The sequence below is a fragment of the Microbacterium terrae genome, assembly GCF_017831975.1.
In the GTDB taxonomy this organism is placed as follows: Bacteria; Actinomycetota; Actinomycetes; order Actinomycetales; family Microbacteriaceae; genus Microbacterium; species Microbacterium terrae.
Genome location: NZ_JAFDSS010000001.1, coordinates 1,590,211 through 1,645,523 on the forward strand (window position 1 = coordinate 1,590,211; position 55,313 = coordinate 1,645,523).

Below are 55,313 nucleotides of genomic sequence, written 5' to 3' on the forward strand. Positions count from 1 at the left end.
GCGCCGCGATCGCGATTCGCCCCTCGTCGAGGATGTGGAGGAACCCGGCGAACCCGCGGCCGCGCTCGCCGAGGAGGTTCGCCTCGGGCACCCGCGCCCCCCGGAAGGTGAGCGGGTGGGTGTCGGAGGCATGCCAGCCCACCTTGTCGTAGGGAGCCTCGACGGTGAACCCGGGCGTGCGGTTGGGCACGATGATCGTCGAGATCTCCTTGCGACCGCCCTGCTCGCCGGTGACCGCGGTGACGGTCACGAACCGCGTGATGGGCGTTCCCGAGTTCGTGATGAACTGCTTCGCCCCGTCGATCACCCACTCGCCCGCCTCCAGACGCGCCGTCGTGCGCGTCGCCCCGGCGTCGGAGCCCGCTTCGGGCTCGGTGAGGCCGAAGCCTGCGAGCGCGCGTCCGGCGAGGAGGTCGGGCAGCAGCTCGCGCTTCTGCTCCTCGGTGCCGAATCGGAACACGGGCATCGCACCGAGGCTGACCCCTGCCTCGAGGGTGATCGCGATCGACTGGTCGACGCGGCCGAGCGCCTCGATCGCCAGGCCCAGGGCGAAGTAGTCGCCGCCCTGACCCCCGTATTCCTCAGGGAACGGCAGCCCGAACAGCCCGAGCTCCCCCATCTGTGCGACGACATCCATCGACAGCGTCTTCGTGCGGTCTGCCTCGTACGCCTGCGGCGCGACGACCTCGTCGGCGAACTGCCGCACGAGGCCGGCGAGTTCGCGCTCTTCGTCGCTCAGGTCGTATCCGTCCATGGTGTTCTCCTCGGGTCGGGATGGGTGCGGCTCACGCCTCGTGAGCGGATGCCGGGCTGTCGGATGGCGGGCTGTCGGACATCGGAGTGTCGGATACCGGGGTGTCGGATGCCGCGCGCGGGCTGATTCCGGCAGGCGCCGTGTCTGGGGCGACATGGGCGAGCACCTGGTCGCGGCGCACCTGGTCGCCGACGGCGACGTCGAGCCGCACGATGCCGGCGTGGGCGGCGACGACCGGGTGCTCCATCTTCATCGCCTCGATGGTGACGATGCGCTCGCCCGCCGCGACGGTCGCGCCGTCGGCGGCGTGCACGGCGACGACGGCTCCGGGCATGGGAGCCCGCAGCTCGGGATCGGCCGCGGCGTCGGCGCGCGCACGGGCGGCGAGTCGGATCGCGGCCGCCTCGCGGCGCGTGAGCGTGCGCATGCGGTGCACGGCGCCGTCCGCATGCACCCAGGTGAACCCGTCGGCGTCGACCGCGAGGTCGACACCCGGCGGGAGTGCACGTCCGATCACAGCCGCGCTCGCGCGGCGGGCGCCGATGGCCACCTCCGCCGCGTCGGGCACGGCGACCGCGACGATCTCGCCGCCGTCGAGCTGTACGTCGACGGTGCGGGGTGCGGCCGGCGCGCCGATCCGCCAGCCTGACCGGGTGCGCCACAGGGCGCTCGAGCCCGTGGCGCCGCTCCCCGCTCGTCGAGACAGGCGGTCCGGGGCGAAACCGGTGCCGTCGCCGTCGGTCTCGGAACGGATCGCCTGTCTCGCGGGTCGACCGGTGAGCGCCGCCGATGCGGCCAGCGCTGCGGCGCCCAGCGCGGCAGGGGTCGGGGCGGGGTCTGCGTACGGCGGCAGTCGATCGATGAGCGCGGTGTCGAGGTCTCCGGCGCGCACCGCATGGTCGGCGAGGAGCGACCGCAGGAATCCGATGTTCGTCCGCACGCCGAGCACGACGGTGTCGGCGAGCGCGTCGTCGAGCTTCTCGAGCGCCTCGGCGCGATCGGCGCCGAGGGCGATGACCTTCGCGATCATGGGGTCGTAGTCGGCTGTGACCCCCGTGCCCGACTCGACGGCCGCGTCGCTGCGCACGCCGTCGGCCGACCGCCACACGAGCACCTCGCCGGTGTCGGGAAGGAAGCCCCTCGCCGGATCCTCCGCATACACACGGGCCTCGATCGCGTGCCCGGTGATCTTCACGTCGTCCTGCGCGAAGGCGAGCGGCTCACCGGCGGCGACGCGCAGCTGCTGTTCGACGAGGTCGACGCCGGTGACGAGCTCGGTGACGGGATGCTCGACCTGCAGGCGGGTGTTCATCTCGATGAAGAAGAAGTCGTCGGGGCGATCGCCTGCGACCAGGAACTCCACCGTGCCCACGCCGCGGTAGTCGACCGACGCTGCAGCGGCGCACGCGGCAGCGCCAAGTCGCGCGCGGGTCGCCGCGTCGATCACCGGCGACGGCGCCTCTTCGACCACCTTCTGGTGGCGGCGCTGCAGCGTGCACTCGCGCTCGCCGAGGTGCACGACGGCGCCGTGCGCGTCGGCGAGCACCTGCACCTCGATGTGGCGAGGGCGCTCGATGAGGCGTTCGAGCAGCAGCGCGTCGTCGCCGAAGGCCGCCGCGGCGACGCGGCGTGCCGCAGCCATGGCGTCGGGCAGTGCGGCGGCGCCGCGCACCACCTGCATCCCCTTGCCGCCACCGCCGGCGGACGGCTTCACGAGCAGCGGGTATCCGGCCGCATCCGCCGCCAGCGCGATCTCCGCGTCGGTCATCCCGACCGCGCTGAACCCCGCCACCGTCGGCACTCCGGAAGCGGCGACATGCGCCTTGGCGCGGATCTTGTCGCCCATCACGTCGAGCGCCCGCTCGCCGGGGCCGATGAAGACGATCCCCGCGTGCGCGCACGCGCGGGCGAAGTCGACGTTCTCGGAGAGGAAGCCGTATCCGGGGTGCACCGCCTGCGCGCCGGTCGCGCGCGCGGCATCGAGCACCGCGGCGATGTCGAGGTACGACTCGGTGGCCGCGGCCGGACCGATCCGCACCGCCTCGTCGGCTTCGCGCACGTGCGGGGCATCCGCGTCGGCGTCGCTGTAGACGGCGACGGAGCGGATGCCGAGCACCCGCAGAGTGCGGATGACGCGGCGGGCGATCTCGCCGCGGTTGGCGACCAGGACGGTGTGGAACATGCGCGTCACATCCGGAAGACGCCGAAGCGCGGTTCGGGCAGCGGGGTGCGGGAGACGACATCGAGCGCGAGACCCAGCAGGTCGCGTGTGTCGGCGGGGTCGATGATCCCGTCGTCCCACAGTCGCGCCGTAGCGTAGTAGGGGCTCCCCTGCTCCTCGAATTGCGCGCGGATCGGCGCTTCGAACGCGGCCCGGGCATCGGCATCCCAGTCCTCGCCCTGTGCCGCGAGCTGGTCGCCCTTGACGGTGGAGAGCACGGATGCCGCCTGCGGACCGCCCATGACCGAGATGCGGCTGCCCGGCCAGGTCCACAGGAAGCGCGGCGAGTAGGCGCGGCCGCACATCGAGTAGTTTCCCGCGCCGAACGAGCCGCCGATCACGACGGTCAGCTTGGGAACGCGGGTGGTGGCGACGGCGGTCACCATCTTGGCCCCGTCCTTGGCGATGCCGCCTGCCTCGGCGTCGCGCCCGACCATGAACCCCGAGATGTTCTGGAGGAACAGCAGCGGCGTGCCCCGCTGGTCGCACAGCTCGATGAAGTGCGCGCCCTTCTGCGCGGACTCGCTGAAGAGCACGCCGTTGTTCGCGACGATCCCGATCGGATGCCCGTGGATGCGGGCGAATCCGGTGACGAGAGTGTCGCCGTACTCGCGCTTGAACTCGTGGAACTCGCTCGCGTCTACGAGGCGCGCGATGACCTCGCGGACGTCGTAGGGCTGGTTGACGTCGACGGGCACCAGGCCGTAGAGGTCGGCGGGATCGGCCGCCGGATCCTCGGCGTCGGTGACCGACCAGGCCGGCGCGGCCGGCTGCGGGAGCGTCGCCACGATGTCGCGGACGATCTCGAGCGCGTGCTCGTCGTCTTCGGCGAGGTGGTCGACGACGCCGGAGCGGCGCGCGTGCAGCTCTCCCCCGCCGAGCTCCTCCGCCGTGACGACCTCACCGATCGCGGCCTTCACGAGCGGGGGTCCGCCGAGGAAGATCGTCCCCTGGCCGCGCACGATCACGGTCTCGTCGCTCATGGCAGGCACGTAGGCGCCGCCGGCGGTGCACGAGCCGAGGACCGCGGCGATCTGCGCGATGCCGGCGGCCGACAGGCGCGCCTGGTTGAAGAAGATGCGGCCGAAGTGGTCTCGATCGGGGAACACCTCGTCCTGCATCGGGAGGAATGCGCCGCCCGAGTCCACCAGGTAGATGCACGGTAGCCGGTTCTCGAACGCGATCTCCTGCGCGCGCAGGTGCTTCTTCACGGTGAGCGGGTAGTAGGTGCCGCCCTTCACCGTGGCGTCGTTGCAGATGACCATCACGTGCCGCCCGTGGATGAGCCCGATGCCCGCGATCACACCCGCAGCCGGCGCCTCTCCCCCGTACAGCCCGTCGGCGGCGAGCGCCGACACCTCGATGAACGGGCTCCCCTCGTCGAGCACGCGAGTCACACGATCGCGCGGCAGCAGCTTGCCGCGGGCGACGTGCCGTTCGCGGGCACGCTCCGGGCCGCCGAGCGCGGCCTGCGCGAGGCGCTCGCGCAGCAGAGCTGCCAGCGCCGCCTGCGACTCGCGCTGCGCGGTGAAGCGATCGTCGCGGGCGACGGTCGTCGTCAGCACACTCATGTCATCTCCGTCGACGTCACGATCAGGTCACACCGGTTGTCGCGGCGTGACGGGTCGGGTTAGTGTTCACTAACTGGACTTCAGGTTAGCGAGGCTTAACTGAAATGACAAGGGCTGCGACCGATCGGGACCGTGCCAAGGCCGACCGCCATGCGGCGATCCTCGAGGAGGCCGCCCGCCTGTTCGCGGAGCGCGGGTTCAGCGGAGTGAGCCTCGAAGACCTCGGCAGCGCCGTCGGCGTGTCGGGCCCGGCCCTCTATCGGCACTTCGCGAACAAGCAGGCCCTGCTCGGCGCCATCCTGGTCGAAGTGAGCGAGCGCCTGCTCTCGGGCGGACGCGAGGTCGTCGGCGATACCACCGACGCCGACGCGGCGCTCGCCGCCCTCATCGCCTTCCACGTCGACTTCGCCATCGCCGACTCCGACGTCATCCGCGTGCAGGATCGCGATCTGGCGAGCCTCGCCGAAGACGATCGTCACACCGTCCGGCGCCTCCAGCGCGAGTACGTCGAGCTGTGGATCGAGCAGTTGTCGCGCCTGCACCCCGATCGCGACTCGGCCGACCTGCGCGTGCGCGCGCACGCCTGCTTCGGCCTCATCAACTCCACGCCGCACAGCGTGCGGGCGCTGCGCTCACGCCCTGCCGACGCCGACGTGCGGCGCATCCTCCACTCCCTCGCGACCGCCGCGCTGCACGCCTGACGCCGAGGCGTCGATCCACGAGGCCCGCGCCCGCGCGAGCGCGCCCCGCGCACCCCTCGGTTGCGCGGGGCGCGCGGTCAGCGCAGGAGCATCGCGCGGCCGGGCTCGCTCAGCACGTCGCCGACGTCGACGAGGAACTTCGACCCCTGCTCGCCGTCGACCAGTCGATGATCGAACGACAGCGCGAGCGTCATCACGTCGCGCAGGGCGATCGCGCCGCGATGCTCCCACGGACGGCGGCGGACGGCGCCGACCGCGAGGATCCCCGCCTCGCCCGGGTTGAGGATGGGTGTGCCGGCGTCGACGCCGAACACCCCGACGTTCGTGATGGAGAACGTGCCGCCTGCCATGTCGGCCGGCGACGTCTTGCCCGCGCGGGCCGTCTCGGCAAGTGTCCGGATGCTGTCGGCGAGCTCCACGAGCGTGAGCTCCTGCGCGTCGCGGATGTTGGGCACCACGAGACCGCGGCCGGTCGCCGCGGCGATCCCGAGGTTGACGTAGTGGTGCTGCACGATCTCGCCCGCCGCCTCGTCCCACGCGGAGTTGAGCTCCGGATGACGCCCGAGTGCCAGGCACACCGCCTTCGCCGCGACGGCGAGCACGCCGATCCTGTGATCCTGCAACGAGCGGTCGGCCTTGAGCGACGCGACCAGCTCCGTCGTGGCGGTGACGTCGACGGTGAGGAACGTCGTGACGTGCGGTGCGGTGAACGCGCTCTGCACCATCGCCGCAGCGGTGTGCTTGCGCACGCCCCGGATCGGGATGCGCGTCGTGCGCGCGTCGACCTCACGCGGCGGCGCGTCGGGTGCGGCGTCTGCAGCGTCGACGGTGGATGCCGCCGGCGCGACGGCGCCCGTCGCTCCTACGCGCTCGGCGTAGGCCTCGACGTCGGCCCGCGTGATCAGATCCGTCGGCCCGGTCGGCTCGACCAGCGCGAGGTCGACCCCGAGCTGCTTCGCGAGTGCGCGCACGGGCGGGGTCGACCGCGGCCGCTCGACGACCTGCTCCACGTCGCCCAGCTGGATCGCGTCGTGCGGCGCCGCCTCGAGTACAGCGGTGTCGGTGCGGGCCTGACGCGCACCGACACGGGCGCGGCGCTGCGGACGCGACCCGGCGCGGGGCGAGGCGCCGTACCCGACCAGGTTCGGCTCGGCTCGGGCGTCTTCGGGCACGGCATCCGTCGCCACCGCGGATGCGATCTCCGCCGCCTCGGCGGTCTCACCCACGGGGGTCTCGGTCGCCGGCACGTCGTGCGCAGGGGCGTCGGCCCCCGCGACGTCGAACGAGATCAGCACGGAGCCGACCGCGATCACCTCGCCCTCCGCGGCATGCAGCGTCGCCACGCGCCCGGCGAACGGCGACGGCAGCTCGACGACGGCCTTGGCGGTCTCCACCTCGGCGATGGTCTGGTTGAGCGACACCTCGTCGCCCTCGGCGACCAGCCACGTGACGAGCTCCGCCTCGGGGAGCCCCTCGCCGAGGTCGGGCAGCAGGAAGTCCTGCATCATCGCTCGCTCACCCCCGTGAGGCTGTTCGGACGGTCGAGCACGCGGTCGACCGCGTCGAGGATGCGGTCGAGGTCGGGCACGTGGTGCTTCTCCAGCTTCGCCGGCGGATACGGGATGTCGTGCCCGGTGACGCGCTCGGGCGGCGCCTCGAGATGGTGGAAGCAGCGCTCGGTGACGCTCGCGACGAGCTCGGCTCCGACCCCCGCCTCGCGGGCCGCCTCGTGCGTGACGACCACGCGGCCGGTCTTGCGCACCGAGGCGGTGACGGTGCGGTAGTCCACCGGCGAGATCGAGCGGAGGTCGATGACCTCGATCGAGATGCCGTCGTCCTCGGCTGCCGTCGCCGCATCGAGGGCGGTCGCGACCTGGGCTCCATACGTGAGCAGCGTCACGTCGCTCCCCTCGCGGGCCACCCGGGCGAGGCCCATGGGCGGCGCATCCGCGATGTCGACTCCGAGGTCGACCTCGCCCTTGGCGTGATACAGGCGCTTGGGCTCGAAGTACACGACCGGGTCGTCGGAGGCGATCGCCTGCCGGAGCATGACGTAGGCATCCTGCGGGTTCGACACCGCGACCACGCGCAGACCCGAGGTGTGCACGAAGTACGCCTCGGGCGACTCGGAGTGGTGCTCGGCTGCGCCGACGCCGCCCGCCCACGGGATGCGGATCGTCAGCGGCATCTTCACGTTGCCGCGCGTGCGGTAGTGCAGCTTCGCCACCTGGCACACGATCTGGTCGAAGGCCGGATAGACGAAGCCGTCGAACTGGATCTCCACGACGGGGCGGTACCCGCGGAAGGCGAGTCCCACCGCGGTGCCCATGATCCCCGACTCGGCGAGCGGGGTGTCGATCACGCGCTGTGCGCCGAACTCGGACTGGAGTCCGTCGGTGATGCGGAACACGCCGCCGAGCTTGCCGATGTCCTCGCCCATGAGGAGCACCTTCGGATCGTCGGCCATCGCGCGGCGCAGCGCCTCGTTGATCGACTTCGCCATCGTCAGCTGAGCCATCAGCGCACCTCCTCGGCGAGTGCGTCGAGGTACGCCTGGAACCGGCTGCGCTCCTCGTCGAGACCGGTGTGAGCCTCGGCGTACACGTCGTCGAACACGGTGATCGGCGCGCGGGTCGTCGCACCGAGCGCTGCCGCGCGCACCTCTCCGGCGAGGCGATCGGCATCGGCTGCGACCTCGGCGGCGAACGAGTCGTCGAAGGCGCCCTGGGCGCGCAGGAAGGCCTCCACGCGTGCGATCGGGTCGCGGCGACGCCAGGCCTCGACCTCGTCGCGGTCGCGGTAGCGCGTCGGGTCGTCCGACGTCGTGTGGGGTCCGATGCGATAGGTGACCGCCTCGATGAAGACCGGTCCGCCGCCGCGGCGGGCGTGGTCGGTCGCCCACCGCATCGCGGCGAGGCAGGCGAGCACGTCGTTGCCGTCGACCCGCATGCTCGGGATGCCGAAGCCCGGCGCGCGCCCGGCGATCGGGAACTTCGCCTGCACGGCGACCGGCTCCGAGATCGCCCACTGGTTGTTGCTGCAGACGAACACCACCGGGGAGCGGAACGACGAGGCGAAGACCATGGCCTCGTTCACGTCGCCCTGGCTCGATGCTCCGTCGCCGAAGTAGGCGACCGACACCTGGTCGGTCTCGTCGCGCTGGATACCCATGGCGTAGCCGACAGCGTGCAGCGCCTGCGCGCCGATGATGATCTGCTGCGTCGCGGTGTTCAGCTCGTACGGGTCATAGGTCGAGTGCTCCTCGCCGCGCCACGCGAGCACGAAGTCGGACGGCCGGGCGCCGCGCGCGTAGACCACGCCGGTCTCGCGGTAGCTGGGGAACACGAAATCGTCGCCGCGCAGCGCCCGCGCCGTGCCGATCTGCGTCGCCTCCTGGCCCTCGCAGGGCGGCCACAGGGCGAGCTGCCCCTGTCGCTGGAGGGCGACGCCCTCCTTGTCGATGCGGCGCACCAGCACCATGTCGAGGTACAGCTCGCGCAGCACCGCGGCATCGACATCCCGCACGTAGCGGTCGAGCTCGGCATCGGCGATACGCTCGCCTTCGGGGGTCAGCAGGCGTGCGACATCATCGATATCGGTGGCGACGTCGGCCGTGGGGGTCAGGGTGTGCGTCATCGTCATCCCTCCTCGGTGCGGATCACCCTCGTGAGGCATCCGCGCGTGGAACTCCCGGCGTCGTCGCCGGATATGGCCGACACTACGTCCGAGTCGCACCTCGCTCAAGCATTCAGCGTTCGCTTGAGCATGTTGCCAAATTCGACCACCCAAACCCGTGCTAACGTTACGCACTATGAGTTCACTCGATCACGTCGACCTGGAGCTTCTCACGGCACTGTCCGCAGACCCCCGCGCGACGGTCGTGGCACTGGCGGAGCGCCTCGGACTCTCGCGCAACACCGTCCAGGCCCGCATGGCCCGCCTGGAGCGATCGGGTGTCTTCCTCTCGTACGAGCGATCGCTCTCGTCGTCGGCACTCGGCTACCCGATCGAAGCATTCATCAGCGTGATCGTGCGCCAGGCGGATCTGCCGCGCATCGCGGTCGACCTCTCCCGCGTGCCCGAGGTCGTCCAGGCCCACGGACTGTCGGGTCAGGTCGATCTGCTGGTGCGCGTAGCGTGCCGCGACACGCAGCACCTGTTCGACACGGATGCCCGCATCCTCGCGATCGAGGGCGTCGAGCGCACCGAGACGTCGCTCGTGATGGGCGAGGTCATCCCCCATCGCGTGACTCCGCTCATGGAGCTGGCGCGACAGGAGCCGTAGGCGTCGCACTCGTCGGCGTCGCACTCATCGGCGCACGAAGCGCCCGGCGCGCGAGGCGCTCCGGAGCGTTGCGCACGTCGTCCACCTTGATGAGCACCACGCCAGCGAGGATGAGCGCGCCGCCCACGAACTGGATCGGAGCCGGAGTCTCGCCGAGGAAGATCCACGCGAACCCGAGGGCGAACAGCACCTCCGACAGCCCGACGAACGAGGCCACCCGCGAGCCGACGCGGGGCACGGCCATCACCCCGAGCGCGTAGCCCAGGGTGGTGCCCACCGCCGCCACCCAGAGCAGCGGCATCCACCACGGCACCGTCACGCCCGCGAGCACCACTTCCACCGCGGGTGCGGCGAACGGCATGATCCCGGTGAGGCAGAGCCCGCCCATCACGACGGCGCCGATCAGCAGACCGCCAGAGGCCAGCGCAAGCGAGGGCAGGTCGTCGCCGGTGCGCTCGGCGAGCACGAAGTACGCGCAGACGCAGACGGCGGCGGCGAGGCCGAGCAGAGTGCCGAGCAGGTCGAAGGATGCGCCGGCGATGTCGACCACGAGCACGAGCCCGCCGATCGCCACGACCGAGCCCCACAGCACGAGTGCCGAGGGGCGGCGGCGCGTACGCGCCCAGACGAACACGACGAGCATCACCGGCGCAAGGTACTGGATGAGCAGCGCGACGGCCACCGGCATCCGCTGCATCGCCGAGAAGAAGAAGAGCTGGCAGCCGAGCACGGGCATGAGGCCGAATCCGGCGAACATGCGCCAATGCCGGCGCAGCAGCCCGGGGTTCGCGCGCAGCGCGCGAACGAGGGCCGGCGAGAGCACCAGTCCGGCGATGCCCATGCGCACGAGGAGTGCGGCGCCGAGCGACCAGCCCGCCTCGAGGAGGGGCTTCACGAACGGTCCGCTCGACGAGAACGCGAACGCCGATGCGACGGCCAGCACGAGGCCGCTCGTCTGCAGACGCGCCGGAGCGGGGCCGAGGATCACCGGGATCGGGGCGGTGGGAGCGGTCATGGCGGCATCCGACTGTCATGAGTGAAGAGTGCGTACACTGGTGACAGTACCGCCCGCCATGTCAGGAGTCAACGTGGTTTTCATCCATGACACGAAACGCACGCTGATGATGGTCGTCGACCTCGTCAACACCCTGCCCGGGTTCGATGGCACCGACACGCTCGAGACGGTCTCCGACCTCGACGCCTTCCTCGTCCAGAACCCCTACTCCGGCCCGGTGCGCACGGATGCCGCCGCGCTCGCCGCCGTGCGCGAGGTGCGCGGGCGACTGGCCGCGCTCTGGCGCGTCGACCGCGCGGGGGCGGTGCCCCTCGTCAACTCGATGCTCGCCGACGGCGAGGCACTCCCCCGTCTCGTCATCCACGACGAGTACGACTGGCACATCCACGCGACCTCCGACGAGTCGCCGCTCGCGACGCGCATGCTCGTCGAAGCTGCCATGGCGTTCGTCGACGTGATCCGAGCAGACGAGTACGACCGGGTGCGGCTGTGCGCGGCAGACGACTGCGAAGGCGCCTACATCGACTACTCGAAGAACGGGTCGAAGCGCTACTGCGACAGCGGCAACTGCGGCAACCGCATGAACGTCAACGCGTACCGGGCGCGGAAGGCACGAGAAAGCGCCTGATCGCCTCGGCGGCCGGAGCCGGCGTCTCGTAATGGATGAGATGGCCGACATCGGGGATCTCGACGAGCTCGACATCGGCGAACAGCGTCGCGAGGTGCCGCTCCGCTTCGATCGGCGTGATGTCGTCGCGCACCGCCGCGACCAGCAGCACCGGCTGCGGAATGCGCGGCGCGAACGCGCGCACGTCGTTCGAGACCGATGCGAGGAACGCGTCGTGCAGCACGTCGCGGTCGGCGAAGCGCGAGAAGTACGTGTCGTGCTGATCGTGCACGAAGCGCCGCAGTTCGGCATCCTTCGTCTTCGCCATCGACACGCTCATCACCCGCACGATGAGCCCGTTGCGCAGCAGCGCGTCGCCGATCTTCGCGGGAAGCCGCGCGCCTGCCCAGTAGTAGAAGACCGCGAGACGGGTGAGGATGCCGCGCGGCCCCTCGAGCGCCGGCGCGCCGATCGGGTTCACGAGCACGACGCGGGGCGTCTCGAGTCCGCCCGCCACCGCGGCGGAGACCACGATCGAACCGAACGAGTGCCCGAGGATCACCGCACCCGGCGCGACCGCCTCGGCGAAGTGCGTGAGCCATGCGGCATAGGCGTCGAGGTCGTGCCGGCGACCGGGCAGGGGCGCGGTCTCGCCGAACCCCGGAAGGTCGGGCGAGATCACCCGCACACCCGGGAGGTGGGCGACGACGGGCTCGAGGCCGTGATGGTCGCCGCGGAATCCGTGCACGGCGATCACGGTGGGGGCATGGGCGTCGTCAGGGCCGTACACCCAGTACGCCGTCTCGCCGCCGAGCACCGCGGCGACACGGCGCTCGACCGGAATCGCGTCCAGGAGCGCTGCGTACGGGTTGGCCACGGTCACTCGTCGAGTCTAACGACCGGCGTCGGAAGCCACGGCCGCCGGCGGCGCAGCACGGCGGCTGCGCGGCCGGCGGCGCAGCACGGCGGCTGCGCGATGCGGAGCGCCTCCCCGGCGATGTCGGAGGCGACGCATACCGTGGAAGACATGGACCGCTGGCGCCCCGAGCCGCTCGCGATGTTCGAGCGCCCCGAGTGGCTGCAGGTGGTGGGGGTCTTCGACCTCGAGACCACCGGCGTCGATGTCGGTCATGACCGCATCGTCAGCGCGCACGTCGGGCTGCTCGACGCACAGGGCGGTGTGCTGAACGCCCGCGACTGGCTGGCCGACCCCGGCATCGACATCCCCGAGGGCGCCACTGCGGTGCACGGCATCACCACGGAGCGGGCGCGCGCCGAGGGCCGTCCGGCAGCCGACGTCGTCGCCGAGGTCGTCGCGGCGCTGCGCGGGCTCCTCGACGCCGGGCTCCCGATCGTCGCCTACAACGCTCCGTATGACTTCTCGCTGCTGAAGTACGAGGCGCTGCGCCACGGGATCGATCCCATCGTCGACCCGTCGCCGGTGATCGATCCGCTCGTCGTCGACAAGGCGTACGACCGCTGGCGCCGGGGCAAGCGCACACTGTCGGTCGTCGCCGAGCACTACGCCGTGCGCCTCGACGGCGCGCACGACGCCTCGGCCGACGCGGTCGCTGCCGGGCGGGTCGCGCAGGCGCTCGCCGAGCGGTACGCGGCCTGGCTCCCCGACTCGGTCGCCGAGCTGCACACCCGTCAGATCGGGTGGGCACGAGCCCAGGCCGAGAGCCTGACCGAGTACTTCGTGAAGATCGGCCGCATCGATCCCGAGGAACGCCTCGACGGTCGCTGGCCGATCCGCTGACGCCGGCCGCGGGGTCGGCACGGCCGCCCGGGTCCTGCCGACTCCCCGTTCGTCGGTGAGCTCACCGGAAAGCGGTGGCCACAGCGGCATCCGCTCCCCCGGAAACGCGAAGAGCCCCGCCGAAGCGGGGCTCCTGCAGGCTCTCGGACTTACTTGGAGCCGAAGTTCTTGAAGCGCTGGTTGAACTTCTCGACGCGACCGGCCGAGTCCATGATGCGCTGCTTGCCCGTGTAGAACGGGTGCGAGGCCGAGGAGATCTCGACGTCGATGACGGGGTACTCGACGCCGTCGAGCTCGATCGTCTTGTCGCTGGTCACCGTCGAACGGGTGAGGAACGTGTCGCCCGAGCCGAGGTCGCGGAACACGACTGCCTGGTATTCGGGGTGGATGTCAGTCTTCATGGGAGTCCTTTGAATGAGGTGCCCTGGATTTTGCCAGGGCGGACAAAGTCTGTGGTGCGAGCGCACCAAGGGTCGAGTCTACCAGCCCTGGCGCGTTCTCGCGGAATCGGGCGACGCGACGGTCAGCGCGTCGCCCGGGCGGCGTAGCGGCCGTCTTCCTCGGAGAGGCGGATGGTGACGCCGAAGGTCTCGGTCAGCGCGTCGGCGGTGAGCGTCTGCGCGATCGGGCCGGCCGCGACGGCACGCCCCTCACGCAGCAGCAGCACGTGGGTGAAGCCCACCGGGATCTCCTCCACGTGGTGGGTGACCATGATCATCGCGGGGGTCGTCGGCGCCTGCGCGTAGCCGCCGAGGAGGGCGAGGAGCTCCTCGCGCGCGCCGAGGTCGAGGCTCGCTGTCGGCTCGTCGAGCAGCAGCAGCTCAGGATCGGTCATCACGGCGCGGGCGATCTGCACCCGCTTCTGCTCGCCGTCGCTGAGGGTTCCGAACGTGCGGTCGGCGAGGTGGTCGAGGTGCCACTCCGCCAGCACCCGCAGCGCGCGGCGCTCGTCGATGTCCTCATAGTCCTCGCGCCAGCGGCCGAGCACCGAGTACGCCGCGGTGAGCACGACGTCGAGCACGTTCTCCTCCGGCGGCACGCGGCGCGCCATCGCCGACGAGGCGAAGCCGATGCGGGGGCGCAGCTCGAAGACATCCGTGCGCCCGAGACGCTCGCCGAGGATCGTCACCGCGCCCGATGTGGGGTGGATCAGGGTGTCGGCGAGCTGGAGCACCGTCGTCTTGCCGGCGCCGTTCGGGCCGAGCACCACCCAGCGCTCGTCATCGGAGACCGACCATTCCAGGTGGTCGACGATGTTCCTGGCGTTTCGGCGGACGACGACGTCGGAGAACTCGAGCACCTGCGGCATACGACCAGCCTATCTGCCGTCGGCGATGACCTCTGCGTACAGCGCCCGCGTCTCGTCGGCGATGCTCTGCCAGCTGAAGGCGGTGCGGGCGCGTTCGCGACCCGCCTCGCCGTATGCGCGCGCGAGCACGGGATCGGAGACGACCTCGGTGAGGACGCGGGCCAGATCCGCCACGAAGGCGTCGGGGTCCACCGGCGTGCCGGTGCCGTCCTGCGCCTGCTCGATGGGGACGAGCCGCCCGGTCTGGCCGTCGACGACGACCTCGGGGATGCCGCCCGTCGCGGTGCCCACGACCGCGGCGCCGCACGCCATCGCCTCGAGGTTGACGATGCCGAGGGGCTCGTACACCGACGGGCAGACGAAGGTGGTGGCGGCCGTGAGGATCGCGCACAGCTCATGCCGCGGCAGCATCCGATCGATCCACACCACGCCGTCGCGGGTGGACTGGAGGCCACGGACGAGCCCTTCGACCTCCGACATGATCTGGGGCGTGTCGGGCGCACCGGCGCAGAGGATCACCTGCACCTCGGGCGGCAGCTGCTCGGCGGCACGCAGGAAGTACGGCAGCCCCTTCTGCCGGGTGATGCGCCCGACGAACACGACCGACGGGCGGGCGGGATCGATGCCCTCGGCGGCGAGGACCGCGGGGTCGTCGACCGGATGCCACGCCTCGACGTCGATGCCGTTGTAGATCACGCGCACCTTCGCCGGGTCGAGCTGCGGGTAGCTGCGGAGGATGTCGGCGCGCATCCCGCCGCTGACGGCCACCACGGCCGCCGCCCCCTCGTAGGCGGTCTTCTCGATCCAGCTCGACACGGCGTACCCGCCGCCGAGCTGCTCGGCCTTCCACGGCCGCAGCGGCTCGAGGCTGTGCGCCGTCACGATGTGCGGGATGCCGTGCAGGAGCGACGCGAGGTGCCCGGCGAAATTCGCATACCAGGTGTGGCTGTGCACCACGTCGGCACCGGCGACGTCGCTCACGATCTCGAGATCGGTGCCGAGCGTCTGCACGGCGGCGTTCGCCGCGGCGAGCTCTGTCGGCACGCCGTACGAGCTGGTCCCCTCCTCGGCACGCTCCGCTCCGAACGCGCGCACGCGCACGTCGATCGAGGAGCGCAGCGCCCCGACGAGCTCGGTGACGTGCACTCCGGCGCCGCCGTAGACCTCCGGCGGATATTCCTTGGTGATGATGTCGACGCGCATGTGTCGAACGCTAGTACAGCGCTACCGGTGGCCATAGTGTTGACCCATGCCTGCAGCGCCGAAGGTCTTCGGAATCATCCTCGCCGGCGGCGAGGGAAAGCGCCTCATGCCGCTCACCGCGGACAGGGCCAAGCCCGCTGTGCCCTTCGGGGGCCAATACCGGCTGATCGACTTCGCGATATCGAATCTCATCAACTCGGGCCTGCGCCAGATCGTCGTGCTGACCCAGTACAAGTCGCACAGCCTCGACCGCCACGTCTCGCAGACCTGGCGCATGTCGGCTCTGCTCGACTCCTACGTCACCTCCGTCCCGGCGCAGCAGCGCCTCGGCAAGCGGTGGTTCTCGGGCTCCGCCGACGCCATCCTGCAGAGCCTCAACCTGATCAACGACGAGCAGCCCGACATCGTCGTCGTGATCGGCGCCGACCACGTGTACCGGATGGACTTCCGTCAGATGCTCGACGCGCACATCGCGTCCGGCGCCCGCGCCACCGTCGCCGGCATCCGCCAGCCCATCGGCCTCGCCGACCAGTTCGGCGTGATCGACGTCGACCCCGAAGACCCTGCTCGCATCCGCGACTTCCTCGAGAAGCCGCAGCACCCGACCGGTCTCGCCGACTCCCCCGGCGAGGTGCTCGCCTCGATGGGCAACTACATCTTCGATACCGATGCGCTCATCGAGGCCGTCGAGGCCGACGGCGAGATGCCGACGTCGAACCACGACATGGGCGGCGACATCGTGCCGTACTTCGTCGGCCGCGGCGAGGCCGGCGTCTACGACATGAAGCGCAACGACGTTCCCGGCTCCACCGATCGCGATCGGTCCTACTGGCGCGACGTCGGCACGATCGATTCGTTCTTCGACGCGCATCGCGACCTCATCTCGACGCTCCCGATCTTCAACCTCTACAACACCGACTGGCCGATCCACTCGCAGGCGGTCAACTCGCCGCCGGCGAAGTTCGTGCGCGACTCGGTCGGGCGCATCGGCAACGCGATCGACTCGATCGTCTCGCTCGGGTCGGTGCTGTCGGGCACCCACCTCGAGCGCAGCGTGGTCGGCCCGTGGACGCTCGCCGGAGGCGGCTCGACGATCACCGACTCGGTGCTGTTCGACCACGTGCACGTCGGCGCGGGCGCGCGCATCCACCGCGCCATCCTCGACAAGAACGTCGTGCTCGCCGAGGGCGCGACCGTGGGCGTCGACCGCGAGAAGGACCTCGCGCGCGGCTTCACCGTCACAGACAGCGGCATCACGGTCGTCGGCAAGGGCGTACGCGTCGAACGGTGACCCCCGTTTCGGAGGCGGCGTCACGCCCCGCTAGCGTGGAGGGATGCCGCATCCCGCCCGCTTCCTCGTCGTGCTCGACGCCGACTCCACGCTGATCCGCAACGAGGTCATCGAGCTCATCGCCGACGAGGCGGGCCGCGGCCCCGAGGTCGCGGCGGCCACCGAGGCCGCGATGCGCGGCGAGGTCGACTTCGCGACGAGCCTGCGCTCCCGCGTCGAAGCGCTCACAGGCGTTCCCGTCGCCGCGTTCGCCACGGTGATCTCGCGCATCGAGCCGACGCCCGGCGTGCGCGAGCTGATCGCGGCGGTCCACGATCGCGGTGGCGTCGTGGGCGTCGTCTCGGGCGGATTCCACGAGGTGCTCGACACGGTGGCACCCGCTCTCGGCGTCGACGTGTGGCGGGCGAACCGCCTGGCTGCGGCGGACGGCACCCTCACCGGCGTGGTCGACGGCGAGATCGTGGATGCTGCGGCGAAGGCCGCGACGCTGACGGAGTGGGCTGCCGAGCGGGGCGTCCCCCTCGCCCGCACGATCGCGATCGGCGACGGCGCGAACGACCTGAAGATGATGGCGGTCGCCGGCCTCGGGGTGGCGTTCAATGCCAAGCCCGCCGTCCGCGCGCAGGCCGATGTGGTCGTGGGCCCGGTCGATCTCGCCGAGGTCGTCGCGCTTCTCCCCTGACGGCCCCGGGATGTCGCACGGGCGCGCTAGCGTCGGCGCATGGACATCATCCTGGTTCCCGGACTCTGGCTCGACGCATCCTCGTGGGACGGGGTGGTGCCCGCTCTCGAGCGAGCCGGGCACGTGACACACCCCCTGACGATGCCGGGCGTCGGCGCCGACGGCGAGGCCGCTCGCGGCATCACCATCGATGACTGGGTGGCAGCCACGGTCGACACGATCGATCGAGTCGACGGTCCGGTGGTGCTCGTGGGCCACTCCGGCGGCGGGAACGTCGTCTACGGGGCGCTCGACGCGCGCCCCGAGCGCGTGGCCCAGGTCGTCTTCCTCGACACGTTCCCGCCCGGCGACGGACAGACGATCTGGGAGTTCCCGGTGGTCGACGGAGTGATCCCCTTCCCGGGCTGGGACTTCTTCGAGGAGGGCGAGGTCGCCGATCTGGACGCGGCGACCCGCGCCGCGGCATCCGAGCGCACCCTGTCGGTGCCCGAGCTCGTCCCCACCTCGCCGCTGCGACTCCGCGATGAACGGCGCCGGGTTGTGCCGGCGACGATGATCACCGGCACCGTTCCCGAGGCCGAGATCCGCGGCATCATCGAGGCGGCGCCGGAGTGGGCTGCGGAGCTCGCGTCGCTGGCCGATCTGCGGATCATCCAGCTCAACGCCCCCGGCGAGCCCACCGGGCACTGGCCGCAGCTGGCGAAGCCCGAGCGCGTCGGGGCGGCGATCCTCGACGCGCTCGCGTGAGTGGAGGCCTGAGGCTCAGTGGCCCATGCCGAGGCCGCCGTCGACCGGGATGACGGCGCCCGAGATGTAGGCGGCGTCGTCGGAGGCGATCCACGCGACCACACCCGCCACCTCGTCGGCCGACGCGAAGCGGCCGGCGGGGATGTTCTTCTTGTACTCCGCCTGGGTCGCCTCGGGGAGCTCGGCCGTCATGTCGGTCTCGATGAACCCGGGCGCCACCACGTTCGCGGTGATGCCGCGGCCGCCGAGCTCGCGCGTGAGCGACCGTGCGAAGCCCACGAGCGCGCTCTTGGAGGCGGAGTAGTTGATCTGGCCGGCCGAGCCGTACAGCCCGACGACGCTCGAGATGAGCACGACGCGACCCCAGCGGGCACGCAGCATGCCCTTCGACGCGCGCTTGACCACGCGGAAGGTGCCGCCCAGATTGGTCGACACGACGCTGTCGAAGTCGTCCTCGCTCATGCGCAGCAGCAGCATGTCCTTGGTGATGCCGGCGTTCGCCACGACGATCTCGATCGGGCCGAGCGCAGTCTCGACCTCGGTGAACGCCGCGTCGACCGCTGCGGCGTCGGTGACGTCGGCGCGGACGGTGAGCGTGCCCTCAGGGCCCTCGCCGGAGCGCGCCGTGACGGCGACCTTGTAGCCGAGCGCGACGAAGCGCTCGGCGATGGCACGGCCGATGCCGCGGTTGCCGCCGGTGACGAGGACGACGCGTTCGGTGGACATGGCGACTCCCGGAGGGTGTGGGACAGAACCGCACCAGCCTATCGGCGCGTCGGTTGACACCCCGCGTCGAGCGCTGGAAGCCTGGACGGTGAACCCGACGAAAGGCCCGCTGTGACCGACCCGAACGCGGCTGACGCGCACCCCGACCAGCCGACCCAGCCGTACCCGCCCACGGCTCCCGCTCCGGCGGCGCAGCCGCAGACGCCGCCCGCCGCGCCCTACGGCGCTCCGGCGTACGGGCCTCCCCCGGCGTACTCGCCGCCTCCCGCCTACGGTGCCCCCACTGCCCCCGAATCCGCTTACGGCGCAGCGCCCGGTTACGGCGCGGCACCCGCCTACGGCGCCGCACCTGCTTACGGGTACGGTGCGCCCCCGTACCCCTACGGCGCATCGGCACGCACGAACACGCTCGCGATCGTCGCGCTCATCTCGTCGATCGCTGGCCTCACCCTCATTCCGGGCATCGGCTCGATCGTCGGCGTCATCACCGGCCACATGGCGCTGCGCCAGGTGAAGCAGACCGGCGAGCAGGGTCGCGGCATGGCGCTCGGCGGCGTGATCATGGGCTGGATCGGCGTCGGACTCCTCGTGCTCGGCCTCATCCTCTTCGTCCTGCTGATCGGGCTCTTCGCCGCGACTGCTACCACCTACGGCTCGGCGTGACGCCGGAGGGTGCGCCGACGCGCGCGCGTCGGCGTACCCTGGAATCACCGTGAAGAACTCCGACCGGGCGCAGTCCGCCACATCGCTGCCGCGCGCTCCGCGCGACGAACTCGGCGCGCGATCCAACAGGTATCTCGTCATGATGGGTGTGCGCATCGCGTGCTTCATCCTCATGGTCGTCATCACGCCGTACGGCTGGTACACCTGGGTGCTCGGCGCGGCCGCCATCCTGATCCCGTACATCGCCGTGGTCTCGGCGAACGTCGGCGAAGAGGCGCGACGCAACCGACCGGAGGACCCGCAGCCGACCCTTGCGGCGACGCCGCATCCGACCGACGTCGACCCGGAGACGCACCCGGTCCTCAGACTGCACGAGAGCGCTGACTCCCCCGACAGCCCGGCGACGACACCCGACGATCCCGACTCCGACTCCCCCGCGCCCACGGGCGGGACCGCGTGAGCGAGGGCAGCCCGTCCGCCGCTCCCGCCGTCTGTTCGCGTGCGGGGTGCCGGGCCGACGCCCGGTGGCGCATCGACTGGCGCAACCCCCGGATCCACGCGGCGGATCGCGTGAAGTCCTGGGCAGCGTGCGACGAGCACCGCGATTTCCTGCGCGAGTACCTCGCCGCGCGTTCGTTCCCCGTCGAGGTGCACGCCATCGACGCGTCGACAGAGGCATCTCGATGAGCCCCCGCCGCGCAGTCAGCATGCAGAACCTCCCCACGGCGGGCCGATGGGCCGTCTACTTCGCCCTCGCGCTCGTCTTCGCGATCGCGTGCGCGTTCCTCTCGCACTGGCAGTTCAGCCGCAACGAGGAACGGTCGGCGCAGCTGCAGCTCGTCGCCGACAACTACGACCAGGCGCCGGTGGCGCTCGACACGCTGATTCCGGCGGGAGGCGAGCTCGCGGCTTCCGACGAGTGGCGCCCCGTCGAGCTCGTCGGGGAGTACCTGTCCGACGAACTGCTGCTCGCGCGCAATCGCCCCCACGGCGGCACCTCGGCGTTCGAGGTGCTCGTCCCTTTCCGTCTGGATGATGGTCGCGTGGTGATCGTCGACCGGGGCTGGGTGCCGCCCGGTGCGGACCAGCCCGACCCCGATGTCATCCCGGCGGCCCCCGAGGGCGAAGCGACGGTCGTCGTGCGCATGCGCGTGGGCGAACAGCTGCCCTCCTCGGGGCGCTCAGCCCCCGAGGGCCAGGTGCCGACGATCAATCTCCCCCTCATCGCCGACACGATCCCCTCGGGCGCCGACGTCGAGACGAGCGCCTACGGGGTGATGGTGTCGGAGGATCCGGCTCCCGCCACGCGCCCGACGGCACTCGACCCCCCCTCCGAAGACCCCGGCCCGCACTTGTCGTACGCGATCCAGTGGATCCTCTTCGCGGTGATGGGCTTCGTGTTCATCGGCTACGTGATCCGCACCGAGCGGCGCCACCGGCGCGAAGACGCCGAGGACGACGCGGCCGCGGCATCCGAGCAGACGAATGCCCTCGCCGCGGCATCCGGCACCGCGACGGCCCCGCGCGTGCCGAGGCCTCCCCGAGCACGGCGCGATCGCGACGCCGACGACGAAGACGCACTGATCGACGCCTCTCGCCGCTGAACCGGCCGCCGACTCCGCCGCACCCCTGTGCGGCAGCCGGTGATCGGACTACGCCAGTTCGATGAGGTCGATGTAGTCGCGGCCCCAGATGTCTTCGACGCCGTCGGGGAGGATGAGCACGCGCTCCGGGTTGAGCGCGTGGACCGCGCCGGAGTCGTGCGAGACGAGCACGACCGCACCCTCGTAGTGGGCGAGCGCCCCGAGGATCTCCTCGCGCGATGCGGGGTCGAGGTTGTTCGTCGGCTCGTCGAGGAGCAGCATGTTCGCGCTCGAGACGACGAGCGTCGCCAGCGACAGGCGGGTCTTCTCGCCGCCCGAGAGCACGCCGGCGGGCTTCAGCACGTCGTCGCCGGTGAACAGGAACGAACCGAGCACCTTGCGCGCCTCGGTCGCGGTGATGTCGGGAGCGGCCGACATCATATTCTCGAGCACCGACCGGTTCACGTCGAGGTTCTCGTGCTCCTGGGCGTAGTACCCGATCTTGAGGCCGTGCCCCGGCTCGAGCTGGCCGGTGTCGGGCTTGTCGACACCCGCGAGGATGCGCAGGAGCGTGGTCTTGCCGGCGCCGTTGAGACCGAGCACGACGACCTTGGAGCCGCGGTCGATCGCGAGGTCGACGTCGGTGAAGATCTCGAGCGAGCCGTACGACTTCGACAGTCCCGATGCCATGAGCGGCGTCTTGCCGCACGGGGCCGGCTTCGGGAAGCGCAGCTTCGCCACGCGCTCGTCCTGACGCACGTCGTCGAGGCCTGCCAGCATCTTCTCGGCGCGCGCGACCATCTGGTGCGCGGCGGCGGCCTTGGAGGCCTTGGCGCCGAATCGGGCAGCCTGCTGCTGCAGCACGCTCGCCTTCTTCTCGACGTTGGCGCGCTCCTTCTTGCGGCGCTCCTCATCGGCCACCCGCTGACGCAGGTAGTTCTTCCAGTTCATGTTGTAGATGTCGATGACCTGGCGGTTGGCGTCGAGGTAGAACACGCGGTTCACCGTCTCGCCGACGAGCTCGACGTCGTGGGAGATGACGATGAGACCGCCCTTGTACCCCTTGAGGAACTCCCGCAGCCACACCACGCTGTCGGCGTCGAGGTGGTTGGTCGGCTCGTCGAGGATCATCGTCTGCGCGTCCGAGAACAGGATGCGGGCGAGTTCGATGCGACGGCGCTGTCCGCCTGAGAGCGTCTTCAGCGGCTGGTCGAGGATGCGATCCGGAAGCGACAGGTTGTGCGCGATCGAGGCGGCTTCCGCCTCGGCCGCATAGCCGCCGAGCGCCTCGAAGCGCTCGGTGAGGTTCGCGTACTTGCGCATCGCCTTGTCGGCGACCGCCGGGTCGGTGTCACCCATGGCGAGGGATGCCTCGTGCATGCCGATCGCGAGCGACCCGAGGCCGCGCGCGTCGAGGATGCGGGTGCGGGCCAGCATCTCGGGATCTCCCGAGCGCGGATCCTGTGGCAGGTAGCCGAGTTCGCCGGAGCGCTCCACCTTGCCGTCGGCGGGGATCAGGTCGCCCGCGAGCACCTTGGTGAGCGTCGTCTTGCCGGCGCCGTTGCGGCCGACCAGCCCGATCTTGTCGCCGGCGGACACGCGGAACGCCACGTCGGACATGAGCACGCGTGCACCCACGCGGATCTCGAGTTCGTGCACGGCGAGCACAGCAGACGTCCGTTCCATCGGGGAAAGTGGTGAGTCGGCCGAGTGGCCAGCGTCCGAGTCTACCGTGGGCCAGCCTGTGGGAAGCCGACAGCCGCCCGCCCGAGGCTTGGTGTACTGCGTTCAAGAACGTGCGCAGACCCGCCCCTAGGCTGAGAGCCATGTCTACGATCGCCGCTCCCTCCGCCCGCCGCGTCCTCGCCGACGTCATCCCGCACCCGTCGTCCCGTGTCCGCGCCTTCGCCGTCGATGCGGCGCTCGTCGTCACCGGCGCCCTCGTGGTCGCCGCGTTCGCCCAGGTCACGATTCCGCTGTGGCCCGTGCCGATCACGGGTCAGACCCTCGCCGTCGTCGTCGTCGGCGCCGCGCTGGGGTCGCGCCGCGGTGCCGCGGCTCTCACCACCTACCTGCTGATGGGCCTCGCCGGACTCCCGGTGTTCGCCGAGTTCACCGGCACGATCGCCACGGTCGCCAAGCCCAGCTTCGGCTTCATCCTCGGCTTCATCCCGGCAGCCTTCCTCGCCGGCTGGTTCGCCGAGCGCCGCTGGGACCGCAAGCCCTGGCTCGCCTTCCTCGGCTTCGTCGCCGCGAGTGCCGTTCCGTTCGTTTTCGGCATCCCCTACATGGCGCTCGTCCTGAACGTCGTCACCGGTGGCTCGTTCACGTTCTGGCAGATCCTCGAATTCGGCCTGTTCCCCTTCATCGTCGGCGGTCTCGTCAAGGCAGCGATCGCCGCCCTGCTGATCCCCGGTGCGTGGGCGCTCGTGCGCGCCGCGGACCGCGCGAAGCGCGACTGACGTCGACGCCCGCAACGGGGCTCGGACCGCGAGAGCGGCCCGAGCCCCGTCTTCATTCGCCGACACAGCGATTTCGCAGCATCCGCGTCCCTGGGTAAAGTAAGGCTGTCCTAACACCCTCCCGGGTGGAATCCCACAGCTTGGAGCTTCCCGTGCCCCGTACCCGTCTCGCCCTCGGCGTCGCCGCAGCATCCGCCCTCCTCCTCACCGGCTGCGCCACCGGCTCGGCAGAGCCCGCAGCCGACGACACCGCCGAGTCCGGCGGCAGCGTCTTCCCGGTCACCGTCGAGCACGCCTATGGCGAGACGACCATCAACGAGAAGCCCGAGCGCGTCGCGACGATCGCCTGGGGCAACCAGGATGTCGCGCTCGCGCTCGGCATCGTGCCGGTCGGGATGGATGCCCAGGTGTGGGCGTGGAGCGGTGCGAGCGAGCCCGACGTGTACGAATGGACGAGCGACAAGCTCGACGAACTCGGCGCCGACCTGCCCGTGCTCTTCGACACGACCGACGGAGTGGACTTCGAGGCGATCGCCGATACCGCGCCCCAGGTCGTCCTGGCAGCGCAGTCAGGTCTGAGCGAAGAGGATTACGCGACGCTCAGCGACATCGCCCCCGTCGTCTCGTTCCCCGACATCCCCTGGTTCACGCCGTGGCGCGACCAGATCACCCTGAACGCGACGGGACTCGGCCTCGAGGCCGAGGGCGAGGCGCTGGTCGCCGACATCGAGCAGCAGATCGCGGATGCGACGGCAGACGCCGCCTTCGAGGGCAAGACCGCCGCCTTCTTCTACATGTCGCCCGCCGATCTGTCGACGGTCTCCCTCTACACGAACGGCGACTCGCGCACCGCGTTCCTGAACGACCTCGGGTTCGACCTGCCGCAGGTCGCGATCGACGCCGCCGCCGAGGGCTCGTTCTACCTCGACTACAGCGCCGAGAACGCCGACCAGCTCGAGGGCGTCGACGTCATCGTGACCTACGGCGACGAGACGCTCCTGCCCGCACTTCAGGCCGACCCGCTGTGGAGCACGCTCCCCGCCGTGCAGAACGGCGCTGTGGTGGCAGTCGGCGAGGGTGACGCGTACAGCGCCGCGGTCAGCCCGACCGCCCTGTCGATCCCGTGGGTCCTCGACCAGTACGTGACCGACCTCACCGACGCGGCAGCGAAGGTTCAGTGACCGACACGATCGCCGCACTGCGCCGCGCGCCCACCACACAGGTGGGCGCGCGGCGCCGCGTCGCCGTCCTCATCTTCGGGCTCATCGCCGTGGTGTGCTCGATCGTCATCTCGCTGTCCTTCGGCTCGCGCGGAGTGTCGGTCGAGCAGGTCGTCGAGGGCATCGGCGCCTGGTTCACCGGCCAGACCCCCACCGACATCGGCGCGCTCGCGGTGCAGAGCCGCATCCCCCGCACCGTGCTGGCGCTTCTCGCCGGCGCAGCCCTCGCCCTGTCGGGCGCTCTCATGCAGGCGATCACGCGCAACCCGCTCGCCGATCCCGGCATCCTCGGGGTCAACACGGGAGCCGCACTCGCCGTGGTGATCGGCATCGCCTTCCTCGGCGTGTCGAGCGCACTCGGCTATCTCGGGCTCGCTCTGGTCGGCGCGTTCATCACGGCATTCTTCGTCTACTTCGTCGGCTCCGTCGGTGCCGGCGGCACCACTCCGATCAAGCTCGCCCTCGCCGGGGCGGCGACGACCGCGGCGCTGTCGTCGCTCGTCGCGGCGATCCTCCTCCCCCGCCAGGCGGTCATGGACGAGTTCCGCTACTGGCAGATCGGCAACGTCGGTCGCGCCGACTGGGAGACCATGGCCGTCATCGTCCCGGTGCTCGTCATCGGGACGATCGTCGCCCTCCTCTGCGCGACGGGCCTCAACGGCTTGGCACTCGGCGACGACGTCGCCACCGGACTCGGTGTGCACGTCGGCCGTATCCGGGTCATCGCCGCGATCGCCGGTGTGACGCTGTGCGCCGCCGTCACCTCGATCGCCGGTCCCATCGGATTCGTGGGGCTGATGGTGCCCCACGCGGTCCGCCAGGTCGCCGGCCCCGATCAGCGCTGGCTGCTGCCTTTGTCCGCCATCGGCGGCGCCGTGCTCCTCACCCTCGCTGACACCATCGGCCGCGTGCTCGGCTCGCCCGGCGAGGTCGAGGCCGGCATCATCACCGCCTTCCTCGGCGCTCCCGTCCTCATCGCCATCGCCCGCCGCACCCGATTGAAGGCGATGTGATGGCCGCCCCCTCGCTCACCTCCGAACGCCCGATCATCGACGTCCGCGCCGGGCGGCTCCGCCGTCGGCGGCGCCGGGTCATCGCGATGTCGGTGCTGGGCGCGCTCATCGTCATCCTCTTCGGCGCGATGCTCATGCTCGGCAACACGATCTATCCCGTGTCCGACGTCATCGCCGTCCTCACCGGGCAACAGGTCCCCGGCGCCTCGTTCACGGTCGGCTCACTGCGCCTTCCGCGCGCTCTCACCGCGGTCCTCGCCGGGGCGGCCTTCGGCGTCGCGGGAGCCACGTTCCAGACCATGCTGCGCAATCCGCTCGCCAGCCCTGACGTGATCGGCATCACCTCCGGCGCGAGCGCCGCCGCGATCCTCTCGCTCGTCATCCTCCACTGGAGCAACGCCGCGACGATGGCGCTCGCGATCGCGGCGGGCATCGGCACCGCCCTCGTGATCTACGTCGCGGCGCGCGGAGGCGAATCCACAGGCGGAAGGCTCATCCTCATCGGCATCGGCGTGGGCGCCATGCTCGACGCGGTCGTCGCTTTCCTCCTCCTGCGTGCAGCGGTATGGGATCTGTCGGTCGCCACCCGTTGGATGACCGGCAGCCTCAACGGCGCGCGCATGGACGAGCTCCCGCCCCTCGCGATCGCTGTCGTCGTCCTCGTGCCGGTGGTGGTGATCCTCGGGCGCAGCCTCGGCGCTCTCGAACTCGGCGAAGCATCGGCGACAGCGCTCGGTGTTCGCGTCGATCGCACCCGCGTGCTCCTGGTGGTGTCGGCGGTCGCGCTCGCGTGCGTCGCGACCGGCACGACCGGCCCGATCGCCTTCGTGGCGTTCCTCGCCGGGCCCATCGCGTTGCGCATCGTCGGGCCGGGTGGATCGCCGATCGTCCCGGCAGCCCTGACAGGTGCAGCGCTCGTGCTGGCGGCCGACCTCATCGGGCAGTTCGCCTTCGACACCTCATTCCCGGTCGGCGTCATCACCGGCATCCTCGGGGCGCCGTACCTCATCTACCTCCTGATCCGAACCAGCCGCCGAGGAGGCTCGTCATGACCCCGGAGCACCAGCTTCACACCGATGGCCTCGTAGCCGGATACGGCGGCCGCGTGGTCGTCGACGGCATCGACGTCGAGATCCCGTCGGGAGCGATCAGCGTCATCGTCGGGGCGAACGCGTGCGGCAAGTCGACGCTGCTCAAGACGATCTCGCGCCTCATCCCGGCGCGCAGCGGTGCAGTGGTCCTCGACGGCAAGCGCATCGACGAGATCCCGACCAAGGAACTCGCACGCACCCTCGGCCTGCTGCCCCAGCAGCCGATCGCGCCCGAGGGCATCGTCGTCGCCGACCTGGTCGGCCGGGGGCGCCACCCGCACCAGAAAATGTTCCGTTCCTGGACCACCGACGACGATCGGGCGGTCGCCGAAGCACTCACGGCGACCGGCGTGCTCGATCTCGCCGATCGATCGGTCGACGAGCTGTCGGGCGGGCAGCGGCAGCGGGTGTGGATCGCCATGGCGCTCGCACAGGAGACCGACATCCTCCTCCTCGACGAGCCGACGACGTTCCTCGACGTGTCGCACCAGATCGAGGTGCTCGATCTGCTGACCGACCTCAATCAGCGCCGGGGCACCACGATCGTCATGGTGCTCCACGACATCAATCTCGCCGCGCGCTACGCCGATCGGCTGTTCGCCCTCCGGCAGGGGCGACTGGTCGCGAGCGGCGCGCCCGCCGACATCCTGACGAGCGACCTCGTCCGCGAGGTGTTCGACCTGGACTGCCTCGTCATCGCCGACCCCGTCTCGGGCACGCCGATCGTGCTGCCCCGCGGGCGCCACCACGTGCTGCCCGCCCCCACGCCCACCCATGCAGGAGGAAACGATGGCCGCTAGCACGATGAGATTCTTCCGGGCACGGGTGAGCGCGATCACCGACCTCACCCCCAGCTTCCGCCGGTTCACCTTCACCGGCGACGACTTCGCCGAGTACGGCGACCCCGGTTACGACCAGCGCATCAAGGTGGTGTTCCCGACCGAGGAGCTGAGCCTCGACGCCATGCCGACGGGCGACGACTGGTGGGACGTCTGGCGCACCTCCCCCGATGAGGCCCGCCTCCCCTTCCGCACGTACACGACCCGCGCGGTGCGCGGCGAGCTGCGCGAGGTCGACATCGACATGGTCGCGCACGACGTGGTCGGCCCGGCATCCGCGTGGATCGAGCGCGCCGGCATCGGCGACGAGGTGCTGATCCTCGCCCCGACGACCGCGCACACGGGCGTCAGCTACGGGATCGACTTCGTGCCGCCCGCGGCCACCGAGAACGTCCTCCTCGTCGGCGACGAGACCGCCGCGCCGGCGATCGCCGTCATCCTCGAGCAGCTCCCCGACGACGCCACCGGCGTGGTCGTGCTCGAAGTCCCCCACGAGGACGACGTCGCCTACCTGCCGAAGCATCCCGGATTCGACTACCAGGTGAGTGCGCGCGGACCCGGCGCCCGGCACGATCACCTGGTCGAGGCGACCAAGAGCGCAGTCGCCGCGCTCGCGCCCGCCGGGCGCGGCGCGGAGGTCGAGGAGGTCGACATCGACCACGACATCCTGTGGGAGGTGCCGCGCACCGCGCGCGGCGGCGCCGCGCTCAAGAGTGCACCGCTGTACTCGTGGATGGCGGGTGAGGCCGGCGCGATCAAGGCGCTGCGTCGGCATCTGGTGACCGACCAGGGCGTCGACCGCCGCGCGGTGGCCTTCATGGGCTACTGGCGGCTGGGGCGAGCCGAGAACTGACCTCCCCGGACTCGGCGCGACAGGGCCGCGGTCGGCCCCTGCGTCAGTGGGTGAATGAGGTGACGAGCCCTTCGGTCGGCATCGGCGATTCGAGCGCGTCGAGGTAGGCGACGGCGTCGGCGATGTCGCCGATGAGACTCTCGGCGAGGTTGCGGCTCAGTCCGTTGCGAACGACGATTCGCTGCACGACGAGGTCGGTCAGATCGTCGGGCATGGGATACGCGGGGATCAGCCAGCCCTTCAGCCGCAGCCGCTCCGACAGGTGGTAGAGGTTCCACTTGTCGGTGTACCCCGCCGCCAGCTGCCAGGCGAACACGGGGATGTCGGTGCCGTCGTTCCACAGATCGAACGCGGACATCTTCCCGATCTCGCCCGCGAGGTAGACGGCCACGTCCTGCGAGGCCTTCTGCACCTTGTAGTACCCGTCCCACCCGAGCCGGAGGAACAGGTAGTACTGCAGCAGCACCTGAGCGCCCGGCCGCGAGAAGTTGAGGGCGAAGCTCGGCATGTGGCCGCCGAGGTAGGTGACGTCGAACACCAGGTCCGCGGGGAGGTCCGCCACGGTCCGCCAGACCACCCAGCCGAGCCCCGGGTAGACCAGCCCGTACTTGTGCGCCGACGTGCTGATCGAGGCGACCCGCTCCAGGCGGAAGTCCCATTCGAGGTCGGGCTGCAGGAACGGGGCGATCATCCCACCCGATGCTCCGTCGACGTGGATGGGGATGTCGAGCCCGGTATCGGCCTGGATGCGGTCGAGCGCCTTCGCGATCTCGGCCACCGGCTCGTACATGCCGGTGTACGTGACGCCCATGATCGCCACGACGCCGATCGTGTTCTCATCGACGTACTTGTCGAGGTCGTGCCCGTCGAGCACCTTGTGATCGTCGCTGATCGGCACATACCGCGCCTCGACGTCCCAGTAGTTGCAGAACTTCTCCCAGCACACCTGCACCGCACTCGAGAGGATGAGATTCGGCTTCTCCGTCGAGACGCCCGCGGCGCGCCGGGCCGTCTGCCAACGGCGCTTGAGTGCGAGACCGCCGAGCATGCAGGCCTCAGAGGATCCGATCGTCGAGGTGCCGATCGCCCCGTCGGGATCGGGGGCGTTCCACAGGCTCGCGATCATCTTCCAGCAGCGCGTCTCGATCGCCGCCGTCTGCGGATACTCGTCCTTGTCGACCATGTTCTTGTCGACGGTCTCCGAGTAGAGCTTCCCCGCCAGCGGGTCCATCCAGGTGCCGACGAAGGTCGCGAGGTTCAGGCGGGAGTTGCCGTCGAGCATGGCCTCGTCGTGCACGACCTGGTACGCGGTCTCCGGGGCCGATTCGCCGCGCGGGAGTTCGTTGAGCGGAAAGTCCGTCGCCTCCCCGGGGCGCGCGAAGATCGGATTCAGCTGATTGCTGTCGCCGTTTCCGGTGAAGCCGGGATCGGAGTCCTGCCGCCGTGCGTTCGGAGTCTTCATGGCATGAAGATTAGGGCACGGATCGGCGGCGCGGCAGTGCGATCGTGCGAGATCGTCCCCCGGCACTCCTATGCTGGCGGCATGACTCCGCCCCGCGCGCTCCGGCTTCGCCGTGAGGCATGGGGATTCGCCGTCGGCGCGGCCCTCTTCGCCGTGGGGTCCGTGCCCTGGTACGCCGACGCCGTCGGCCTCGTCGTCACCGACGCGACCTTCGTCGTCGGCGCGGTGTTCTTCACGCTCGCCGCGTTCATCCAGCTGGCGCTGAGCGGCCGCCGCCCGCCCCGCCGATCCGCCACGCGGGCGGATCGCGCGGACTGGTGGTCCGCTGCGATCCAGTTCGCGGGGACCCTGCTGTTCAACGTGAGCACGGTGGCTGCGCTCCTGAGCGCGCTCGGGCTCGTCGCCGGCAGTCAGGCGGGGTGGCGACCGGATGCCTGGGGCTCCCTCGCCTTCCTCATCGCGAGCGCGCTCGCCGTGGTGGCGACCACCGACCGAGACGGCCTCTGGGATCCGCACGCGCGGGTCTGGCGGTGCACCTGGCTGAATATGGCGGGATCGGTCTTCTTCGGCATCTCGGCCGTGGGCGCCTGGACGGACCCCGCCACCGGCGATGAGCTCAGCGGTCTCGCGGCCGACCTCGGCACCCTCCTCGGCGCGCTGTGCTTCCTCGTGGCCGCGCTGCTCAGCAGGCGCGAGGCCGAGGAGCCCGCCGCACCGGCCGACGCCTGACGTACACTGCAGATTCCTCCTGCCCCGCTGATCGGTCGGAGGTCACGGAGCCCGATCGGCGCCGCCGCGCCCGCCGCCTGCAGGTCCGAGCCGCAGCCCGGGCACCAGGGCCACGAGGGCGAGCACCGTCGCGATCGCGAACACCGTGGGGAAGCCCGCATCCGTCGTCGCCAGCGCCGTGAACACGAGTCCCATGAACGCGATCGAGATCGCAGCCGCCACGTTCTCGGAGATCGACAGGCCCGCGGAGTTGAACCCCTGGTTCTGCGGTGTCGAGTAGCCGAGCGTCAGCACCGTCAGGCGCGGGTACATCAGCCCCATCCCGGCTCCCGCCAGCAGCCAGCCGGTGATCACGACGGCCGGATGCAGGTGCCAGAGCGCGGTGAGGCCCGCGGTCGCGGTCGCGGTGGCGAGCATCGTCACGCCGAGCAGGGCGATTCGCCTGCTGCCGATGCGGTCGCCGAACCTGCCCTGAACGTCGGATGCCGCGGCCCAGGCGACAGCGGCTGCGGTGAGACCGGCTCCGGCCCAGGTGGGCGAGAAGTCGTAGTCGTCGATGAGCAGGTACGGCACGTAGATCTCGGCCGCGAAGAGCGAGGCGGCGATCAGACCGCGCATCAGCACGACGCTCGGCAGCCCGGCTGCGGCGCGCAGCGTACGCGGCGGCAGGAGGGGGCGCACCGCTGCGGCGATCACGACGACGGATGCCGCGACCACCGCCCACGCCCACGGCCCGGATTCGCCGGCGAGGCTCAGTACGAGGGCGCCGATCGCCACGACGACCGCGCACGCGAGGCGGGAAGCGAAGGGATCGCGCGCGGGTTCGACGGGAGCGAGTCCCACGCCGTGCAGTCGCGCCACCACGAGCACGTAGGCGACCACGGTGAGCGCCGCGACTCCGAGGAACACCCATCGCCAGTGCAGGTACTCCGCGACCGCCCCGGCCAGGGCCGGTCCGATGAGCGACGGGATCACCCAGGCTGCCGAGAACGCCGCGAACACCCGTCCGTGGAGCGCGGCCGGATAGACGCGGGCGACGACGACGTAGAGGGCGACGGTCTGGCCGCCCGTGCCGAGGCCCTGGATGAGGCGCCCGATGACGAGCATGTCCATCGAGGTGGCGCATCCGGCGATCACGAGACCCGCGACGAACAGCGCGACCGCGGTCGTCAGCGGCCCGAGCACACCCGCGCGGTCGCACCAGGCGCCCGCTCCCACCATGCCGATCACGCTCGTGGCGAGCGTGCCGGCGAAGGCGACGGCGAACAGCGCCGCGCCGTCCAGGTCATCGCTCACCACCGGCATCACCGTGGTGACCGCCAGCGCCTGCGTTGCCGCGAGGAAGATCAGCGCGATCGCGCCGACGGTCACCCACACATAGCGCGCGCTCCACACGCCGACCGCGCGTCCGGAGTCGGCGCTCATGCGATCAGTGCGCCGATGCGCTGCACCGCCTCGCGGAGCACGTCGGGCGAGCATCCGAAGTTGATGCGCACGTGGCCGCGACCTTCGTCGCCGAAGTGGGGGCCGAAGTGCAGCGCCACCTTCGCCTCCTTCAGGATCTTGACCGCCGGGTTGTCGCCCCAGCCGAGCGCCGTGAGGTCGACCCACGCGAGGAAGCCGGCATCGGGGATGCGGTAGACGGCGCCGGAGACGTGCTCGTCGAGCAGGTCGGCGAGCAGGCGCCGGTTCTCGTCGAGTCGCGCGAGGAGCGAGTCGAGCCACGCATCGCTCTCGGGCGCGAACGACGCCACCGCCGCGATCGCCCCGAACAGTCCGGTGCGCCACTCGACCTCGTCGACGAGGCCCCGGACGACCGCGGTGGGCCTGTCCCCCGCCGTGACGATCTGCGCGCATTTGAGGCCGGCCGTGTTGAACGCCTTGCTCGCGCTCGTCACGATGTATCCGACCCGCTCCGCAGACTCCGACGCCGCGAGGAACGGCGTGAACACGACTCCCGGCTGCACGAGCGGGGCGTGGATCTCGTCGCTGATGACGCTCGCCCCGTGGTGCTCGGCGAGGTCGGCCAGGGCCGCCAGACTCTCACGCGAGTGCGCGGTGCCGGTCGGGTTGTGCGGGTTGCAGAGCAGGATGCTCCGGGCGCCGCCGACGAGCGCGGCCTCGATACCCGCGAGGTCGAGCTGCCAGCCCTTCTCCGACTCGAGCAGCGGCACGCGCTCGACCACCGCTCCGGCCTCTTCGATCGTGTCGAAGAACGGCGGGTAGACCGGCGGGGTCACGATCACGCGATCACCCGGTGCGGTCACCTGGCGGAGCAGCTCGACGACGCCCATCATCACATCGCCGGTCCACCGCACCTTGGCGGGGTCGACCGTCCACCCGAAGCGACGCTGAGCGAACGCCGCGTATCCTTCGCGGACGCCGGGCTGCGGAGGCGTGTACCCGGTGTCGCCCAGCTCGACGGCGCGGCTCAGGGCAGCTGCCACCGCCGGAGCGAGCGCGAAATCGGTCTCGGCGACGAACAGCGGCAGCACGTCGTGCGGGTACCGCCGCCACTTCGTGCTGGAACGCTCACGCAGCGCGTCGATCGGGAGGGCTTCGAGGGGGGTGACACTCACCCGTCGAGCCTATCGAGCGCCGCGGGCGGCGGGCGGCGCATCCGTCACCCGACGACACCGTCGCCGAACGGTCTCGTCAGATGGCGAACCCGAGGGCGCGCATCATGTCGCGCCCGTCGTCGGTGATGCGCTCCGGACCCCACGGCGGCATCCACACCCAGTTGATGCGGAATCGGTCGACGACCTCATCGAGCGCCTGTGCGGTCTGCTCCTCGAGCACGTCGGTCAGCGGGCAGCCGGCCGAGGTCAGCGTCATGTGGATGACCAGCGCGTCGTTCTCGTCGTCCCAGGCGAGGTCGTAGATGAGGCCGAGGTCGACGACATTGATCCCGAGCTCGGGATCCATCACGTCCTTCAGGGCCTCGGTGACCTCGTCGTACTTCTCGGGTGTGAGAGTGGCGGTCATGCGTCGATCCTACGTCTGCGACAGGGGGTCACGGGCGGTTCAGGCCGACGCCGCTTCGGCGGGAGCCTCGGCGGGCTCCGCCTCGCCGGCGGGCAGGAACCGGTCGTAGCCCTCGTCCTCGAGACGGTCGGCGAGCTCGGGGCCGCCCTCCTCGACGATACGGCCGGCGACCATCACGTGCACGTGGTCGGGACGGATGTAGCGGAGGATGCGGGTGTAGTGCGTGATGAGCAGCACGCCGAGGCCGGTGGCCTCCTTCGCACGGTTCACGCCCTCCGACACGATCTTCAGCGCGTCGACGTCGAGGCCGGAGTCGGTCTCGTCGAGCACGGCGATCTGCGGCTTGAGCAGTTCGAGCTGCAGGATCTCGTGGCGCTTCTTCTCGCCGCCCGAGAAGCCCTCGTTGACGTTGCGCTGCGCGAACTTGGGGTCCATGCGCAGGGCCTTCATCGACGCCTTGACGTCCTTGGTCCACGTGCGGATCGAGGGGGCCTCCCCCTCGATGGCCGTCTTCGCGGTGCGCAGGAAGTTGGTGACCGTGACACCGGGGATCTCCACCGGGTACTGCATCGCCAGGAAGAGGCCCGCGCGGGCGCGCTCGTCGACGGACATCTCGAGCACGTCCTCGCCGTCGAGGGTGATCGAGCCGCTGACGACGGTGTACTTCGGGTGGCCGGCGATCGTGTAGGCGAGCGTGGACTTGCCCGAGCCGTTGGGGCCCATGATCGCGTGGGTCTCACCGGTGCGGATGGTGAGCGTCACGCCGTTGAGGATGGGCGTGGTGCCGGCTTCGGTCTCGACCGTGACGTGCAGGTCGCGGATCTCGAGGACAGTCATGTTCAGATTCCTTCTTCAGTTCACTTCGAGCTTGACGGCCGGGTCGATGAGCACATCGTCGCCGTCGATCGTGACCGCGAACACCGGGACGGGCTCGTAGGCCGGGAGGTTGAGGGGCTTGCCGGTGCGGAGAGAGAACGCCGAGCCGTGGGCCCAGCACTCCAGTGTCTCGCCGTCGACGAAGCCCTCCGAGAGCGAGATGTCGCCGTGGGTGCAGACGTCGCCGATGGCGTGCACGACGCCGTTGGAGTCGAGCACGACCGCCATGGCGACGCCATCGATCTCGACGCGGGTGGCCGCATCCTGCTCGAGGTCGCTGAGGGCGCAGACGCGCTGAGCGGTCATCGGGCGGCCTCCTGTGCCAGTTCGGCCTCGATGGCGACGAAGAGCTCCTCCTCGAGGGAGGGCACCCCGATCTTCTGGACGATCTCGGCGAGGAAGCCGAGCACGACGAGGCGTCGCGCCTCGTCTTCGGCGATCCCGCGCGCCTGCAGGTAGAACAGCTGCTCGTCGTCGAAGCGACCCGTAGCCGACGCGTGACCCGCGCCCCGGATGTCGCCCGTCTCGATCTCGAGGTTCGGGATGGAGTCCGCGCGAGCACCCTCGGTGAGCACGAGGTTGCGGTTCGCCTCGTACGAGTCGGTGCCGGCGGCGTCGGGCCCGATCAGCACGTCGCCGATCCAGACGCTGTGCGCACCCGCCCCCTGGAGCGCGCCCTTGTAGAGCACGTCGCCGGTGGTGTCGGGCCCCTTGTGGTGCAGGTAGACCTGGCTCTCGAGGTGCTGCCCGGCGTCGGCGTAGCTGAGGCCGTACAGCTCGCCGCGCGCGCCGGGGCCGGCGAGCTCGACGCTCGGGTTCACGCGAACGACGCCGCCGCCGAAGCTCACGACGATGTGGCGCAGGGTCGCGTCGCGGTCGACGCGTGCCTGGTGGGATGCCGCGTGCACCGCGTCGTCGTCCCACCGCTGCACCGAGATCACGGTGAGGGCCGCGCCGTCGCGCACGATGATCTCGACGTTCTGCGCGTACTGCGCCGACCCGGAGTGGTGCAGCACCACCGTGCCGCGCGAGTTCGGCAGCGCCTCGACGATGATGTGCGCGTTGCCATGACGCTCTGCGCCCCGACCGACGAGGTCGACGTTCAGCGGCTCGGCGAGCTCTTCGTCGGCGGCGAGGCGCAGGTGGAGAGCGTTCGCGCAGCGCTTCCACGCGATCGCGCTCGGAAGGTCCTCGGGGCGGAAGTGCTCGCCGCGGACCGCCGCGTCGTGACCGGTCGACTCGACGAGGTGATCCGCGACCGCGTCGACGCCGTACGCGATCGCGAGGTCGTCACCGTCCTCGGTCGGCTCATCGGCGAACAGCGCGACGACACGGTCGACCGGAGTGTGCTTCCAGTTCACCTCGCGTCCGGTCGGGGCGCCGAAGTCCTCGGGGTCGAACGACGTGGGACGCTCGGAACGGGTCTGGACCGGGATGACCGACCATGCTCCGTCGGTGTGGGGGGTGGAACCCGGCGCGCGGGAATCGGGCGCCGTCACAGGCGCCTGCGTCGTGGCCGTCATCTAGCCGACCGATCCTTCCATGCCCATCTCGATGAGCTTGTTGAGCTCCATGGCGTATTCCATGGGAAGTTCGCGGGCGATCGGCTCGATGAAGCCGCGCACGATCATGGCCATCGCCTCGTCTTCGGGCATGCCGCGCGACTGCAGGTAGAAGAGCTGCTCCTCGCTGACCTTCGAGACGGTCGCCTCGTGGCCGAGCTGCACGTCGTCGACGCGGATGTCGATCGCCGGGTAGGTGTCGCTGCGCGAGATCGTGTCGACCAGCAGCGCGTCGCAGCGGACGGTGTTGGCCGAGTGGTGCGCGTTCGCGTCGACCCGCACCTCGCCGCGGTAGCCGGCCCGCCCGCCGCCGCGCGCGATCGACTTCGAGACGATCGACGACTGCGTGTACGGCGCCATGTGGATCATCTTCGCGCCGGCGTCCTGGTGCTGGCCGGGGCCCGCGAACGCGACCGACAGGGTCTCACCCTTGGCGTGCTCCCCCATCAGGAAGATCGACGGGTACTTCATCGTGACCTTCGAGCCGATGTTCCCATCGACCCACTCCATCGTCGCGCCCTCGTGGGCGACGGCGCGCTTGGTGACGAGGTTGTAGACGTTGTTCGACCAGTTCTGGATCGTCGTGTAGCGCACGCGGGCGTTCTTCTTGACGATGATCTCGACCACGGCCGAGTGCAGCGAGTCGCTCTTGTAGATCGGGGCGGTGCAGCCCTCGATGTAGTGGACGTAGGAGTCCTCGTCGGCGATGATGAGCGTCCGCTCGAACTGACCCATGTTCTCGGTGTTGATGCGGAAGTACGCCTGCAGCGGGATCTCGACGTGGACGCCCTTGGGCACGTACACGAACGAACCGCCCGACCAGACCGCCGTGTTGAGCGCGGCGAACTTGTTGTCGCCCGCCGGGATCACGGTGCCGAAGTATTCCTGGAAGAACTCCGGGTGCTCGCGCAGCGCCGTGTCGGTGTCCATGAAGATGACACCCTGCTGCTCGAGGTCCTCGCGGATCTGGTGGTACACCACCTCGGACTCGTACTGCGCGGCGACACCGGCGACGAGACGCTGACGCTCCGCCTCGGGGATGCCGAGCTTCTCGTACGTGTTGCGGATCTCCTCGGGCAGCTCCTCCCAGGAGCCGGCCTGCTTCTCCGTCGAGCGCACGAAGTACTTGATGTTGTCGAAGTCGATCTCGCTGAGATCGGCGCCCCAGGTGGGCATCGGCTTGCGGCCGAACAGCTGGTAGCCCTTGAGGCGGGTCTTCAGCATCCACTCGGGTTCGTTCTTGAGCGACGAGATGCCGCGCACGACGCTCTCGTCGATGCCGCGCTTGGCGACGGCTCCTGCGGCGTCGGCGTCGTGCCAGCCGAACTCGTAGACACCCAGGCTCTCCAGCTCCGGGCGGTCGATCAGCACATCGGACATCGCACCACTCTCCTTGTCAGACCCTGACGGTGTCATCCGCTCCGGCGTGCCGTCGCCCCGCCGAGTGAACGGGGGTGGGATGCCGCTGTGGGGCCCTCATCACCGACGCAATCCTCGCGCCTAAACTGTTGATGATGCAGATCGCGCATCTCGCGCTCATCGCAACCATTCGATTCTACAGGCTCCACCGATGTCTCGGCCGTCAGGTCGCCGTCGCGCGCGGGCCGGAGGCCCCATGACCACGAGTTCCGTCCTGCACGCTCCGGAGACCGGCGTGGCGATCGGCAGACCGCTGCGGGTGCTCGCGTGGCTCTCGTTCCTCGCCGAGGTCATCATCATCGGAACGGGCGGAGCCGTCAGACTCACCGGATCAGGGCTGGGCTGCTCGGAGTGGCCGCTGTGCACGCCCGACTCGCTCGTGCCCATCCCCGAGCAGCAGGGCATCCACGGCATCATCGAGTTCGGCAACCGCACGATGACGGGCGTCGTGGGTCTCCTCGCGCTGGCCGTGCTCCTGCTCACCCTCCGCGCGCTCGGCACCGGACTGGTCAAGCGCGCCCTGCTCTTCGCCGCCGGCGGCATCGCCCTCGGCGTCGCCGCATTCGCGGTGACGGCGCCGTTCGACCTTCCGGCGTTCGGATTCTTCTCCGGCGCACTTCTGCTGGCCGTGGTGGTCGCGATGATCGATTCGCTGCGTCGCACCCCTCGTCGACACGATCTCGCCGCCCTCGCATGGGTCGTGCTCGCCGGGGTCATGGCGCAAGCGGTCGTCGGCGGCATCGCGGTGCTCACCGAACTCAACGCCTTCGTCGTGGGCTTCCACTACACCGCGTCGCTGATGCTGGTGTGCGTGACCGCGGCGTACCTCGTGCGGATGGATGCAGCGGACGGCCCGCGCGAGCGGGTGGTGCCGGCCTGGTTCGCGATCCTCGCCCACGTCACGGGTCTCGCCCTCGCCGTCACCATCCTCTTCGGCGTGCTCACCACCGGATCGGGGCCCCACTCGGGAGACGTGAACATCATCCGCACCGGGTTCGACGCGACCGTGCTCGCACACGTCCACTCCTGGCCGGGATACATCCTCGCGGCTCTCGTCGCGACACTCGCGGTCTCCGCCTGGACCCTGAAGCTTCCGGTCCGAGGATGGACGCTCGTGCTCGCCGCCGCGATCCTGGTGCAGATCGGCGTCGGGATCTGGCAGGCGAGAGAAGGACTGCCCGAGGTCCTCGTCGGCATCCACATGGTGCTCGCGTCGCTGTCGGCCGCCGCGTACACGGTGCTGGTGCTGAAGCTGAAGGAGCCGGTCCCTGCCGCAGCAGTGTGAGCACACACGAAACGCATAGGTTCCGCAAGGCTCGCGTAGAGACTGCACTGTCAGGGTGAGGGATGCCGCGGCCACCCGGGTCGCGATTCCCGAGGAGTGATCCACGCATGCCCACCACCCGCCCCAGCCTCGTCCGCAGCCTCCCGTTCTGGGTGCTCACGGCAGGATCGCTCGCCAGCGCCGGCTACGGCGGCAAGCTGCTGCTCGACACCCTCGGCACCATGACCACGACCCTCACCGACGGCACGGCGACCGGCGTCGACGTGTACGTCGGCCAGTCGGTTGCGACCCTCGGCGCGGTGCTCCTCGGCGCGGGTGTCGTGGGCCTCCTCCTCGCCCTCACGGTGATGACGGCCGCGACGCTGCGCCCGGCCGCCCCGGTCGAGATCGTCGAGCCCGTCGATGCGGCAGACGACGCCGAGGAGCTCAAGGACGAGAAGCCCGCAGCCGATCACGGCTACGAGCGCGGCCTCGGCTACACCTCGCAGATCGACACCGTCGACGCGGAGGACGCCGAGCGCGAGGCATCCCTCGCCGCACGCTGACACGCCCGATACGAAGAGGGGGCCGCGCACTGAGTGCGCGGCCCCCTCTTCGTGTCTCCGGGATCGGATCCCGAATCAGAACGGCAGGAGCGGGTCGACCGCGATCGCGACGAACAGCAGCGTCAGGTACGTGATCGACGCGTGGAAGACGCGCATGGGCTTCGGCTCGGTGCCGCGCACCGCGCGGTTGTAGAGCACGTGCGACTCGTAGATGAACCAGCCGCCGAAGACGACGGACGACACGATGTAGACGAGCCCCATGTCGGCGACCGGGATGAGCAGCAGCGAGCAGACCACGGTCGCCCATGCGTACAGGATGACCTGGAGCCCGACCTGCGATCCGTTGCGGGTCGCGCCGAGCATCGGCACGTCGACCTCGTCGTAGTCGGCCTTGTACTTCATCGACAGCGGCCAGTAATGCGGCGGCGTCCAGAGGAAGACGAGGACGAAGAGGATGACCGGCGGCCACGCGAGCGAACCGGTCACCGCGGTCCAGCCGATGAGCACCGGGAAGCAGCCGGCGATGCCGCCCCAGACGATGTTCTGCTCGGTGCGGCGCTTGAGGATCATCGTGTAGATGACGACGTAGAAGAAGATCGCCCCGGCGGAGAGCACGGCGGCCAGCCAGTTCGTGGTGAGCCACAGCCAGACCGTCGAGCCTGCCGCGAGCGACCACGCGAACACCAGCGCGCCGCGCGGCGTCACCTCGCCGGTGACGAGGGGCCGGTTCTCGGTGCGACGCATGTGCGCATCGATGTCGCGGTCGAGGTACATGTTGAACGCGGCGGCTGAGCCGGCGCTCGCAGCGCCGCCGAGGACGGTCGCGGCGACGAGCCACAGATCGGGCAGGCCGCCGGCGGCGAGGATCATCACCGGGACGGTCGTGACGAGGAGCAGCTCCATCACGCGGGGCTTCGTCAGCGCCACGTATGCGCGGATCGTCGTTCCCAACGACTGGCGGGACCCCCGAGGGGTCTGAGGGGAGACGCCCGTACCGGCCGTCGTCGTGATGTCCATCGCCCCCGCAATCAACCGCGTGCAGATTCCTCCCAAGTCTATGGCATCCGCTGTCGCCGACCCGCCGCTGCCGGCGCTCACAAATCGGCACCTGCGGCGGTGAGGGAAACGTGACCGGCGCGACACCATGCCGACACGGAACCCGGGGCGCGTTGCGCAAGACTCTGTCACACTGCGCTACTCATGGCCGGGGCGGCATGCCCCTTCGCTATGCTGAGACCACACGCGCGCCCCGCGCCGACTCCCCCTTCTCCTCACACGGACAAGGGCCGCGGACCGGCCATTCGCGGGCGCAACCCCACGAGAAAGGCGGCCGGGTGTCCGAGCTGGTTTGGGATGAGATCGATGGGCGTGCGGTTGACACCGCGCGCGTGCTGGCTGCGGATGCAGTCGAGAAGGTGGGCAACGGCCACCCGGGCACGGCGATGAGCTTGGCGCCGGCGGCGTACCTGCTCTATCAGAAGGTGCTGCGGCACGACCCGGCCGACACCGACTGGGTGGGCCGCGACCGGTTCATCCTCTCGGCGGGCCACTCGTCGCTGACGCAGTACGTGCAGCTGTACCTGGGCGGGTTCGGGCTCGAGCTCGACGACCTGAAGTCGCTGCGCACGTGGGGGTCGCTCACGCCGGGCCACCCCGAGTACGGGCACACGAAGGGCATCGAGATCACCACGGGCCCGCTGGGTCAGGGTCTGGCGTCGTCGGTCGGGTTCGCGTACGCGGCCCGCTACGAGCGCGGCCTGTTCGACCCCGAGGCTCCCGCGGGTGAGAGCCCGTTCGACCACAGCATCTTCGTGATCGCCGGCGACGGAGACCTGCAGGAGGGCATCACCTCCGAGGCGTCGTCGCTCGCGGGTCACCAGCAGCTGGGCAACCTGATCGCGATCTACGACTCCAACCAGATCTCGATCGAGGACGACACGAACGTCGCCTTCACCGAAGACGTCGCGAAGCGCTACGACGCGTACGGCTGGCACGTGCAGGTCGTGGACTGGAAGAAGTCGGGCGAGTACGTCGAAGACGTCGCCGAGCTGTTCGCGGCGATCGAGGCCGCCAAGGGCGAGACCTCGAAGCCGTCGCTCATCATCCTCCGCACGATCATCGGCTGGCCGTCGCCGGGCAAGCAGAACACCGGCAAGATCCACGGCTCCGCGCTCGGCGCCGACGAGCTCGCCGCGACGAAGAAGGTCCTCGGGTTCGACCCGGAGCAGAACTTCGCCGTCGCCGACGACGTCATCGCGCACACCCGTGGCCTCGCCGACCGCGCCGCCGAGGTGCGCGCCGTCTGGCAGGAGTCCTTCGACGCCTGGGCGGCGGCGAACCCCGAGCGCAAGGCGCTGTTCGACCGTCTCGAGGCGGGCGAGCTCCCCGAGGGCATCGCCGGCGCGCTGCCGGTGTTCGAAGCGGGCAAGGATGTCTCGACCCGCGCCGCGTCGGGCCAGGTGCTCAACGCCCTCGCCTCCGAGCTCCCCGAGCTGTGGGGCGGTTCGGCCGACCTCGCCGAGTCGAACCTCACCACCATCAAGGACGCGAAGAGCTTCATCCCGTCGGAGTGGTCGACCCACGAGTGGTCGGGCGACCCGTATGGCCGGGTGCTGCACTTCGGCATCCGCGAGCACGCCATGGGCGCGATCGTCAACGGCATCCAGCTGCACGGGCCGACCCGCTCGTTCGGCGGCACGTTCCTGATCTTCAGCGACTACATGCGCCCCGCGGTGCGCCTGGCTGCGCTGATGAACATCCCCAGCGTGTTCGTGTGGACGCACGACTCCGTCGCGCTCGGCGAGGACGGCCCCACGCACCAGCCCATCGAGCAGCTCGCGACGCTCCGTGCCATCCCGAACCTGTCGATCGTGCGCCCCGCCGACGCGAACGAGACCTCGCACGCGTGGCTCGAGATCCTCCGCCGCAACGCCGGCCCCGCCGGCATCGCCCTCACCCGCCAGAACATCCCGGTGTTCGCGCGCGGCGAGGGTGCGGCATCCGGTGACGTGTTCGGGTCGGCCGAGCTCGTCGCGAAGGGCGCGTACGTGCTCGCCGAGGCGCCGAACGGCACCCCCGACGTGATCCTCATCGCGACCGGCTCCGAGGTGCAGCTGGCGGTCACCGCCCGCGAGACCCTCGCCGCCGAGGGCGTGAACGCCCGCGTCGTGTCGGCGCCGTCGCTGGAGTGGTTCGACGAGCAGGACGCCGCGTACCGCGAGAGCGTGCTGCCCGCCGCCGTCAAGGCGCGCGTGTCGGTCGAGGCCGGTTCCGCGCTCACCTGGCGGGGCATCGTCGGCGACGCCGGCCGCACCGTCGCGATCGACCACTTCGGTGCATCGGCCGACTACAAGACCCTGTTCGAGAAGTTCGGATTCACCGCCGACGCCGTCGCCCAGGCGGCTCGCGAGTCCATCGCCGCATCCGCGGCAATCACCAAGGAGTACGCATGAGCACCCCCACCGAGAAGCTGTCCGCCGCCGGTGTCAGCATCTGGCTCGACGACCTCTCCCGCGACCGGATCACCTCCGGCAACCTGACCGAGCTGATCAGCAGCCGCAACGTCGTCGGCGTCACCACCAACCCGACGATCTTCCAGGCCGCGATCGGCAGCGGCGCAGCCGCGTACGCCGGTCAGATCGCCGACCTCGCCGGCGCCGGCGCCTCGGTCGACGACGCGATCTTCGCCGCCACCACCGATGACGTGCGCGACGCCGCCGACATCTTCCGCCCCGTCTACGACGCCTCGAACGGCGTCGACGGCCGCGTGTCGATCGAGGTCTCCCCCGACCTCGCCCACGACACCGACGCGACCGTCGCGCAGGCGATCCAGCTGTGGGGTGCGGTCGACCGGCCCAACGCGCTGATCAAGATCCCCGCCACCAAGGCCGGTCTCCCCGCGATCACCGCCGTGCTCGCGGAGGGCATCTCGGTCAACGTGACCCTGATCTTCAGCCTGGAGCGCTACGCCGAGGTCATCGAGGCGTACCTCGCCGGCATCGAGAAGGCGCAGGCGAACGGCCACGACATCTCGGGCATTCACTCCGTGGCGTCGTTCTTCGTCTCGCGCGTGGACACCGAGGTCGACAAGCGCCTCGAGGCCATCGGCACCGACGAGGCGACCGCGCTGAAGTCGCTCGCCGGCGTCGCGAACGCGCGCCTCGCGTACGAGCTGTTCGAGTCCGCGTTCGCCACCGACCGCGCGAAGGCGCTGACGGATGCCGGCGCCACCGTGCAGCGGCCGCTGTGGGCGTCGACCGGCGTCAAGGACCCGAACCTGCCCGACACGCTGTACGTCACCCAGCTCGTCGCTCCCGGCACCGTCAACACCATGCCGGAGAAGACCCTCGAGGCGACCTTCGACCACGGCGACGTGACCGGTGACACCATCACCGGCGAGTACGCGGGAGCCCACCAGGTGTTCGCCGACCTCGCCGCCGTCGGCGTGGACTTCGCCGACGTCACCCAGGTGCTCGAAGACGAGGGCGTGAGCAAGTTCATCGCCTCGTGGCACGACCTGCAGCAGACCGTCCGCACCGCGCTCGAAAGCGCGCCCGAGGTCGCCCGATGACCTTCGACATCCACCTGAGTGGTCACGTCAAGTCCGTCGTGGACGTGACGCTGCCCGCTCTCGTGGCCGACCTCGTCGCCTCGGGCATCACGGCGGGCGACCCCACCCTGTGGGGCCCCGCCGCCGAGGCCGAGGCCGCGCAGCGACTGGGCTGGGTCCAGGCGGTGGGAGTCTCCCGTCCGCTCGTGGCCGAGATCGTGGCGCTGCGTGAGTCGCTCGCCGAGCGCGGCGTGAACCGCGTCGTGCTCGCGGGCATGGGCGGCTCGTCCCTCGCACCCGAGGTGATCGCCCAGACGTCGGGCATCCCGCTCGTCATCCTCGACTCGACGGCGCCCGCCCAGGTGCTCGCCGCGATCGACGGAGACGCGCCGTCGGGCGACCTCGCCCGCACCGTTCTCGTCGTCGCCTCGAAGTCGGGCTCGACGGTCGAGACCGACTCGGCCAAGCGGGCGTTCGAAGCGGCGTTCCGCGACCTCGGCATCGACCCGGTCGAGCGGATCGTCGTCGTCACCGACCCGGGTTCGCCTCTCGACGTCGCCGCCCGCGCGGATGGCTACACCGTCTTCAACGCCGACCCCACGGTGGGCGGGCGGTACTCCGCGCTCACCGCGTTCGGCCTGGTGCCGACGGGACTCGCCGGCGCAGACATCGCAGAGCTGCTCGACGAGGCGGAGGCGACACTGCTCGAAGTCGCCATCGACAGCCCCGACAACCCGGCACTGGTGCTCGCCGCGGCGATCGCCGGCGGCGACCCCCGGCGCGACAAGCTCGGACTCATCACCGACGGCACGCACATCGTCGGTCTGCCCGACTGGATCGAGCAGCTGGTCGCCGAGTCGACCGGCAAGGAGGGGACGGGCATCCTTCCCGTCGTGCTGCTCCCGGTCTCGCCCGAGCTCGACATCCGCCCCGCCGACCTGCAGATCGTGCGTCTGGTCGACGAGGCGCGCGAGTTCCACCTGTTCGAGCAGCACGAGGGCGAGATCCTCGTGTCGGGCTCGCTCGGCGCTCAGCTCGTGGTGTGGGAGTACGCGACAGCCATCGCGGGCCGCATGCTCGGGATCAACCCCTTCGATCAGCCCGACGTCGAGTCGGCGAAGATCGCGGCGCGAGGACTCCTCGACGCACGCCCGGAGCCCTCGGCGCCGGCCTTCACCGAGTCCGGTGTCGAGGTGCGGGTCTCCGACCCCGAGCTCGCGGCATCCGGAACCATCGCCGGCGTCCTCGACGCCCTGTGGTCCCGCCTCGCCGGCGACGGGTACGTCGCCATCCAGGCGTACGTCGACCGGCTGAGCCTCCCCCAGCTGCAGGGGCTGCGCGAACTGGTCGCCGCCGACTCCGGTCGGCCGACGACGTTCGGATGGGGACCGCGGTTCCTGCACTCCACCGGCCAGTACCACAAGGGCGGCCCCGCGCAGGGCGTCTTCCTGCAGATCCTCGAGCAGACCGATGTCGATCTCGAGATCCCCGAGCGCCCGTTCACCTTCGGCCAGCTGATCCAGGCGCAGGCCGCCGGAGATGCGCGTGTCCTCGCCGAGCACGGGCGCCCGGTCGTCACCCTCACCCTCACCGATCCCCAGGTGGAAGTCCTCTCGCTCTTCGAAGCGGCCCAGTAGGAGAATCAGCACACAGATGACTGTCGACATCTCGCGCGGCCACAACCCGCTGCGCGACCCGGAAGACCGTCGCCTCAACCGCATCGCCGGTCCGAGCGCGCTCGTGATCTTCGGGGTCACGGGAGACCTCTCCCGCAAGAAGCTCATGCCCGCCGTGTACGACCTGGCGAACCGTGGCCTGCTTCCCCCCGGCTTCGCGCTCGTCGGCTTCGCCCGACGCGACTGGGAGGACCAGGACTTCGCGCAGGTCGTGCACGACGCCGTCCGCCAGCACGCGCGCACGGAGTTCCGCGACGAGACCTGGCAGCAGCTGCTCGAGGGCATCCGCTTCGTACCGGGCGAGTTCGGCGACCCCGCCGCCTTCGCGCGCCTGCGCGACACCGTCGAGAAGCTCGACTCCGAGCGCGGCACGATGGGCAACCACGCGTTCTACCTGTCGATCCCGCCGAAGGACTTCGCGATCGTCGCCGAGCAGCTTCGTGCGTCGGGCCTCGTCGACGACACCGCTGACCAGCCCGACCGGTGGCGCCGCGTCGTCATCGAGAAGCCGTTCGGCCACGACCTCGAGTCGGCTCGCGCCCTCAACGACGCGCTGCGCTCGACCTTCCCGACCGACTCGATCTTCCGCATCGACCACTACCTCGGCAAGGAGACGGTCCAGAACATCCTGGCGCTGCGCTTCGCGAACGAGCTGTACGAGCCGATCTGGAACGCGAACTACGTCGACCACGTGCAGATCACGATGGCGGAGGACATCGGCGTCGGCGGACGCGCGGGCTACTACGACGGCGTCGGCGCCGCCCGCGACGTCATCCAGAACCACCTGCTGCAGCTCCTCGCCCTCACGGCGATGGAGGAGCCCATCTCGTTCGACGCCCAGCACCTGCGCGCCGAGAAGGAGAAGGTGCTCGCGGCGGTGACCCTTCCCGACGACCTGGCGACGTCGACCGCGCGCGGACAGTACGCCGGCGGCTGGCAGGGTGGCGAGAAGGTGCTCGGCTTCCTGGAGGAAGACGGGATGAACCCCGAGTCGACGACCGAGACCTATGCGGCGATCACGCTGGGCATCAACACCCGTCGGTGGGCCGGCGTGCCGTTCTACCTGCGCACCGGCAAGCGCCTCGGCCGACGTGTGACCGAGATCGCCGTGGTGTTCAAGCGCGCCCCCAACCTGCTGTTCGCCGACAACTCGGGCTCGGGTCAGGGGCAGAACGCGCTCGTGATCCGCGTTCAGCCCGACGAGGGCGTGACGATCCGCTTCGGCTCTAAGGTGCCCGGTGCTGGCGCCCAGGTGCGCGACGTCACGATGGACTTCGGATACGGGCACGCCTTCACCGAGGCGAGCCCCGAGGCCTACGAGCGACTGATCCTCGACGTGCTTCTCGGCGATCCCCCGCTGTTCCCCCGCCACGAAGAGGTCGAACTCTCGTGGAAGATCCTCGACCCGATCGAGCAGTTCTGGGATGCCCAGGGCGGACCGCTCGAGCAGTACTCGTCCGGGTCGTGGGGCCCGGCATCCGCGGACGAGATGCTCGCCCGCGGCGGACGTGCTTGGAGGCGCCCGTGATCGTCGACCTTCCCGACACCACCGTCAGCAAGATCTCGCGCGCGCTGGTCAGCGTTCGCGAAGAGGGCGGCGCGGTCGCGCTCGGCCGTGTGCTGACGCTCATCATCCTCACCCGTGAGGGCGCCCTCGAAGAGGTGATCGAGGCGGCGAACGACGCGTCCCGCGAGCACCCGATGCGCGTCATCGTGCTGATGATCGACCGCCCCGACGCCGACACGCGCCTCGACGCCCAGATCCGCGTCGGCGGTGACGCCGGCGCGAGCGAGGTCGTCACTCTGCGCGTCGCCGGCGAGGCGGGAGACTCGAACCTCGAGTCCCTCGTCACCGGTCTCCTCCTCCCCGACGCGCCCGTCGTGGTCTGGTGGCCGAACCGGACCCCGGCCAACCCGTCGAAGACCTCGATCGGCAAGATCGCGCAGCGCCGCATCACCGACGCCGCAACCAAGTCCGACCCGTCGGAGTTCGTCGCCGGTCTCGGCTCGACCTACGCGCCCGGCGACACCGACCTGGCGTGGACGCGACTGACCCGCTGGCGCGAGCAGCTCGCCGCGATCCTCGACCAGCCGCCGTACGAGCCCGTCACCGGCGTGAGCGTGCGCGGTGCCGCCGACTCGCCGTCGACCGCGCTCCTCGCCGCGTGGCTGCGTCTCACGCTCGACGTGCCCGTCGACTGGAGCTACCTCGACCCCGAGGAGTGGCCGCACGGCATCAAGTCGGTCACCCTCACCCGGGCGAGCGGAGAGGTCGTGCTGTCGCGTCCGAACTCGAACGTCGCGATCCTGACCCAGCCGGGTCAGCCCAGCCACGACCTGGCTTTCCCGCGCCGCACGCTGCGCGAGTGCCTGGCTGAGGAGCTCCGCAGGCTCGACCCCGACGTCCTGTATGGTCGAGTCATCACCGAGGGTTGGGAGCTTCTCGACCCGCCGGCAGGCGATGGGATCAGGGCGACGAAGGCATGAGCGACACGCATGGTTGAGGAATGGGCGCCGAAGCGGGTCGTCATCACCACCGATCCGTCGGCCCTCGCCGAATCGGTCGCTGCACGATTCCTCAGCCGTGTCGCACGGCGCATCGATGAGGGCAAGCGCGCGCACATCTCGCTGACCGGCGGATCGATGGGCTCAGCCGTGCTGGCGGCCGCCGCACGCAACCCGCGCGTCGGCCGGATCGACTGGTCGCAGGTGCACTTCTGGTGGAGCGACGAGCGCTTCGTCCCGGCCGGCCACCCCGACCGCAACGATGTGCAGGCGCGTGCCGCGCTCCTGGACGCACTCGACATCCCGGCAGAGAACATCCACGCCGTCGCCGCGAGCGACGGCGACCTCGACCTCGATGCGGCGGCGGCCGCGTACGCTGCAGAGCTCGCCCGCTTCGCGGTCAAGGATGCCCCGTATCCGGCGTTCGACGTGTGCTTCCTGGGCGTCGGCCCCGACGGTCACATCGCCTCGCTCTTCCCCGACCGCTCCGAGATCCAGATCACCGATCGCACGGTGGTCGCCGTACGGGACTCCCCCAAGCCGCCGCCGGAGCGCGTCACCATGACGCGACCGGTCATCAACGCCTCCAAGCGGGTGTGGATGGTGCTCTCCGGCGTCGACAAGGCGTCGGCGCTCGGCCTGGCGCTCGCGGGCGCGAGTTACGCGAGCGTACCCGCCGCAGGAGCCAAGGGCCGCAAGCGCACCGTCTTCTTCGTCGACGAGGCCGCTGCTGCGCAGGTTCCGCCGGAGCTCATCGACCGCGAGTACTGAGATCCACAAGAAGGGAGCGGATGCCTCAGCATCCGCTCCCTTCTTCTGTATCGGTGGGTCAGTCCTGACCGCGGCGCTCGCGCAGCACCTTGAGGGCGTCGTCGAGGAGGGCGTCGGCCTCTTCCTCGGTGCGGCGCTCCTTCACGTACGCGAGGTGCGTCTTGTAGGGCTCCGTCTTGGCGACCGCCGGCGGGTTCGCCTTGTCGCGACCTGCCGGGAGACCGGAGTGCGGGGAGTCGATCGTGTCGGGGATCTCCTCCTCGGGGATCCCGGCGGCGAAGTAGCGGACCGTCTCGTTGCCGAGGGCATCCCAGTACGACACCGCCACGCGGTCGGCGTGGAAGCCGTGGTCCTGCTCGCCCATCGGACCGGCACCGACGCGGGTGCCGCGGATCGCATTTCCTCCGGTGGCCATCAGATCGCCTGGAACTTCGTGATCAGCCCGAGGGCGACGATCGAGACGAACCACACGAGCGCCAGCACCACCGTGAACCGGTTGAGGTTGCGCTCCGCGAGCCCCGAAGAGCCGAGGGCCGAGGTCATGCCGCCGCCGAACATGTCGGACAGGCCGCCACCGCGCCCCTTGTGGAGAAGGATGAGGAGGGTCAGCAGGAGACTCGTGATGCCGAGGAGCACCTGCAGGACGAACTCGAGGATCTGCACAGTCGTTGAAGCCTTTCGGAGCGATCATTCACCGATCGCACAAGGGTCCAGTATAACGGCGGGTCTGCGACGCATCGACAGGCTCGGCGATCGGGTGTGGAGAGCCGTTCGCCGAGCCTGCCTGGAGCGTCAGACTCCGACGTGCTTCTGGTAGCGGATGATGGCGGCGAACTCGTCGACGACGAGGCTCGCACCACCGACGAGAGCGCCGTCGACGTCGGGCTCGCGCATGAAGCTCGCGATGTTCGCTGCCTTGACCGAACCGCCGTAGAGCACACGCGTCCGAGCCGCGGCGTCTTCTCCGAGCTTCTCGGCGACGACGCGGCGGACCGCAGCGCACACCTCCTGGGCCTGCTCCGGGGAGGCGACCTGGCCCGTGCCGATCGCCCAGACCGGCTCGTAGGCGATGACGATGTCGGCGTCGGCGGGCACGCCCTCGAGGGCGACCTGAAGCTGCGCCACCGACACGGCGGTCGGCCCGGACTCTTCGCGCTGCTCCAGCGTCTCACCCACGCAGATCACGGGGACGAGGCTGTGCTTGAGGGCCGCCTTGACCTTCGCCGCCACGACCTCGTCGGTCTCGGCGTGGTATTGCCGACGCTCCGAGTGGCCGATGATGACGTAGGACGCGTCGAGCTTCGCCAGGAACGCGCCCGAGATCTCGCCGGTGTAGGCGCCCGAGTCCTGCGTCGACACGTCCTGCGCACCGAGGGCGAACGGGATCTTGTCGGCGTCGAGCAGCGTCTGCACCGTGCGCAGGTCGGTGAACGGCGGGAAGACCGCCACCTCGACCGAGCCGTCCTCGTGCTTGGCGTCCTTGAGGGTCCAGTGCAGCTTCTGCACGAACGCGACCGCCTGCAGGTGGTCGAGGTTCATCTTCCAGTTGCCCGCGATGAGCGGCGTACGCCTGCTCGACGTAGCCGACGAATCGAGATCAGCGCTTACGCCCATCCGAGGACCTCCAGTCCGGGAAGCTTCTTGCCTTCGAGGAATTCCAGGCTCGCGCCGCCGCCGGTCGAGATGTGACCGAACTGGTCGTCGGCGAATCCGAGCTGGCGCACGGCCGCAGCCGAGTCGCCGCCGCCGACGACCGAGAGGCCGTCGACCTCGGTGAGCGCCTGCGCGACGGTCTTCGTGCCCGCGGCGAACGCCGGCATCTCGAACACGCCCATGGGCCCGTTCCAGAACACGGTCCGCGACCCGCGGATCGCCTCGGCGAAGATCTCCGCGGTCGCCGGCCCGATGTCGAGGCCCATGCCGTCGGCACCGAACGCAGTGTCTTCCAGCACGTCCGCCGCTGCGACGACGTGGTCGGCGTCGGCGGCGAAGCCCGATGCCATGACGGCGTCGACCGGGAGGATCAGCTCGACCCCGCGCTCAGCGGCGGTCTGGATGTAGCCGCGCACGGTCTCGATCTGGTCGGTCTCGAGCAGGCTCTTGCCGACGGGGTGGCCCTGGGCCGCGAGGAAAGTGAACAGCATCCCCCCGCCGACCAGGATCTTGTCGGCGCGCGGCAGCAGGTGGGCGATCACGCCCAGCTTGTCGCTGACCTTCGATCCGCCGAGCACGACCGCGTACGGCCGCTCCGGCGTCTCGGTGAGGCGGTCGAGGACTTCGACCTCCTTCTCGATGAGGAAGCCGGCGGCCGACGGAAGGAGCTCCGCCAGGTCGTAGACCGACGCCTGCTTGCGGTGCACGACGCCGAAGCCGTCGGAGACGAGCACGTCGCCGAGCTCGGCCAGCTGCTCGGCGAAAGCCCGACGCTCGGCGTCGTCCTTCGCCGTCTCGCCGGGGTTGAACCGGAGGTTCTCGATCACCGCGACGTCGCCGTCCTCGAGGGCGGCGACCGCCTCGTGGGCCGACTCGCCGACGGTGTCGCGTGCGAACGCGACCGGCTTGCCGAGCAGCTCCGACAGACGCTGGGCGACGGGCGCGAGGCTGTACTTGTCGTCGGGCGCGCCGTCGGGGCGACCGAGGTGCGAGCACGCGATCACCTTCGCGCCCTGGTTGATGAGGTGGTTCAGCGTGGGAAGCGCTGCCCGCACACGGCCATCGTCCGTGATGACTGCGTCCTTCAGGGGGACGTTGAAGTCAACACGGACGATGACGCGCTTGCCGGCCAGCGAACCCAGGGATTCGAGGGTGCGCAGTGCCATGAGAGGTGCTTACAGCTGCTCGCCGACGTACTCGGTCAGGTCGACGAGGCGGTTCGAGTAGCCCCACTCGTTGTCGTACCAGGCCGAGACCTTGACCAGGTTGCCGCTGACGTTGGTCTGGCCCGCGTCGAAGATCGACGAGTGCGGGTCCTGGACGATGTCGGTCGACACGATCGGGTCGGTGTTGTACTTCAGGTAGCCGACCAGGCGACCGTCGGCGGCTGCAGCCTCGTACGCGGCGTTGACCGCGTCGACGGTGAGTCCCTCGGTCGGCGTGATGATGGTCAGGTCGACGATCGAGCCGGTGGGGATCGGAACGCGGTACGACGAGCCGCTGAGCTTGCCGTTCAGCTCGGGCAGCACCAGGCCGATGGCCTTCGCGGCGCCGGTCGAGGCCGGCACGATGTTCAGCGCTGCGGCACGGGCGCGGTGCAGGTCGCCGTGGGGGCCGTCCTGCAGGTTCTGGTCGGCCGTGTACGCGTGGGCGGTCATCATGAACCCGCGCTCGATGCCGAACGCGTCGTTGAAGACCTGCGCGAGCGGCGCGAGGCAGTTCGTGGTGCACGACGCGTTCGAGATGATGTTCATCGTCGCCGCGTCATAGGTGTCCTCGTTCACGCCCATGACGAACGTGCCGTCGACGTCGGTGCCGGGAGCCGAGATGATGACCTTCTTGGCCCCACCCTGGATGTGCTTGCCCGCGTCGGCCGCGTTGGTGAAACGGCCGGTCGACTCGATGACGATGTCGACGCCGAGCTCGCCCCAGGGGAGGTTCGCGGGGTCGCGCTCTTCGAAGACCTTGATGCTCTTGCCGCCGACGGTGATCGAGTCGCCGTCATACGAGACGTCCTCGGCGAGGCGTCCGCCGACCGAGTCGTACTTGAGAAGGTGCGCGAGGGCCTTGTTGTCGGTGAGGTCGTTCACCGCCACAACCTCGATGTCGGCTCCCTGCGCGAGAGCCGCGCGAAGGAAGTTGCGCCCGATTCGGCCGAAGCCGTTGATGCCGATCTTGACAGCCACGGAGTTTCTCCTGAGTGTGTGTCGTGCGCGAATGCGCGATTGTTGCGATTCAGACGGGGACAACGGCGTCCCGGCGGGTCATCCCACCGGGACGGCCGCGCTTGCTATGACAGTACCAGCAGGCCCGGGGTCTGCTGACGGGCGACGTCGAGGCGCTGCGCGACGTTCTGCCAGTCGGCGATGTTCCAGGCTGCCTTGACGTAGTCGGCCTTCACGTTGAGGTAGTCGAGGTAGAAGGCGTGCTCCCACATGTCGAGCTGGAAGAGCGGCACGGTGCCCTGCGCCGTGTTGCCCTGCTGGTCGAACAGCTGCTGGATGATGAGCTGCTCGCCGATCGGGTCCCAGCTGAGCACGGCCCAGCCGGAGCCCTGGATGCCCATGGCCGCGGCGGTGAAGTGGGCCTGGAACTTGTCGAATCCGCCGAAGAACTCGTCGATCGCCGCGCGCAGCTCGCCCTCGGGCTCGCCACCGCCGTTCGGCGAGAGGTTGGTCCAGAAGATGGAGTGGTTCACGTGGCCGCCGAGGTGGAACGCGAGGTCCTTCTCGAGGCGGTTGATGTTCGCCAGGTTGCCGGTCTCGCGGGCTTCCGCGAGCTGGTCGAGGGCGTTGTTGGCTCCCGTGACGTACGCCTGGTGGTGCTTGCTGTGGTGCAGCTCCATGATCTTGCCGCTGATGTGCGGCTCCAGCGCGGCGTAGTCGTAAGGGAGGTCGGGCAGGGTGTACTTCGCCATGTTCTCTTCTTCCTGTCGGCACGGCGCCGAGGAACCCGGCGCAGCGAGGGTGACGTGTCTCATCCTACTGAGAGCGAACGCCGCGGCGCGGGCGTTGTTCCCTCCGTGACGTCGCCGGGAGAAGAGGGCTCAGTCCTCGAGACCGGCCGGCACGGCCGACTCCGTGCCCGGGATGCCGTCGGCTTCGGCCTTCTTGTCGGCCATGGCGAGGAGGCGGCGGATGCGTCCTGCGACGGCATCCTTCGTCAACGGCGGATCGGCGTGGTGGCCGAGCTCGTCGAGGCTCGCGTCGCGGTGCGCGAGGCGCAGATCGCCGGCCTGCTTGAGGTGGTCGGGCACCTCGTCGCCGAGGATCTCGAGTGCCCGCTCGACCCGGGCGCAGGCGGCGACGGCGGCCTGCGCAGAGCGACGCAGGTTCGCGTCGTCGAAGTTCACGAGGCGGTTCACCCCGGCACGCACCTCGCGGCGCTGGCGCATCTGGTCCCACTCCGCCGCCGCGCGCTGGGCGCCCATCGCGGCGAGGGCGGCGCGGATCGCTTCGCCTTCGCGCACGACGACGCGGGGCACGCCGCGGACTTCACGGGCCTTCGCCGCGATCCCCAGGCGGTGGGCGGCTCCGACGAGCGCCATCGCGGCCTCGGATGCCGGGCACGTGATCTCGAGCGCCGCCGAGCGGCCGGGCTCGCTCAGCGAGCCGGCGGCGAGGAAGGCTCCGCGCCAGATGGCGGCGAGGTCTCCGCGCGAGCCGGTGGTGAGACGGTTGGGCAGGCCCCGCACCGGGCGACGGCGCTGGTCGAGCAGCCCGGTCTGGCGCGCGAACGTCTCGCCGCCCTCGATGACGCGTACGGCGAAGTGGTTGCCGGTGCGCGAGCCCGAGCCCTGCACGTGGACGAGCTCGGGGCGCACCCCGTACATCTCGACGATGTCGCGGGCGACGCGTCGTGCCAGCACATCGGAGTCGAGCTCCGCCTCCACCGCCACGCGGTTGGCGATTGAATGCAGTCCTCCCGAGAACCGCAGCAGCGACGTGAGCTCAGCGACCCGGGCCGACGGGCGCGGATCGCGCACCGTGATCAGCTCGGACTTCACCTCTCCGGTCAGCGACACGGGTCTCCTCTCGGGGGTCTGCGGAACGAGGGTCTAGCCTACCCGGGCGGCGGGTCACTCGCGTCCCAGGTCACGGTCCTTGACCCGGACCGCGACCCCCGGCTCGCCCTCGAGCCGCCGCGCGAGCTCGCGCGCCATCACCACCGAGCGGTGCTTTCCGCCCGTGCATCCGACCGCGACGACGGAATGGCGCTTGTTCTCGCGCTGATAGCCGGCGAGCACGGGTCGGAGCGCTTCGGCGTACGCATCGACGAAGTCGACGGCCCCCTCCTGCGCGAGCACGTACTCGCGCACGCCTTCATCCTCGCCGGTCAGGGCGCGCAGCTCCTCGTTCCAGAACGGGTTCGGCAGGAAGCGCATGTCCGCGACGAGGTCGGCGTCGGGAGGCAGTCCGTACTTGAACCCGAAGCTCAGGATCGTGAGCGTGTGACGAGCCGTCCCCTCCTCGGCGAAGAGGTCGGAGATGCGAGTCGCCAGCTGATGGATGTTGTTCGCCGAGGTGTCGACGATGACGTCGGCGCTCTCGCGCACGGCGGCCAGTCGCTCGCGCTCGCGACGGATGCCGTCGATGATCGTGCCGTCGGCCTGCAGCGGATGCGGGCGCCGCACCGCTTCGAAGCGCCGGACGAGCACGTGATCGGATGCATCGAGGAAGAGCAGTCGGATCTGCCGGCGCT

General features: G+C 70.2%; 57 protein-coding genes (2 of these 57 only partly in view). 26 read left to right on the top strand and 31 right to left on the bottom strand.

What is annotated here, in order from left to right; translation table 11 throughout:
- The 3 genes in view from JOD63_RS07360 to JOD63_RS07370 are tightly spaced (at most 31 nt apart) and all read right to left on the bottom strand, a layout consistent with a single transcriptional unit that may run on beyond the window.
- On the bottom strand, window positions 1–754 hold the 5' portion of the coding sequence (locus JOD63_RS07360; RefSeq protein ID WP_045276953.1) for an acyl-CoA dehydrogenase family protein. The gene continues 398 nt to the left of window position 1, outside the view; the window shows 754 of its 1,152 coding nt (coding positions 1–754); it begins with the start codon at window positions 752–754; its stop codon lies off the left edge, out of view.
- 31 nt (window positions 755–785) lie between these two features.
- Window positions 786–2,936, bottom strand: a complete 2,151-nt coding sequence (locus JOD63_RS07365) for an acetyl/propionyl/methylcrotonyl-CoA carboxylase subunit alpha (protein WP_045276954.1) — start codon at window positions 2,934–2,936, stop codon at window positions 786–788.
- Between the two features lie 5 nt (window positions 2,937–2,941).
- On the bottom strand, window positions 2,942–4,546 hold the full coding sequence (locus JOD63_RS07370; protein ID WP_045276955.1) for a carboxyl transferase domain-containing protein: 1,605 nt from the start codon (window positions 4,544–4,546) through the stop codon (window positions 2,942–2,944).
- A 104-nt stretch (window positions 4,547–4,650) separates the two neighbouring features.
- Here JOD63_RS07370 and JOD63_RS07375 point away from each other — a divergent pair, with 104 nt between their 5' ends.
- Window positions 4,651–5,247 (top strand): SACE_7040 family transcriptional regulator, encoded by a 597-nt coding sequence (locus tag JOD63_RS07375; protein WP_045276956.1) that lies wholly within the window; start codon window positions 4,651–4,653, stop codon window positions 5,245–5,247.
- A 77-nt stretch (window positions 5,248–5,324) separates the two neighbouring features.
- On the opposite strand, the gene JOD63_RS07380 is transcribed toward JOD63_RS07375, so the two are convergent.
- Genes JOD63_RS07380 through pdhA form a run of 3 tightly spaced genes read right to left on the bottom strand, consistent with a single transcriptional unit; the run spans window position 5,325 to window position 8,889 of the window.
- Window positions 5,325–6,755 (bottom strand): dihydrolipoamide acetyltransferase family protein, encoded by a 1,431-nt coding sequence (locus tag JOD63_RS07380; protein WP_045276957.1) that lies wholly within the window; start codon window positions 6,753–6,755, stop codon window positions 5,325–5,327.
- On the bottom strand, window positions 6,752–7,765 hold the full coding sequence (locus tag JOD63_RS07385) for an alpha-ketoacid dehydrogenase subunit beta (protein WP_045276958.1): 1,014 nt from the start codon (window positions 7,763–7,765) through the stop codon (window positions 6,752–6,754). The genes JOD63_RS07380 and JOD63_RS07385 overlap by 4 nt, the downstream gene beginning before the upstream one ends.
- Complete coding sequence (pdhA, locus tag JOD63_RS07390) at window positions 7,765–8,889, bottom strand: pyruvate dehydrogenase (acetyl-transferring) E1 component subunit alpha (RefSeq protein ID WP_084613727.1); 1,125 nt, start codon at window positions 8,887–8,889, stop codon at window positions 7,765–7,767. Before pdhA ends, JOD63_RS07385 begins: the two co-directional genes overlap by 1 nt.
- A 169-nt stretch (window positions 8,890–9,058) precedes the next feature.
- On the opposite strand from pdhA, the gene JOD63_RS07395 reads away from it, so the two are divergent.
- The gene (locus JOD63_RS07395; protein ID WP_045276959.1) at window positions 9,059–9,532 is read left to right on the top strand and encodes an Lrp/AsnC family transcriptional regulator; all 474 of its coding nucleotides are present in this window, start codon (window positions 9,059–9,061) and stop codon (window positions 9,530–9,532) included.
- On the opposite strand, the gene JOD63_RS07400 is transcribed toward JOD63_RS07395, so the two are convergent.
- Entirely contained in the window at window positions 9,504–10,547 is a 1,044-nt protein-coding gene (locus tag JOD63_RS07400) for a DMT family transporter (RefSeq protein ID WP_045276960.1), read from the bottom strand. The genes JOD63_RS07395 and JOD63_RS07400 overlap by 29 nt on opposite strands.
- A gap of 73 nt (window positions 10,548–10,620) precedes the next feature.
- Between JOD63_RS07400 and JOD63_RS07405 the strand changes: the two genes are divergently transcribed.
- Complete coding sequence (locus JOD63_RS07405; protein ID WP_045276961.1) at window positions 10,621–11,175, top strand: CGNR zinc finger domain-containing protein; 555 nt, start codon at window positions 10,621–10,623, stop codon at window positions 11,173–11,175.
- Here the strand turns inward: JOD63_RS07405 and JOD63_RS07410 are convergent.
- Both JOD63_RS07410 and JOD63_RS07415 read right to left on the bottom strand, forming a co-directional pair.
- The gene (locus tag JOD63_RS07410; protein ID WP_045276962.1) at window positions 11,135–12,037 is read right to left on the bottom strand and encodes an alpha/beta fold hydrolase; all 903 of its coding nucleotides are present in this window, start codon (window positions 12,035–12,037) and stop codon (window positions 11,135–11,137) included. The two genes, JOD63_RS07405 and JOD63_RS07410, sit on opposite strands and share 41 nt — an antisense overlap.
- The gene (locus JOD63_RS07415; protein WP_169748419.1) at window positions 12,034–12,183 is read right to left on the bottom strand and encodes a hypothetical protein; all 150 of its coding nucleotides are present in this window, start codon (window positions 12,181–12,183) and stop codon (window positions 12,034–12,036) included. Before JOD63_RS07415 ends, JOD63_RS07410 begins: the two co-directional genes overlap by 4 nt.
- Between JOD63_RS07415 and JOD63_RS07420 the strand changes: the two genes are divergently transcribed.
- Window positions 12,182–12,913 (top strand): exonuclease domain-containing protein, encoded by a 732-nt coding sequence (locus JOD63_RS07420; RefSeq protein ID WP_052682612.1) that lies wholly within the window; start codon window positions 12,182–12,184, stop codon window positions 12,911–12,913. The two genes, JOD63_RS07415 and JOD63_RS07420, sit on opposite strands and share 2 nt — an antisense overlap.
- Window positions 12,914–13,062: 149 nt before the next feature.
- Here the strand turns inward: JOD63_RS07420 and JOD63_RS07425 are convergent, their stop codons facing one another.
- The 3 genes from JOD63_RS07425 to glgA all read right to left on the bottom strand — a co-directional run bounded on the left by JOD63_RS07425 (window position 13,063) and on the right by glgA (window position 15,425).
- Window positions 13,063–13,314 carry a type B 50S ribosomal protein L31 gene (locus tag JOD63_RS07425; protein WP_045276963.1) on the bottom strand — a complete coding sequence of 84 codons (252 nt, stop codon included), beginning with the start codon at window positions 13,312–13,314 and terminating at the stop codon, window positions 13,063–13,065.
- Between the two features lie 122 nt (window positions 13,315–13,436).
- Window positions 13,437–14,222: an ABC transporter ATP-binding protein gene (locus JOD63_RS07430; protein WP_045276964.1), complete on the bottom strand. Its 786-nt coding sequence runs from the start codon at window positions 14,220–14,222 to the stop codon at window positions 13,437–13,439.
- Between the two features lie 9 nt (window positions 14,223–14,231).
- Window positions 14,232–15,425, bottom strand: a complete 1,194-nt coding sequence (glgA, locus tag JOD63_RS07435; RefSeq protein WP_045276965.1) for a glycogen synthase — start codon at window positions 15,423–15,425, stop codon at window positions 14,232–14,234.
- Between the two features lie 46 nt (window positions 15,426–15,471).
- On the opposite strand from glgA, the gene JOD63_RS07440 reads away from it, so the two are divergent.
- The 3 genes from JOD63_RS07440 to JOD63_RS07450 are packed head-to-tail and all read left to right on the top strand — an operon-like array spanning window position 15,472 to window position 18,145.
- Window positions 15,472–16,716: a glucose-1-phosphate adenylyltransferase gene (locus tag JOD63_RS07440; RefSeq protein ID WP_045276966.1), complete on the top strand. Its 1,245-nt coding sequence runs from the start codon at window positions 15,472–15,474 to the stop codon at window positions 16,714–16,716.
- 43 nt (window positions 16,717–16,759) lie between these two features.
- Entirely contained in the window at window positions 16,760–17,398 is a 639-nt protein-coding gene (gene serB, locus JOD63_RS07445; protein WP_045276967.1) for a phosphoserine phosphatase SerB, read from the top strand.
- Window positions 17,399–17,437: 39 nt separating this feature from the next.
- Entirely contained in the window at window positions 17,438–18,145 is a 708-nt protein-coding gene (locus JOD63_RS07450) for an alpha/beta fold hydrolase (protein ID WP_045276968.1), read from the top strand.
- Between the two features lie 15 nt (window positions 18,146–18,160).
- Here JOD63_RS07450 and fabG read toward each other — a convergent pair whose 3' ends face one another.
- Window positions 18,161–18,871, bottom strand: coding sequence for a 3-oxoacyl-ACP reductase FabG (gene fabG / locus JOD63_RS07455; protein WP_045276969.1), 711 nt, complete (start codon window positions 18,869–18,871; stop codon window positions 18,161–18,163).
- A gap of 111 nt (window positions 18,872–18,982) precedes the next feature.
- On the opposite strand from fabG, the gene JOD63_RS07460 reads away from it, so the two are divergent.
- The 4 genes from JOD63_RS07460 to JOD63_RS07475 are packed head-to-tail and all read left to right on the top strand — an operon-like array spanning window position 18,983 to window position 21,138.
- On the top strand, window positions 18,983–19,534 hold the full coding sequence (locus JOD63_RS07460; RefSeq protein ID WP_045276970.1) for a DUF4190 domain-containing protein: 552 nt from the start codon (window positions 18,983–18,985) through the stop codon (window positions 19,532–19,534).
- A gap of 49 nt (window positions 19,535–19,583) precedes the next feature.
- Window positions 19,584–19,994 carry a DUF3099 domain-containing protein gene (locus tag JOD63_RS07465; RefSeq protein WP_045276971.1) on the top strand — a complete coding sequence of 137 codons (411 nt, stop codon included), beginning with the start codon at window positions 19,584–19,586 and terminating at the stop codon, window positions 19,992–19,994.
- Window positions 19,991–20,221 carry a hypothetical protein gene (locus tag JOD63_RS07470; RefSeq protein ID WP_045276972.1) on the top strand — a complete coding sequence of 77 codons (231 nt, stop codon included), beginning with the start codon at window positions 19,991–19,993 and terminating at the stop codon, window positions 20,219–20,221. Before JOD63_RS07465 ends, JOD63_RS07470 begins: the two co-directional genes overlap by 4 nt.
- Complete coding sequence (locus JOD63_RS07475; RefSeq protein ID WP_045276973.1) at window positions 20,218–21,138, top strand: SURF1 family cytochrome oxidase biogenesis protein; 921 nt, start codon at window positions 20,218–20,220, stop codon at window positions 21,136–21,138. Before JOD63_RS07470 ends, JOD63_RS07475 begins: the two co-directional genes overlap by 4 nt.
- Window positions 21,139–21,186: 48 nt before the next feature.
- Here JOD63_RS07475 and JOD63_RS07480 read toward each other — a convergent pair whose 3' ends face one another.
- A complete protein-coding gene (locus tag JOD63_RS07480) occupies window positions 21,187–22,785 on the bottom strand; it encodes an ABC-F family ATP-binding cassette domain-containing protein (RefSeq protein WP_045276974.1) in 1,599 nt (532 codons plus the stop codon).
- 158 nt (window positions 22,786–22,943) lie between these two features.
- Here JOD63_RS07480 and JOD63_RS07485 point away from each other — a divergent pair, with 158 nt between their 5' ends.
- From JOD63_RS07485 to JOD63_RS07510, 6 genes are all read left to right on the top strand, one after another.
- On the top strand, window positions 22,944–23,579 hold the full coding sequence (locus JOD63_RS07485; protein ID WP_045276975.1) for a biotin transporter BioY: 636 nt from the start codon (window positions 22,944–22,946) through the stop codon (window positions 23,577–23,579).
- 152 nt (window positions 23,580–23,731) lie between these two features.
- Window positions 23,732–24,760 carry an iron-siderophore ABC transporter substrate-binding protein gene (locus tag JOD63_RS07490; protein ID WP_045276976.1) on the top strand — a complete coding sequence of 343 codons (1,029 nt, stop codon included), beginning with the start codon at window positions 23,732–23,734 and terminating at the stop codon, window positions 24,758–24,760.
- Window positions 24,757–25,812 (top strand): FecCD family ABC transporter permease, encoded by a 1,056-nt coding sequence (locus tag JOD63_RS07495; protein ID WP_084613731.1) that lies wholly within the window; start codon window positions 24,757–24,759, stop codon window positions 25,810–25,812. The genes JOD63_RS07490 and JOD63_RS07495 overlap by 4 nt, the downstream gene beginning before the upstream one ends.
- Entirely contained in the window at window positions 25,812–26,864 is a 1,053-nt protein-coding gene (locus JOD63_RS07500) for a FecCD family ABC transporter permease (RefSeq protein WP_045276977.1), read from the top strand. The genes JOD63_RS07495 and JOD63_RS07500 overlap by 1 nt, the downstream gene beginning before the upstream one ends.
- Window positions 26,861–27,703, top strand: a complete 843-nt coding sequence (locus JOD63_RS07505) for an ABC transporter ATP-binding protein (RefSeq protein WP_045276978.1) — start codon at window positions 26,861–26,863, stop codon at window positions 27,701–27,703. The genes JOD63_RS07500 and JOD63_RS07505 overlap by 4 nt, the downstream gene beginning before the upstream one ends.
- Window positions 27,693–28,595 carry a siderophore-interacting protein gene (locus tag JOD63_RS07510; protein ID WP_045276979.1) on the top strand — a complete coding sequence of 301 codons (903 nt, stop codon included), beginning with the start codon at window positions 27,693–27,695 and terminating at the stop codon, window positions 28,593–28,595. Before JOD63_RS07505 ends, JOD63_RS07510 begins: the two co-directional genes overlap by 11 nt.
- Before the next feature lie 43 nt (window positions 28,596–28,638).
- On the opposite strand, the gene JOD63_RS07515 is transcribed toward JOD63_RS07510, so the two are convergent.
- Window positions 28,639–30,057 (bottom strand): glutamate decarboxylase, encoded by a 1,419-nt coding sequence (locus tag JOD63_RS07515; RefSeq protein WP_045276980.1) that lies wholly within the window; start codon window positions 30,055–30,057, stop codon window positions 28,639–28,641.
- An 81-nt stretch (window positions 30,058–30,138) separates the two neighbouring features.
- On the opposite strand from JOD63_RS07515, the gene JOD63_RS07520 reads away from it, so the two are divergent.
- Window positions 30,139–30,786, top strand: a complete 648-nt coding sequence (locus tag JOD63_RS07520; protein ID WP_045276981.1) for a hypothetical protein — start codon at window positions 30,139–30,141, stop codon at window positions 30,784–30,786.
- Between the two features lie 42 nt (window positions 30,787–30,828).
- On the opposite strand, the gene JOD63_RS07525 is transcribed toward JOD63_RS07520, so the two are convergent.
- From JOD63_RS07525 to sufB, 7 genes are all read right to left on the bottom strand, one after another.
- Window positions 30,829–32,211, bottom strand: a complete 1,383-nt coding sequence (locus JOD63_RS07525) for an MFS transporter (protein ID WP_045276982.1) — start codon at window positions 32,209–32,211, stop codon at window positions 30,829–30,831.
- Window positions 32,208–33,365 (bottom strand): MalY/PatB family protein, encoded by a 1,158-nt coding sequence (locus JOD63_RS07530; protein ID WP_045276983.1) that lies wholly within the window; start codon window positions 33,363–33,365, stop codon window positions 32,208–32,210. Before JOD63_RS07530 ends, JOD63_RS07525 begins: the two co-directional genes overlap by 4 nt.
- Before the next feature lie 76 nt (window positions 33,366–33,441).
- Window positions 33,442–33,771, bottom strand: a complete 330-nt coding sequence (locus tag JOD63_RS07535; protein ID WP_019179282.1) for a metal-sulfur cluster assembly factor — start codon at window positions 33,769–33,771, stop codon at window positions 33,442–33,444.
- 39 nt (window positions 33,772–33,810) lie between these two features.
- Window positions 33,811–34,608 carry a Fe-S cluster assembly ATPase SufC gene (sufC, locus tag JOD63_RS07540; RefSeq protein WP_045276984.1) on the bottom strand — a complete coding sequence of 266 codons (798 nt, stop codon included), beginning with the start codon at window positions 34,606–34,608 and terminating at the stop codon, window positions 33,811–33,813.
- Window positions 34,609–34,623: 15 nt separating this feature from the next.
- A complete protein-coding gene (locus JOD63_RS07545; RefSeq protein WP_045276985.1) occupies window positions 34,624–34,953 on the bottom strand; it encodes a non-heme iron oxygenase ferredoxin subunit in 330 nt (109 codons plus the stop codon).
- The gene (sufD, locus tag JOD63_RS07550; RefSeq protein WP_045276986.1) at window positions 34,950–36,170 is read right to left on the bottom strand and encodes a Fe-S cluster assembly protein SufD; all 1,221 of its coding nucleotides are present in this window, start codon (window positions 36,168–36,170) and stop codon (window positions 34,950–34,952) included. The genes JOD63_RS07545 and sufD overlap by 4 nt, the downstream gene beginning before the upstream one ends.
- Window positions 36,171–37,589: a Fe-S cluster assembly protein SufB gene (gene sufB / locus JOD63_RS07555; protein WP_045276987.1), complete on the bottom strand. Its 1,419-nt coding sequence runs from the start codon at window positions 37,587–37,589 to the stop codon at window positions 36,171–36,173.
- Window positions 37,590–37,824: 235 nt separating this feature from the next.
- On the opposite strand from sufB, the gene JOD63_RS07560 reads away from it, so the two are divergent.
- Together JOD63_RS07560 and JOD63_RS07565 are read left to right on the top strand one after the other, a co-directional pair.
- Window positions 37,825–38,913 carry a COX15/CtaA family protein gene (locus JOD63_RS07560; RefSeq protein WP_045276988.1) on the top strand — a complete coding sequence of 363 codons (1,089 nt, stop codon included), beginning with the start codon at window positions 37,825–37,827 and terminating at the stop codon, window positions 38,911–38,913.
- Window positions 38,914–39,020: 107 nt separating this feature from the next.
- The gene (locus tag JOD63_RS07565; RefSeq protein ID WP_045276989.1) at window positions 39,021–39,458 is read left to right on the top strand and encodes a hypothetical protein; all 438 of its coding nucleotides are present in this window, start codon (window positions 39,021–39,023) and stop codon (window positions 39,456–39,458) included.
- A 75-nt stretch (window positions 39,459–39,533) separates the two neighbouring features.
- On the opposite strand, the gene JOD63_RS07570 is transcribed toward JOD63_RS07565, so the two are convergent.
- Window positions 39,534–40,475, bottom strand: coding sequence for a heme o synthase (locus tag JOD63_RS07570; protein WP_045276990.1), 942 nt, complete (start codon window positions 40,473–40,475; stop codon window positions 39,534–39,536).
- A 317-nt stretch (window positions 40,476–40,792) separates the two neighbouring features.
- On the opposite strand from JOD63_RS07570, the gene tkt reads away from it, so the two are divergent.
- Genes tkt through pgl form a run of 6 tightly spaced genes read left to right on the top strand, consistent with a single transcriptional unit; the run spans window position 40,793 to window position 48,959 of the window.
- On the top strand, window positions 40,793–42,910 hold the full coding sequence (gene tkt, locus JOD63_RS07575; protein ID WP_045276991.1) for a transketolase: 2,118 nt from the start codon (window positions 40,793–40,795) through the stop codon (window positions 42,908–42,910).
- Window positions 42,907–44,028, top strand: a complete 1,122-nt coding sequence (gene tal / locus JOD63_RS07580; protein WP_045276992.1) for a transaldolase — start codon at window positions 42,907–42,909, stop codon at window positions 44,026–44,028. Before tkt ends, tal begins: the two co-directional genes overlap by 4 nt.
- Complete coding sequence (locus tag JOD63_RS07585) at window positions 44,025–45,644, top strand: glucose-6-phosphate isomerase (RefSeq protein WP_211088074.1); 1,620 nt, start codon at window positions 44,025–44,027, stop codon at window positions 45,642–45,644. Before tal ends, JOD63_RS07585 begins: the two co-directional genes overlap by 4 nt.
- A 16-nt stretch (window positions 45,645–45,660) precedes the next feature.
- Complete coding sequence (zwf, locus tag JOD63_RS07590; RefSeq protein ID WP_045276994.1) at window positions 45,661–47,211, top strand: glucose-6-phosphate dehydrogenase; 1,551 nt, start codon at window positions 45,661–45,663, stop codon at window positions 47,209–47,211.
- The gene (locus tag JOD63_RS07595) at window positions 47,208–48,170 is read left to right on the top strand and encodes a glucose-6-phosphate dehydrogenase assembly protein OpcA (protein ID WP_045276995.1); all 963 of its coding nucleotides are present in this window, start codon (window positions 47,208–47,210) and stop codon (window positions 48,168–48,170) included. The genes zwf and JOD63_RS07595 overlap by 4 nt, the downstream gene beginning before the upstream one ends.
- 9 nt (window positions 48,171–48,179) lie before the next feature.
- Window positions 48,180–48,959, top strand: coding sequence for a 6-phosphogluconolactonase (pgl, locus tag JOD63_RS07600; protein ID WP_045276996.1), 780 nt, complete (start codon window positions 48,180–48,182; stop codon window positions 48,957–48,959).
- Window positions 48,960–49,017: 58 nt separating this feature from the next.
- Here the strand turns inward: pgl and JOD63_RS07605 are convergent, their stop codons facing one another.
- From JOD63_RS07605 to rapZ, 8 genes are all read right to left on the bottom strand, one after another.
- A complete protein-coding gene (locus JOD63_RS07605) occupies window positions 49,018–49,374 on the bottom strand; it encodes an RNA polymerase-binding protein RbpA (RefSeq protein WP_045276997.1) in 357 nt (118 codons plus the stop codon).
- The gene (secG, locus tag JOD63_RS07610; RefSeq protein WP_045276998.1) at window positions 49,374–49,622 is read right to left on the bottom strand and encodes a preprotein translocase subunit SecG; all 249 of its coding nucleotides are present in this window, start codon (window positions 49,620–49,622) and stop codon (window positions 49,374–49,376) included. The genes JOD63_RS07605 and secG overlap by 1 nt, the downstream gene beginning before the upstream one ends.
- 129 nt (window positions 49,623–49,751) lie before the next feature.
- The gene (gene tpiA / locus JOD63_RS07615; protein ID WP_045276999.1) at window positions 49,752–50,573 is read right to left on the bottom strand and encodes a triose-phosphate isomerase; all 822 of its coding nucleotides are present in this window, start codon (window positions 50,571–50,573) and stop codon (window positions 49,752–49,754) included.
- On the bottom strand, window positions 50,564–51,778 hold the full coding sequence (locus tag JOD63_RS07620; protein WP_045277000.1) for a phosphoglycerate kinase: 1,215 nt from the start codon (window positions 51,776–51,778) through the stop codon (window positions 50,564–50,566). The genes tpiA and JOD63_RS07620 overlap by 10 nt, the downstream gene beginning before the upstream one ends.
- A gap of 9 nt (window positions 51,779–51,787) precedes the next feature.
- The gene (gene gap, locus JOD63_RS07625; protein WP_045277001.1) at window positions 51,788–52,798 is read right to left on the bottom strand and encodes a type I glyceraldehyde-3-phosphate dehydrogenase; all 1,011 of its coding nucleotides are present in this window, start codon (window positions 52,796–52,798) and stop codon (window positions 51,788–51,790) included.
- Between the two features lie 104 nt (window positions 52,799–52,902).
- Complete coding sequence (locus JOD63_RS07630; protein WP_045277002.1) at window positions 52,903–53,529, bottom strand: superoxide dismutase; 627 nt, start codon at window positions 53,527–53,529, stop codon at window positions 52,903–52,905.
- Window positions 53,530–53,658: 129 nt separating this feature from the next.
- Window positions 53,659–54,636, bottom strand: a complete 978-nt coding sequence (gene whiA / locus JOD63_RS07635) for a DNA-binding protein WhiA (protein WP_045277003.1) — start codon at window positions 54,634–54,636, stop codon at window positions 53,659–53,661.
- A gap of 54 nt (window positions 54,637–54,690) precedes the next feature.
- Window positions 54,691–55,313 carry the 3' portion of an RNase adapter RapZ gene (gene rapZ / locus JOD63_RS07640; protein ID WP_045277066.1) on the bottom strand. It continues 259 nt past the right edge of the window, so 623 of the gene's 882 nt are visible here — the last part of the coding sequence; its start codon lies off the right edge, out of view — the gene reads right to left on this strand; it ends in the stop codon at window positions 54,691–54,693.

Coding starts and splice junctions, on each gene's coding strand:
- JOD63_RS07365 (WP_045276954.1), bottom strand. CDS start 2,936: ATGTTCCACACCGTCCTGGTCGCCAACCGCGGCGAGATCGCCCGCCGC.
- JOD63_RS07370 (WP_045276955.1), bottom strand. CDS start 4,546: ATGAGTGTGCTGACGACGACCGTCGCCCGCGACGATCGCTTCACCGCG.
- JOD63_RS07375 (WP_045276956.1), top strand. CDS start 4,651: ATGACAAGGGCTGCGACCGATCGGGACCGTGCCAAGGCCGACCGCCAT.
- JOD63_RS07380 (WP_045276957.1), bottom strand. CDS start 6,755: ATGATGCAGGACTTCCTGCTGCCCGACCTCGGCGAGGGGCTCCCCGAG.
- JOD63_RS07385 (WP_045276958.1), bottom strand. CDS start 7,765: ATGGCTCAGCTGACGATGGCGAAGTCGATCAACGAGGCGCTGCGCCGC.
- pdhA (WP_084613727.1), bottom strand. CDS start 8,889: ATGACGATGACGCACACCCTGACCCCCACGGCCGACGTCGCCACCGAT.
- JOD63_RS07395 (WP_045276959.1), top strand. CDS start 9,059: ATGAGTTCACTCGATCACGTCGACCTGGAGCTTCTCACGGCACTGTCC.
- JOD63_RS07400 (WP_045276960.1), bottom strand. CDS start 10,547: ATGACCGCTCCCACCGCCCCGATCCCGGTGATCCTCGGCCCCGCTCCG.
- JOD63_RS07420 (WP_052682612.1), top strand. CDS start 12,182: ATGGACCGCTGGCGCCCCGAGCCGCTCGCGATGTTCGAGCGCCCCGAG.
- JOD63_RS07415 (WP_169748419.1), bottom strand. CDS start 12,183: ATGTCTTCCACGGTATGCGTCGCCTCCGACATCGCCGGGGAGGCGCTC.
- JOD63_RS07425 (WP_045276963.1), bottom strand. CDS start 13,314: ATGAAGACTGACATCCACCCCGAATACCAGGCAGTCGTGTTCCGCGAC.
- JOD63_RS07430 (WP_045276964.1), bottom strand. CDS start 14,222: ATGCCGCAGGTGCTCGAGTTCTCCGACGTCGTCGTCCGCCGAAACGCC.
- glgA (WP_045276965.1), bottom strand. CDS start 15,425: ATGCGCGTCGACATCATCACCAAGGAATATCCGCCGGAGGTCTACGGC.
- JOD63_RS07440 (WP_045276966.1), top strand. CDS start 15,472: ATGCCTGCAGCGCCGAAGGTCTTCGGAATCATCCTCGCCGGCGGCGAG.
- serB (WP_045276967.1), top strand. CDS start 16,760: ATGCCGCATCCCGCCCGCTTCCTCGTCGTGCTCGACGCCGACTCCACG.
- JOD63_RS07450 (WP_045276968.1), top strand. CDS start 17,438: ATGGACATCATCCTGGTTCCCGGACTCTGGCTCGACGCATCCTCGTGG.
- fabG (WP_045276969.1), bottom strand. CDS start 18,871: ATGTCCACCGAACGCGTCGTCCTCGTCACCGGCGGCAACCGCGGCATC.
- JOD63_RS07475 (WP_045276973.1), top strand. CDS start 20,218: ATGAGCCCCCGCCGCGCAGTCAGCATGCAGAACCTCCCCACGGCGGGC.
- JOD63_RS07485 (WP_045276975.1), top strand. CDS start 22,944: ATGTCTACGATCGCCGCTCCCTCCGCCCGCCGCGTCCTCGCCGACGTC.
- JOD63_RS07500 (WP_045276977.1), top strand. CDS start 25,812: ATGGCCGCCCCCTCGCTCACCTCCGAACGCCCGATCATCGACGTCCGC.
- JOD63_RS07505 (WP_045276978.1), top strand. CDS start 26,861: ATGACCCCGGAGCACCAGCTTCACACCGATGGCCTCGTAGCCGGATAC.
- JOD63_RS07510 (WP_045276979.1), top strand. CDS start 27,693: ATGGCCGCTAGCACGATGAGATTCTTCCGGGCACGGGTGAGCGCGATC.
- JOD63_RS07515 (WP_045276980.1), bottom strand. CDS start 30,057: ATGAAGACTCCGAACGCACGGCGGCAGGACTCCGATCCCGGCTTCACC.
- JOD63_RS07520 (WP_045276981.1), top strand. CDS start 30,139: ATGACTCCGCCCCGCGCGCTCCGGCTTCGCCGTGAGGCATGGGGATTC.
- JOD63_RS07525 (WP_045276982.1), bottom strand. CDS start 32,211: ATGAGCGCCGACTCCGGACGCGCGGTCGGCGTGTGGAGCGCGCGCTAT.
- JOD63_RS07535 (WP_019179282.1), bottom strand. CDS start 33,771: ATGACCGCCACTCTCACACCCGAGAAGTACGACGAGGTCACCGAGGCC.
- sufC (WP_045276984.1), bottom strand. CDS start 34,608: ATGACTGTCCTCGAGATCCGCGACCTGCACGTCACGGTCGAGACCGAA.
- JOD63_RS07545 (WP_045276985.1), bottom strand. CDS start 34,953: ATGACCGCTCAGCGCGTCTGCGCCCTCAGCGACCTCGAGCAGGATGCG.
- sufD (WP_045276986.1), bottom strand. CDS start 36,170: ATGACGGCCACGACGCAGGCGCCTGTGACGGCGCCCGATTCCCGCGCG.
- sufB (WP_045276987.1), bottom strand. CDS start 37,589: ATGTCCGATGTGCTGATCGACCGCCCGGAGCTGGAGAGCCTGGGTGTC.
- JOD63_RS07560 (WP_045276988.1), top strand. CDS start 37,825: ATGACCACGAGTTCCGTCCTGCACGCTCCGGAGACCGGCGTGGCGATC.
- JOD63_RS07565 (WP_045276989.1), top strand. CDS start 39,021: ATGCCCACCACCCGCCCCAGCCTCGTCCGCAGCCTCCCGTTCTGGGTG.
- JOD63_RS07570 (WP_045276990.1), bottom strand. CDS start 40,475: ATGGACATCACGACGACGGCCGGTACGGGCGTCTCCCCTCAGACCCCT.
- tal (WP_045276992.1), top strand. CDS start 42,907: ATGAGCACCCCCACCGAGAAGCTGTCCGCCGCCGGTGTCAGCATCTGG.
- JOD63_RS07585 (WP_211088074.1), top strand. CDS start 44,025: ATGACCTTCGACATCCACCTGAGTGGTCACGTCAAGTCCGTCGTGGAC.
- zwf (WP_045276994.1), top strand. CDS start 45,661: ATGACTGTCGACATCTCGCGCGGCCACAACCCGCTGCGCGACCCGGAA.
- pgl (WP_045276996.1), top strand. CDS start 48,180: ATGGTTGAGGAATGGGCGCCGAAGCGGGTCGTCATCACCACCGATCCG.
- JOD63_RS07605 (WP_045276997.1), bottom strand. CDS start 49,374: ATGGCCACCGGAGGAAATGCGATCCGCGGCACCCGCGTCGGTGCCGGT.
- tpiA (WP_045276999.1), bottom strand. CDS start 50,573: ATGGGCGTAAGCGCTGATCTCGATTCGTCGGCTACGTCGAGCAGGCGT.
- JOD63_RS07620 (WP_045277000.1), bottom strand. CDS start 51,778: ATGGCACTGCGCACCCTCGAATCCCTGGGTTCGCTGGCCGGCAAGCGC.
- JOD63_RS07630 (WP_045277002.1), bottom strand. CDS start 53,529: ATGGCGAAGTACACCCTGCCCGACCTCCCTTACGACTACGCCGCGCTG.